General features: G+C 67.0%; 57 protein-coding genes and 1 pseudogene (2 of these 58 only partly in view). 37 read left to right on the forward strand and 21 right to left on the reverse strand.

Going from position 1 to position 55,437, the window contains the following annotated elements; all coding sequences use genetic code 11:
• The 3 genes from AB0B25_RS19890 to AB0B25_RS19900 all read right to left on the reverse strand — a co-directional run.
• On the reverse strand, positions 1-735 hold the 5' portion of the coding sequence (locus AB0B25_RS19890; protein WP_357181342.1) for an MFS transporter. Its footprint begins 504 nt before the window's first position; only the first 735 of its 1,239 coding nucleotides appear in the window; it begins with the start codon at positions 733-735; its stop codon lies beyond the left edge, outside the window.
• 9 nt (positions 736-744) lie between these two features.
• Positions 745-1,797 (reverse strand): amidohydrolase family protein, encoded by a 1,053-nt coding sequence (locus AB0B25_RS19895; RefSeq protein WP_357181344.1) that lies wholly within the window; start codon positions 1,795-1,797, stop codon positions 745-747.
• Positions 1,798-1,860: 63 nt separating this feature from the next.
• Positions 1,861-2,952: a hypothetical protein gene (locus tag AB0B25_RS19900; RefSeq protein WP_357181347.1), complete on the reverse strand. Its 1,092-nt coding sequence runs from the start codon at positions 2,950-2,952 to the stop codon at positions 1,861-1,863.
• 350 nt (positions 2,953-3,302) lie between these two features.
• On the opposite strand from AB0B25_RS19900, the gene AB0B25_RS19905 reads away from it, so the two are divergent.
• Positions 3,303-6,212, forward strand: a complete 2,910-nt coding sequence (locus AB0B25_RS19905; protein WP_357181349.1) for an AAA family ATPase — start codon at positions 3,303-3,305, stop codon at positions 6,210-6,212.
• Positions 6,213-6,491: 279 nt separating this feature from the next.
• Here AB0B25_RS19905 and AB0B25_RS19910 read toward each other — a convergent pair whose 3' ends face one another.
• The gene (locus AB0B25_RS19910; RefSeq protein WP_357181522.1) at positions 6,492-6,887 is read right to left on the reverse strand and encodes a VOC family protein; all 396 of its coding nucleotides are present in this window, start codon (positions 6,885-6,887) and stop codon (positions 6,492-6,494) included.
• Between the two features lie 273 nt (positions 6,888-7,160).
• Here AB0B25_RS19910 and AB0B25_RS19915 point away from each other — a divergent pair, with 273 nt between their 5' ends.
• From AB0B25_RS19915 to AB0B25_RS19965, 11 genes are all read left to right on the forward strand, one after another.
• Positions 7,161-8,273 (forward strand): alcohol dehydrogenase catalytic domain-containing protein, encoded by a 1,113-nt coding sequence (locus AB0B25_RS19915; protein ID WP_357181352.1) that lies wholly within the window; start codon positions 7,161-7,163, stop codon positions 8,271-8,273.
• Between the two features lie 404 nt (positions 8,274-8,677).
• Complete coding sequence (gene dapB / locus AB0B25_RS19920) at positions 8,678-9,424, forward strand: 4-hydroxy-tetrahydrodipicolinate reductase (RefSeq protein WP_357181355.1); 747 nt, start codon at positions 8,678-8,680, stop codon at positions 9,422-9,424.
• A complete protein-coding gene (locus AB0B25_RS19925; RefSeq protein ID WP_357181358.1) occupies positions 9,421-9,921 on the forward strand; it encodes a hypothetical protein in 501 nt (166 codons plus the stop codon). Before dapB ends, AB0B25_RS19925 begins: the two co-directional genes overlap by 4 nt.
• Before the next feature lie 35 nt (positions 9,922-9,956).
• Entirely contained in the window at positions 9,957-10,424 is a 468-nt protein-coding gene (locus AB0B25_RS19930) for an NAD(P)H-dependent oxidoreductase (protein WP_357181361.1), read from the forward strand.
• Between the two features lie 339 nt (positions 10,425-10,763).
• A complete protein-coding gene (locus AB0B25_RS19935) occupies positions 10,764-11,105 on the forward strand; it encodes a metalloregulator ArsR/SmtB family transcription factor (RefSeq protein WP_357181364.1) in 342 nt (113 codons plus the stop codon).
• 3 nt (positions 11,106-11,108) lie between these two features.
• Positions 11,109-11,618: an SRPBCC family protein gene (locus tag AB0B25_RS19940; protein WP_357181367.1), complete on the forward strand. Its 510-nt coding sequence runs from the start codon at positions 11,109-11,111 to the stop codon at positions 11,616-11,618.
• Positions 11,615-12,280: a dihydrofolate reductase family protein gene (locus tag AB0B25_RS19945; protein WP_357181370.1), complete on the forward strand. Its 666-nt coding sequence runs from the start codon at positions 11,615-11,617 to the stop codon at positions 12,278-12,280. The genes AB0B25_RS19940 and AB0B25_RS19945 overlap by 4 nt, the downstream gene beginning before the upstream one ends.
• Before the next feature lie 307 nt (positions 12,281-12,587).
• Complete coding sequence (locus AB0B25_RS19950) at positions 12,588-13,274, forward strand: response regulator transcription factor (RefSeq protein ID WP_357181373.1); 687 nt, start codon at positions 12,588-12,590, stop codon at positions 13,272-13,274.
• Positions 13,238-14,557 carry an ATP-binding protein gene (locus AB0B25_RS19955; protein ID WP_357181376.1) on the forward strand — a complete coding sequence of 440 codons (1,320 nt, stop codon included), beginning with the start codon at positions 13,238-13,240 and terminating at the stop codon, positions 14,555-14,557. Before AB0B25_RS19950 ends, AB0B25_RS19955 begins: the two co-directional genes overlap by 37 nt.
• Complete coding sequence (locus AB0B25_RS19960; protein WP_357181379.1) at positions 14,550-15,569, forward strand: hypothetical protein; 1,020 nt, start codon at positions 14,550-14,552, stop codon at positions 15,567-15,569. The genes AB0B25_RS19955 and AB0B25_RS19960 overlap by 8 nt, the downstream gene beginning before the upstream one ends.
• A gap of 134 nt (positions 15,570-15,703) precedes the next feature.
• Positions 15,704-16,903 (forward strand): crosslink repair DNA glycosylase YcaQ family protein, encoded by a 1,200-nt coding sequence (locus tag AB0B25_RS19965; RefSeq protein WP_357181382.1) that lies wholly within the window; start codon positions 15,704-15,706, stop codon positions 16,901-16,903.
• A gap of 59 nt (positions 16,904-16,962) precedes the next feature.
• Here the strand turns inward: AB0B25_RS19965 and AB0B25_RS19970 are convergent, their stop codons facing one another.
• Positions 16,963-17,406 (reverse strand): hypothetical protein, encoded by a 444-nt coding sequence (locus tag AB0B25_RS19970; protein ID WP_357181386.1) that lies wholly within the window; start codon positions 17,404-17,406, stop codon positions 16,963-16,965.
• A gap of 147 nt (positions 17,407-17,553) precedes the next feature.
• On the opposite strand from AB0B25_RS19970, the gene dapA reads away from it, so the two are divergent.
• Positions 17,554-18,462, forward strand: a complete 909-nt coding sequence (dapA, locus tag AB0B25_RS19975) for a 4-hydroxy-tetrahydrodipicolinate synthase (RefSeq protein WP_357181389.1) — start codon at positions 17,554-17,556, stop codon at positions 18,460-18,462.
• Positions 18,459-20,459: a ribonuclease J gene (locus AB0B25_RS19980; RefSeq protein WP_357181391.1), complete on the forward strand. Its 2,001-nt coding sequence runs from the start codon at positions 18,459-18,461 to the stop codon at positions 20,457-20,459. The genes dapA and AB0B25_RS19980 overlap by 4 nt, the downstream gene beginning before the upstream one ends.
• A 61-nt stretch (positions 20,460-20,520) precedes the next feature.
• Here AB0B25_RS19980 and AB0B25_RS19985 read toward each other — a convergent pair whose 3' ends face one another.
• On the reverse strand, positions 20,521-21,078 hold the full coding sequence (locus AB0B25_RS19985) for a hypothetical protein (protein ID WP_357181394.1): 558 nt from the start codon (positions 21,076-21,078) through the stop codon (positions 20,521-20,523).
• Between the two features lie 29 nt (positions 21,079-21,107).
• Entirely contained in the window at positions 21,108-21,488 is a 381-nt protein-coding gene (locus tag AB0B25_RS19990; RefSeq protein WP_357181396.1) for a DUF4189 domain-containing protein, read from the reverse strand.
• A 437-nt stretch (positions 21,489-21,925) separates the two neighbouring features.
• On the opposite strand from AB0B25_RS19990, the gene AB0B25_RS19995 reads away from it, so the two are divergent.
• Together AB0B25_RS19995 and AB0B25_RS20000 are read left to right on the forward strand one after the other, a co-directional pair.
• Complete coding sequence (locus AB0B25_RS19995; RefSeq protein ID WP_357181400.1) at positions 21,926-22,549, forward strand: TIGR03085 family metal-binding protein; 624 nt, start codon at positions 21,926-21,928, stop codon at positions 22,547-22,549.
• Between the two features lie 104 nt (positions 22,550-22,653).
• Positions 22,654-25,218 carry a DNA translocase FtsK gene (locus tag AB0B25_RS20000; RefSeq protein ID WP_357181403.1) on the forward strand — a complete coding sequence of 855 codons (2,565 nt, stop codon included), beginning with the start codon at positions 22,654-22,656 and terminating at the stop codon, positions 25,216-25,218.
• 35 nt (positions 25,219-25,253) lie between these two features.
• Here the strand turns inward: AB0B25_RS20000 and AB0B25_RS20005 are convergent, their stop codons facing one another.
• Entirely contained in the window at positions 25,254-26,054 is an 801-nt protein-coding gene (locus tag AB0B25_RS20005; RefSeq protein WP_357181406.1) for an SAM-dependent methyltransferase, read from the reverse strand.
• A gap of 315 nt (positions 26,055-26,369) precedes the next feature.
• The gene (locus AB0B25_RS20010) at positions 26,370-27,440 is read right to left on the reverse strand and encodes a hypothetical protein (RefSeq protein WP_357181409.1); all 1,071 of its coding nucleotides are present in this window, start codon (positions 27,438-27,440) and stop codon (positions 26,370-26,372) included.
• 671 nt (positions 27,441-28,111) lie between these two features.
• Between AB0B25_RS20010 and AB0B25_RS20015 the strand changes: the two genes are divergently transcribed.
• The 3 genes from AB0B25_RS20015 to AB0B25_RS20025 all read left to right on the forward strand — a co-directional run bounded on the left by AB0B25_RS20015 (position 28,112) and on the right by AB0B25_RS20025 (position 30,244).
• Positions 28,112-28,606 carry an alpha/beta fold hydrolase gene (locus AB0B25_RS20015; RefSeq protein ID WP_357181525.1) on the forward strand — a complete coding sequence of 165 codons (495 nt, stop codon included), beginning with the start codon at positions 28,112-28,114 and terminating at the stop codon, positions 28,604-28,606.
• Entirely contained in the window at positions 28,560-28,949 is a 390-nt protein-coding gene (locus AB0B25_RS20020; RefSeq protein ID WP_357181411.1) for a hypothetical protein, read from the forward strand. Before AB0B25_RS20015 ends, AB0B25_RS20020 begins: the two co-directional genes overlap by 47 nt.
• A 302-nt stretch (positions 28,950-29,251) precedes the next feature.
• A complete protein-coding gene (locus AB0B25_RS20025; protein ID WP_357181413.1) occupies positions 29,252-30,244 on the forward strand; it encodes a TerC family protein in 993 nt (330 codons plus the stop codon).
• Positions 30,245-30,422: 178 nt separating this feature from the next.
• On the opposite strand, the gene AB0B25_RS20030 is transcribed toward AB0B25_RS20025, so the two are convergent.
• Together AB0B25_RS20030 and AB0B25_RS20035 are read right to left on the reverse strand one after the other, a co-directional pair.
• Entirely contained in the window at positions 30,423-30,707 is a 285-nt protein-coding gene (locus AB0B25_RS20030; RefSeq protein ID WP_357181415.1) for a YciI family protein, read from the reverse strand.
• Positions 30,708-30,735: 28 nt separating this feature from the next.
• Entirely contained in the window at positions 30,736-31,302 is a 567-nt protein-coding gene (locus tag AB0B25_RS20035) for an amino-acid N-acetyltransferase (RefSeq protein WP_357181418.1), read from the reverse strand.
• Between the two features lie 193 nt (positions 31,303-31,495).
• On the opposite strand from AB0B25_RS20035, the gene pgsA reads away from it, so the two are divergent.
• From pgsA to AB0B25_RS20060, 5 genes are all read left to right on the forward strand, one after another.
• Positions 31,496-32,098, forward strand: coding sequence for a CDP-diacylglycerol--glycerol-3-phosphate 3-phosphatidyltransferase (gene pgsA / locus AB0B25_RS20040; protein ID WP_357181528.1), 603 nt, complete (start codon positions 31,496-31,498; stop codon positions 32,096-32,098).
• Entirely contained in the window at positions 32,095-32,610 is a 516-nt protein-coding gene (locus AB0B25_RS20045; RefSeq protein ID WP_357181421.1) for a CinA family protein, read from the forward strand. The genes pgsA and AB0B25_RS20045 overlap by 4 nt, the downstream gene beginning before the upstream one ends.
• Before the next feature lie 114 nt (positions 32,611-32,724).
• On the forward strand, positions 32,725-33,180 hold the full coding sequence (locus AB0B25_RS20050) for a helix-turn-helix transcriptional regulator (protein WP_357181424.1): 456 nt from the start codon (positions 32,725-32,727) through the stop codon (positions 33,178-33,180).
• Between the two features lie 199 nt (positions 33,181-33,379).
• On the forward strand, positions 33,380-34,210 hold the full coding sequence (gene pspA, locus AB0B25_RS20055) for a phage shock protein PspA (RefSeq protein ID WP_357181531.1): 831 nt from the start codon (positions 33,380-33,382) through the stop codon (positions 34,208-34,210).
• A gap of 139 nt (positions 34,211-34,349) precedes the next feature.
• Entirely contained in the window at positions 34,350-35,240 is an 891-nt protein-coding gene (locus tag AB0B25_RS20060) for a hypothetical protein (RefSeq protein ID WP_357181427.1), read from the forward strand.
• A 10-nt stretch (positions 35,241-35,250) separates the two neighbouring features.
• On the opposite strand, the gene AB0B25_RS20065 is transcribed toward AB0B25_RS20060, so the two are convergent.
• On the reverse strand, positions 35,251-35,454 hold the full coding sequence (locus tag AB0B25_RS20065) for a hypothetical protein (RefSeq protein WP_357181430.1): 204 nt from the start codon (positions 35,452-35,454) through the stop codon (positions 35,251-35,253).
• A gap of 249 nt (positions 35,455-35,703) precedes the next feature.
• On the opposite strand from AB0B25_RS20065, the gene AB0B25_RS20070 reads away from it, so the two are divergent.
• The 4 genes from AB0B25_RS20070 (at position 35,704) to AB0B25_RS20085 (ending at position 39,762) form a co-directional block, all read left to right on the forward strand.
• Positions 35,704-37,266, forward strand: a complete 1,563-nt coding sequence (locus tag AB0B25_RS20070; RefSeq protein WP_357181433.1) for a phosphatase PAP2 family protein — start codon at positions 35,704-35,706, stop codon at positions 37,264-37,266.
• A 214-nt stretch (positions 37,267-37,480) separates the two neighbouring features.
• The gene (locus tag AB0B25_RS20075; RefSeq protein WP_357181436.1) at positions 37,481-37,648 is read left to right on the forward strand and encodes a hypothetical protein; all 168 of its coding nucleotides are present in this window, start codon (positions 37,481-37,483) and stop codon (positions 37,646-37,648) included.
• A 75-nt stretch (positions 37,649-37,723) separates the two neighbouring features.
• Entirely contained in the window at positions 37,724-38,521 is a 798-nt protein-coding gene (locus AB0B25_RS20080; RefSeq protein WP_357181439.1) for a DUF2382 domain-containing protein, read from the forward strand.
• 200 nt (positions 38,522-38,721) lie between these two features.
• The gene (locus AB0B25_RS20085; RefSeq protein WP_357181442.1) at positions 38,722-39,762 is read left to right on the forward strand and encodes an NADP-dependent oxidoreductase; all 1,041 of its coding nucleotides are present in this window, start codon (positions 38,722-38,724) and stop codon (positions 39,760-39,762) included.
• Between the two features lie 141 nt (positions 39,763-39,903).
• Here AB0B25_RS20085 and AB0B25_RS20090 read toward each other — a convergent pair whose 3' ends face one another.
• Positions 39,904-40,572, reverse strand: a complete 669-nt coding sequence (locus AB0B25_RS20090) for a L,D-transpeptidase family protein (RefSeq protein WP_357181445.1) — start codon at positions 40,570-40,572, stop codon at positions 39,904-39,906.
• A 40-nt stretch (positions 40,573-40,612) separates the two neighbouring features.
• On the reverse strand, positions 40,613-41,500 hold the full coding sequence (locus tag AB0B25_RS20095; protein WP_357181448.1) for an SAM-dependent methyltransferase: 888 nt from the start codon (positions 41,498-41,500) through the stop codon (positions 40,613-40,615).
• A 793-nt stretch (positions 41,501-42,293) separates the two neighbouring features.
• On the opposite strand from AB0B25_RS20095, the gene AB0B25_RS20100 reads away from it, so the two are divergent.
• From AB0B25_RS20100 to AB0B25_RS20120, 5 genes are all read left to right on the forward strand, one after another.
• The gene (locus tag AB0B25_RS20100; protein ID WP_357181540.1) at positions 42,294-42,506 is read left to right on the forward strand and encodes a hypothetical protein; all 213 of its coding nucleotides are present in this window, start codon (positions 42,294-42,296) and stop codon (positions 42,504-42,506) included.
• Positions 42,507-42,583: 77 nt separating this feature from the next.
• The gene (locus AB0B25_RS20105; RefSeq protein WP_357181451.1) at positions 42,584-43,294 is read left to right on the forward strand and encodes a PIG-L family deacetylase; all 711 of its coding nucleotides are present in this window, start codon (positions 42,584-42,586) and stop codon (positions 43,292-43,294) included.
• Between the two features lie 176 nt (positions 43,295-43,470).
• Positions 43,471-44,628: a nucleotide disphospho-sugar-binding domain-containing protein gene (locus AB0B25_RS20110; RefSeq protein ID WP_357181454.1), complete on the forward strand. Its 1,158-nt coding sequence runs from the start codon at positions 43,471-43,473 to the stop codon at positions 44,626-44,628.
• A gap of 51 nt (positions 44,629-44,679) precedes the next feature.
• Complete coding sequence (locus AB0B25_RS20115) at positions 44,680-44,874, forward strand: DUF3046 domain-containing protein (RefSeq protein WP_357181534.1); 195 nt, start codon at positions 44,680-44,682, stop codon at positions 44,872-44,874.
• The gene (locus tag AB0B25_RS20120) at positions 44,871-46,109 is read left to right on the forward strand and encodes a phosphotransferase (RefSeq protein WP_357181457.1); all 1,239 of its coding nucleotides are present in this window, start codon (positions 44,871-44,873) and stop codon (positions 46,107-46,109) included. Before AB0B25_RS20115 ends, AB0B25_RS20120 begins: the two co-directional genes overlap by 4 nt.
• A 3-nt stretch (positions 46,110-46,112) precedes the next feature.
• Here AB0B25_RS20120 and AB0B25_RS20125 read toward each other — a convergent pair whose 3' ends face one another.
• Positions 46,113-46,628, reverse strand: a complete 516-nt coding sequence (locus AB0B25_RS20125; protein WP_357181460.1) for a CGNR zinc finger domain-containing protein — start codon at positions 46,626-46,628, stop codon at positions 46,113-46,115.
• A gap of 156 nt (positions 46,629-46,784) precedes the next feature.
• On the opposite strand from AB0B25_RS20125, the gene AB0B25_RS20130 reads away from it, so the two are divergent.
• The 4 genes from AB0B25_RS20130 to recX all read left to right on the forward strand — a co-directional run bounded on the left by AB0B25_RS20130 (position 46,785) and on the right by recX (position 50,423).
• Positions 46,785-47,246 (forward strand): VOC family protein, encoded by a 462-nt coding sequence (locus AB0B25_RS20130; protein ID WP_357181462.1) that lies wholly within the window; start codon positions 46,785-46,787, stop codon positions 47,244-47,246.
• 44 nt (positions 47,247-47,290) lie between these two features.
• Complete coding sequence (locus tag AB0B25_RS20135; RefSeq protein WP_357181464.1) at positions 47,291-48,166, forward strand: pyridoxamine 5'-phosphate oxidase family protein; 876 nt, start codon at positions 47,291-47,293, stop codon at positions 48,164-48,166.
• Positions 48,167-48,520: 354 nt separating this feature from the next.
• On the forward strand, positions 48,521-49,567 hold the full coding sequence (recA, locus tag AB0B25_RS20140) for a recombinase RecA (RefSeq protein ID WP_357181467.1): 1,047 nt from the start codon (positions 48,521-48,523) through the stop codon (positions 49,565-49,567).
• Positions 49,568-49,838: 271 nt separating this feature from the next.
• The gene (recX, locus tag AB0B25_RS20145; RefSeq protein ID WP_357181537.1) at positions 49,839-50,423 is read left to right on the forward strand and encodes a recombination regulator RecX; all 585 of its coding nucleotides are present in this window, start codon (positions 49,839-49,841) and stop codon (positions 50,421-50,423) included.
• A 429-nt stretch (positions 50,424-50,852) separates the two neighbouring features.
• Here the strand turns inward: recX and AB0B25_RS20150 are convergent.
• From AB0B25_RS20150 to AB0B25_RS20175, 6 genes and pseudogenes are all read right to left on the reverse strand, one after another.
• Positions 50,853-51,655 (reverse strand): IS5 family transposase gene (locus AB0B25_RS20150; protein ID WP_357181469.1). Its coding sequence is split into 2 segments (ribosomal slippage): positions 50,853-51,319 and positions 51,319-51,655, totalling 804 coding nucleotides; the frame shifts between segments, so codons are not numbered across the junction.
• A 113-nt stretch (positions 51,656-51,768) separates the two neighbouring features.
• Positions 51,769-52,314: a GNAT family N-acetyltransferase gene (locus AB0B25_RS20155; protein WP_357181472.1), complete on the reverse strand. Its 546-nt coding sequence runs from the start codon at positions 52,312-52,314 to the stop codon at positions 51,769-51,771.
• A gap of 581 nt (positions 52,315-52,895) precedes the next feature.
• Positions 52,896-53,834, reverse strand: coding sequence for an NUDIX domain-containing protein (locus tag AB0B25_RS20160; protein ID WP_357181475.1), 939 nt, complete (start codon positions 53,832-53,834; stop codon positions 52,896-52,898).
• A 122-nt stretch (positions 53,835-53,956) separates the two neighbouring features.
• Positions 53,957-54,244, reverse strand: a pseudogene (locus tag AB0B25_RS20165) (L-asparagine permease); the annotation flags it as partial.
• A gap of 319 nt (positions 54,245-54,563) precedes the next feature.
• Positions 54,564-54,995, reverse strand: coding sequence for a nitroreductase family deazaflavin-dependent oxidoreductase (locus AB0B25_RS20170; RefSeq protein ID WP_357181478.1), 432 nt, complete (start codon positions 54,993-54,995; stop codon positions 54,564-54,566).
• Positions 54,988-55,437, reverse strand: partial view of a dihydrofolate reductase family protein gene (locus AB0B25_RS20175; RefSeq protein WP_357181481.1) — the 3' portion only. It continues 111 nt past the right edge of the window; only the last 450 of its 561 coding nucleotides appear in the window; its start codon lies beyond the right edge, outside the window — the gene reads right to left on this strand; it ends in the stop codon at positions 54,988-54,990. The genes AB0B25_RS20170 and AB0B25_RS20175 overlap by 8 nt, the downstream gene beginning before the upstream one ends.

Below are 55,437 nucleotides of genomic sequence, written 5' to 3' on the forward strand. Positions count from 1 at the left end.
GCTCGTGACACCGAACGCGGTGACGGCCCACGCGGCGAACAGAACTGCCAGCAACCACGGCTGCCAACGGCTCAGCACCCGGCCCCACGGTACGGAAGTGCGCTGCACGGCAACGGTCTTCGGGTAGGGGATCGCGTCGATGGATTGTCGTCGCGCGGGAAGCCAGACAACGAGCGCCAGTGCGCACAGCGGCGCCCACACCCCGAGACCCCACCGCCACGAGGTGGCGGCGCTGACCGGCGCGGTCAAGAATGCCCCTGCGGCGCTACCGATTCCGATGGCAGGGGCGTAGATCGCGGTCAGCCGCGTCAACCCGGCGCCGGAGCGACCGGCGATGACCGGAAGCAGAGTCGCCACCACCGCGGTGGCCAAGGCCGTGACAGTGGTGCCGGCCAGCAGCAGTCCTGCGCCGCCCGCTACTCGCACGACCTGGCCGATCGCCATGATCGCCAGCGCGCCGGCCACGGTGTGGACCAAGCCCCACCGTGCGGCAAGCCGTGGCGTCAGGATCCCGCCCGCCGCATAGCACCACAGCGGGACCGTCACGATCCATCCGACGACAGTCGGGTCGACGCCGGTCGAGTCCGGTACGAACCCGAGCGCCGCCCCGATGCTGGTGATCGGCGGGCGCAGGCTGAATCCCGCGGCGGCGATCGCGATCGCGATCGGCGCCCAGGCCGCATGGCGCGAATTCGCCGGCGCCGTACCGGGTGCCGCCGCTGATGTATCTGTCACCCTGCTGCCTCAGATCGTGGCTGGCTGCGGGCGATCCAGTGGCAGGCCGAGTAGTCGGCTGACGTTGCGCCAGGCGACGTCCTCGATGAGTTCGTCGTCGGCGCCGACCCCCAGCGCATCGATCCGCCATCGGCCGCGCAGCGCGGCCAGTTGCGGACCCATGTCCTCCATCGGGTAGTCCAGGGCCACGCCCACTCTCGACGGTCCGATCCCGCAGACGGCGGCCCAGAATGCCACCGGGTCGGTGACTCCGGACGTAGTGACGAACAGGTTGGTGCGCAGGTAGTGCGAGGGCGGGTGGTCGAGGCGATATCCGTGCCGATCGGCATTGGCGACCCGCCAGCGGGAGTCCAACCGCGACGGCGCCGACAGCAGCCCTTCGCCCGCATGGCCGAGTATCACCGTGAGCCCGTCGGTCGGGGTGCGATCGAAGACGCCGGAGAACAGCAACCGCAGGAAATGCGCCGCGGTCTCCACGCCCCATCCGTACAGTGGTCCGCGCAGCTCCGGATGCCCCGCCGTCCAGGCGCAGGCGTCCGGGGAGTTCGCGGGATGCAGGTACAGCGGAACGCCCAGTTCCGCGACGGCGGCCAGGAAGTCCGCGTACTGCGGTTCGTCGAGGTAGGACCCGCAGGTGTGGCCGTTGACCAGCACTCCGACCAGGCCGAGCTCGAGTACCGCGCGACGCAGTTCACGGACCGCACTCGCCGGGTCCTGCAGCGCGACGGTGGCGAATCCCGCGAAACGATCCGGCGCCGAGGCCGCCACTGTCGCGATCAAGTCGTTCGTGCGGGCCGCCAATCCGGTGGCTTTCGCCGCATCGGGTTCGACCTGGATGCCGGGGGCTGTCGGTGACAGAACCTGCATCCGCACGCCATGGGCGTCCATGTCGGCCAGCCGCTCGTAACCGAGGTCCCGGAGTTTGTGTTCGGCCTGCGCCCAGTAGGCGGCGTCCAGGTTCGCGCGGGCTCCGGCTACGTACTCGAAGAGAAAACCGGGGAGAACGTGCTCCTCGATGGTGACGATTCGGTCGAGGGGGCCGGTGATCGGCGATGAGGTCATCGCAGTCCTTTCGATGGTGTCGATCAGCATCGGGTCAGGTTGGTGCGGTCGATCCCGCGTCGGTCAGGTGACGACCGCGTCGCGAGGGTTGGCCGCACGCTGGGCGTGCGGGCGCACGGGGTCGGGCAGCAACGCGCGCCCGACGAAGGCATCCATGCCGAACCCTGGACCGAATCCCGCGCCCAAGACCGGTGCACCCCAGGCCGGACGCAGTTCGGGGCGGGTGGCGATCAGCGATAACGCGTCCAATACCGCCGAAGACATGAGATTGCCGCGGGTCAGCGATAGCCAGGCGGGTGCGACCTGATGCGCTGTGAGACCGAGTGCCTGCGCGGCATCACGAATGATGGTGTTTCCGCCGGAGTGCAGCGCGCAGATCGCCAGATCGGCGCCGGTCCAGCCATGCCTGCCGAGTAGAGCCCGCATGGTCGGCCCCAGCGCCGGAATGGACCGCACCGCATCGGTGGTCAGCCGGAATCGCAGCCCTTCGTCGGTCGCGACCCACGCGATCGAATCCGGGGTGCCCGGCACCTCGTATCGCGTCACCTCGAGCAGTTCGATGCCCTCGTCGAGCGAACAGGAGACGACGGCCGCCGCGGCAGCGTCCGAGAACAGCGTGCTGGACACGATGCTGCCCACCAGCGTGACGTCGTCCACGTCCCGCTCGACGTGGAAATGCGGCGAGGCGACATCGGCAGTGACGATCAGGACGGTGTCGCGCGGATATGCGCGCAGCCACGTCTGGGCCATGGTGATCGCGTGCGCCCCGCCTCGGCAGCCCATTCCGAACACCGGCATCGCCGCGCAGCTCGCGCGAAGCCCCAGCGCTCGCGCCAGCGCGGTGACCGGTGAGGGCATCGCGATCAGCGTAGACGTCTCGAGGATGACCAGGTCCACATCGAGGGCGGACAGACCGGCGGACCGCAGTGCCGCCCGTGCGGCAGGCACGGCATACGCGTGGAATGCATCCCACGCGGCCGCGTTGCGGGCGGCGAGGCCGTGCACGGCCACGATCTCGTCGGTAGTCAGATGCAGGGGGTGCACGTCGATGGCGAGCCGCCCCGCCATGCCGATTGCTCGCTCCGCCGCGAGCGCGAGCGGACTGCCCGCGGGGAAGACTCCCTCATACTGTTGCTGCACAGTCGTGACCAACATGTCGTGGGACACCTCGCGTGGCGGCACCGCTACGACCGGGACCGACAGTCTGGGATGTATCGCGGGCGTATTCACGGATCTGTTTCGTCCAATCTCTGTTCGACCGAGTGCCGGATGTCCCGAGGGATGAGTCGGCAACACGGCATCGCCAGAATCGGACTCTTCGACCACCCGCCGTTAGTAGGGAGACCCCTACATCTAGTCCCACCGCTGCGAATATCGCGGTGCGCAACGGCATTCGGCCTGACTAGGATCCAGCGGCAGAGCCCGTAAAGATCGGTGAAACGGGCTGTTGATCGGCCGGAGGTGACGTGTCGGTGGTATCGCCGGGACGAGATGCAGGACCACTGGTGGGCCGCGCGGCGCAGCTGCGCATCCTGCTCGAGGCACTCGGCGACGCGCGGGAGGGAGCGACCACGGCGATCTCGGTGACGGGCGAACCGGGCATCGGCAAGACACGGCTGCTGCGTGAGGTGACGACGCAGGCCGAAGCCCTCGGTGTGCAGGTGCTCCAAGGGCGAGGTACCGAGCTGGAATGGGATATTCCCTACGCGGTGGTGATCGACGCCCTCGACCAGCCGCTCGGTGCGCTGCGCCGATCGGAGATGAAGGCAATCGGCGCGGACGGGCTCGCGGAACTGGGGCGGCTGCTTCCGTCGCTGAGCGCGTTGGCATCTCCGCTGGCGACTTCGCTGCAGATCGAGCGGTATCGCTGCCACCGTGCCATCCGGATGGCCTTGCACCAGCTGGCGGCGCGGCGCCCGGTGCTGCTGGTGCTCGACGATGTCCACTGGGTCGACCACGCCTCCGTGGAGGTGATCGCGCATCTCCTGCGCCACCGCGTGTCGGGGCTGGCGTTGGTGCTGGCCCACCGCTCCACCCAGTTGCCGGACACCCATGCCTCGGTGCTGGCCGACGCCGCTTACGACGGAAGCCTGATCACGCTGGAAGTCGGACCGCTCTCGTTGGAGGAGGCCGCCGAACTACTACCTGGGGACCATCTCGACCCCGCCGAGTTGAGCTATTTGCATCGCGAGTGCGGCGGCAATCCGTTCTACCTCCAAGAGCTCGCCCGTGCCCGGCGTCGGCCGGGTGGAATCCTGCTCGGCGGCGCTTACGCTCCCGACGATCCTTCGGGGGCGCCGCCCGTGATTCAGGCCGCGCTGGAGCAGGAGGTCCACGCACTGTCACCGAATTCACGGCTGCTGCTGCAGTCGGCGGCAGTGTCCGGCGGATTGTTCGATCTCGACCTGGCCGTCGAGGTCGCCGAACTGACCGAGGCCCAGTCCCATGACGCCACTGATGAATTGGTGCGCACCGGACTGGTGAACGAGACCGGAGTGCCTGGGCGGCTGGCGTTCCGGCATCCCATCGTGCGCCGAGCCATCTACCAGCGCACCGGATACGGCTGGCGGCGGCGCGCGCATCGCCGGGCCGCCGCGGCGTTGGCCCTGCGCGGCGCCGCGTTGTCCGTGCGCGCGCACCATCTCGAACACTGTGGTGAGGTCGGAGATGAGCAGAGCATCGCGTTGCTGAACGAGGCGGGGGTGGCCGCGGCGCCGCGCGCGCCGGTCGCTGCCGCGCGGTGGTTCCGTGCGGCGTTGCGGCTGCTGCCCGACGACGCACCGACGCAGCAGCGGCTGGCGTTGTCCATGGCGCTGGTCGATGTGCTGAGCGTGACCGGCCACCTGGGTGAATGCAGCCAAGTGCTCCGCAGGGCACTGGAACTCATCCCGCCGGACGAGGCAGACGACCGGGTGCGGGTCATGGCGAGGATCGCTCTGACCGAACAGGGGATCGGCAACGCTACAGAGGGGCGCCGGGTGTTGACCGCGGCGTTGGCGTTGACCGCGCCGGGCAGTCTCGAGGCCGCCGGCCTTCGGCTGGAATTGGCCAAGAATCACCTGATGATGCGCAATTGGCAGGAGGCCACCCTGGTCACCAGGGAGGTACAGCAGTCGGCGAGTGTCCGTGACGACCCGCGGCTGTATCTCGTCGCGACAGCGGCGAGCGCATACATGGGTACCCTGCATGGCGGACAATCGCTGGTCGACGGGCTCGGGTACCTGGACGAGGCGACCTCGGCGCTGGACACCCTCAATGACACCGAGGTCGCGCCCGCTTTGCTGGACGGGCTCACCAACGTCGTGTACGCCGAAGTGTCCTTCGAGCGGTGGGCGAACGCGGTGGCGCATGCCGAGCGCGGCATCCGATTGTGCCGCGATACCGGACACGGCCGGTACCTGGTCGAGCTTCAGCACCTGCGCGCGTTGGCCTTCATGATGCAGGGGCGCCTCGACACCGGTTTGTCCGCCGCGGCGGCTGCCGCGGAAACCGCACTCCTGTTGGACAATTCGCCGATCGTCGCGTTGACCGAGGCGACGCGCTGCTGGGTGCTCTCGCAGTTGGGCCGCACCACGGAATCCCTGGCGTCCGGGGCCCTCAGTATGCGTGTCACCGCCCAGATGCCGAATGCCCTGTTCGCCTGGCACGCCCCACTGGTCTACGGTAGCGCGCTGATCGACGCGGGCCGCTACCGCCGCGGGCGTCAGGAAATCATCAAGGTCGCCGCCGGTGACGCTCTCACGACGATCTACCCGACCCTCATGCCCTACTTCTACCGGTTTCTGGTCGATGCCGAGCTTGCTCTCGGACGGGTCGACGCGGCAGAGGAGACGACGCGACAGGTCGAGTCGATCGTCCACGGCATGCCCTCGATGCACATGCGAATCGGTGACGCGCGGTACTGCCGCGCCAATGTGCAGCTGGCCCGCGAGGAAGTACGGGCGGCGGTCGCTACCGCGGAGCAGGCCGTCGCGGAGTACGAAGTCAGTGGTACACCGGTGGAAAGCGCTCGGGCGCGGCTGCTGTTCGGTCACGCCCTCGCCGATTTCCAGGACGTGGCCGCGGCGAAGACCGAATTCGACACGGCGCTGGCGGCATTCGAGCTGTGCGGCGCCGAACGTCTCGCCGAACGCGCGCGCCTGGCGCTGCGCAGGGTCGGCGAGCGACAGACCGCCGGACCGCGCAGCCGGTCCGCCGCGACGACGGTTCGGCTCGGTGATCTGACCGAGCGGCAATTCGAGATCGTCAACCGGGTCGTCCTCGGCCGCACCAACCGCCAGATCTCCCAGGAGCTCTACCTGAGCGAGAAGACCGTGGAGGCCCATCTCACGCGCCTGTATACCAAACTCGGCGTCTCGTCGCGGGCGGAACTCGCCGCCCTCGCGGCCAGCGACCGGATCCGGCGTGGCACGTGACGTGTGGTCCACCTGGATTCGAACCGCGTGGCCGCACCATCAGGACGTGCTGCCGAAGGGTTCGGTGATCCGACGCTCATCGGTCGCGCACTGCCCGTTGCGCGGGCGGCGCGCCGCGGCGGCGTGGCCGACTCGGGGCCGTCGGGAATCCTCGCCGGTCGCGACTGCCCGGGTCTCACCGAGCGATCCCGTCCCGCGAGAATCCGTTCCGCCGATATGGAATCCGAGGTCGACCGTCCTGCTTCGATGCCGCGACCGAACCGGTACGGCCCGGTGTCGTTACGTCTGCCAGCCGCCGTACGGAACGGTGATCAACTCCAGGAAATGGCCGCTGGGGTCGAGGAAGTAGACGCCGCGCCCACCGTCGTTGTGATTGATCTGGCCGACACCCTGTTGGCGCGGGTCGGCCCAATGCTCCAACCCGTAGCGCTGGATCTTGACGTAGGCCTCGTCGAACTCGGCCTCGGAGACGAGGAAGGCGTAATGCTGCGGATGGATTTCGGTGCTGCCGGCCGGCACGGTCGCGAAGTCGAAGGTGACGCCGTTATCCGAGGCAACCGGAATGAACGGCCCCCACGGAGTTCCGATTGTCACTCCCAGGATGTCCGCCCAGAATTCGGCGGACTCCCGGTTGTCGCGGCAACCGACAATGGTGTGATCGAAGTGGATGGACAGTGGAATTTCTCCTCTGGTCGTGACGATCCCGACCCCGGGCTCGGTACAAGGCGGCCAACGGGAGCACCGTCACGGTCGAAGAAGTTAGCATTCGGCCGCGGAGTCCGCGAGCGTTTGTGACACAGTCCCGGTACGCGTCCGATCCGGGGCATTCCGGCGGTTGCCGCGCAGGCTCCGCGTGATCGGTGCGGCTCGGGCTTTCCCGGACGTCTTCGGCGAGCGGCCGTCCGCCGGGCCTGTGCCTGGGACAGTGCGAACGGTAGCGTCGGCGAAATGAAGATCCGTGGGGCGGTCCTGGAGCAGATCGCGGCGCCGAGGCCGTACGCCGAGTCGGCGCCGATCAAGGTGTCCGAGTTGGAACTGGGTGACCCGGGACCGGGAGAGTTGCTGGTTCGGATCGAAGCGGCGGGGCTGTGCCACTCGGACCTGTCCGTGGTGGACGGTAACCGGGTGCGACCGGTGCCGATGCTGCTCGGGCACGAGGCCGCCGGACGGATCGAGGCGATCGGACCCGGCGCGAGCGATCTCGCGATCGGGCAGCGCGTCGTCATGACCTTCCTGCCGCGCTGTGGGGAATGCGCGGGATGCGCGACCGACGGACGCACACCCTGCGTCCCCGGCAGCGTCGCCAACAACGCGGGCGAACTGCTCGGGGGCGGGCGGCGGTTGGTCCGCGACGGCACCGAGGTGCACCACCACCTGGGCGTGTCCGCCTTCGCGACGCGCGCCGTCGTCGATCGCCGGTCGGTGGTTCCGGTCGATGACGACGTGCCGCCGGCGGTCGCGGCCGTGCTCGGCTGTGCTGTCCTGACCGGTGGTGGCGCCCTGCTGAATTCGGCGAAGCCGAGGCGGGGGGATCGGATCATGGTCGTGGGTCTGGGTGGCGTCGGCATGGCGGCGGTTCTGGTTGCGGTGTCGTTCGCGGCCGAGGGTCACGAGGTCATCGCGGTCGACACCGTGCCCGAAAAGCTCAACCTCGCAAGAGAGCTGGGCGCCCATGCGGCATACACGCCGGCCGAGGTCGCCGAACTCGGTGTCCAGGCGGACGTGGTGGTGGAGGCGGCGGGAAACATCCGCGCCTTCGACACCGCCGTGGCGGCGACCGCGCCCGGCGGTATCACGGTCACCGTGGGCCTCCCGGCGCCGGACGCTCGCGCGAGCATCTCTCCGCTGGCCCTGGTCGCCCAGGGGCGGTCGATCGTCGGCAGCTACCTCGGCTCCGCCGTCCCCGCGCGCGATATCCCCGAATACGTCCGAATGTGGCGCGCGGGCCGCCTTCCGGTCGAGCGGCTCGTTTCGGCCCACATCGGTCTCGACGAGGTCAACCGCGCGATGGACGAACTCGCCGCGGGCCACGCCCTGCGACAGGTGATCGTCTTCGAGTGAGCGTCGCGCGGCATGTCGTGTTCCAGGGCCGCGTTCTGGGTCGACGACTCCACAGGGGGCGTCGAAAACTGTCCCAGATGGTGTATCGCGGATCGGCGGCCGATCACGCGGGCATGCTGTCGCTGACCGGGCAGGACATGGCACACGATCAGGCTTCGTCCGGATCGAGCGACGGCGGCAACGGATGGTCGAGGGGATCACCGCCGAGCGGTACGCCGACGTCATGCGTGTACTGCAGCGGAGGGCGGCGAACATGGCAGGCCCGCCGAGTTGTTCGCGGGGCTCGCCGAGCCGCGGGCGCGGGCCACGAATTGTCGGGATACGTCCCACTGCGCAGGTCAGCCAACCGCCGAGGCGGCGCGCTCGATAGGCTGACACCGGTCGAAGTGGAACGAGGAGGTGCGGTGGCCATTCAGGTCGGAGTGCTCGGAGCGCGTGGCAAAGTCGGACAGGCGATCTGCGCGGCGGTGGACGCCGCTGCCGATCTGACGCTGGTCGCCGCCGTCGACAAGGATGATCCACTCACCCTGTTCACCGAGGCGAACGCCCAGGTGGTCGTCGACTTCACCCACCCCGATGTGGTGATGGGCAATCTGAAGTTTCTGGTGGACAACGGCATTCACGCGGTGGTCGGCACCACCGGGTTCGACGCGGCCCGGCTGGCGCAGGTGCGCGGCTGGCTGGCCGACCGCCTGGACACCGGCGTGCTGATCGCACCAAACTTCGCCATCGGCGCCGTGCTGTCCATGCGGTTCGCGGAGCAGGCCGCTCGGTTCTTCGATTCGGTCGAGGTCATCGAGTTGCACCACCCGAACAAGGCGGACGCGCCGTCCGGCACCGCCTACCGCACCGCGGGCCTGATCGCCGCCGCCCGGGACAAGGCGGGTGTCGGCCGCAGCCCGGACGCGACGACGACCGAACTGGACGGCGCCCGCGGCGCCGACGTGGACGGGGTCCGGGTGCACTCGGTGCGGCTGGCCGGTCTGGTCGCGCACCAGGAGGTGCTGTTCGGCACGCAGGGGGAAACTCTCACCATCCGGCACGATTCGATCGACCGTTCGTCTTTCGCTCCCGGTGTGTTGCTCGGCGTGCGCGAGATCGCGAACCGTCCGGGACTCACCGTCGGACTCGACCCGTTCCTCGATCTGTGAACAGTCCGGAATCGGCCTCGAGCGGACAGAGCAAGGATGTCGTCAAAGTCGTCGCGCTCATCGCGGCCCTCGTGCTGGTGCTCGGCTTCTATTTCCTGCTGCTCGGTCGGATCGCGTTCAGTCTGATCGGTTCCGGTGGCGTGGCGGCGATCATCATCGGCGTCGGCGTGCTGATCCTGCCGTTGCTCGGTATCTGGATCGTCGCGGCGACCGTCCGCGCGGCCCTCGCACATCAGCATCTGGCCCGGCTCATTCACGAGGAGGGTCTCGAGCTGGACACCTCGGAGCTGCCCCGCAAGCCGTCCGGCCGAATCGAGCGCGAGGCCGCCGATACGTTGTTCGCGACGATCAAGGCCGAATGGGAAGCCGACCCGGACAACTGGCGGGTGTCCTACCGGCTCGCGCGCGCCTACGACTACGCGGGCGACCGCACCAGGGCCCGCGAGACCATGCGCCGCGCGGTCGCGTTGGAACGGAACGAGCGCGACGTCACCTGACCGCCGCGGGGCGGGCCGGCCGATACCATCGCACGGTGGCCCGCCTGCTGATCATCCATCACACGCCGTCGCCGTTCCTGCAGGCGATGTTCGAGGCCGTGGTGTCCGGGGCGACCGACCCCGAGATCAAGGGCGTGGAGGTCGTGCGCCGGGCTGCGCTGGCCGTGTCGCCGACGGACGTGCTGGAGGCCGACGGATACCTTCTCGGCACCCCGGCCAACCTCGGGTACATGAGTGGCGCCCTCAAGCACGCATTCGATGTCATTTACTACCCCTGCCTCGATTCGACGCGCGGGCGGCCGTTCGGTCTCTACGTCCACGGCAACGAAGGCACCGAAGGTGCGGAGAAGGGCGTCAGCTCCATCACGACCGGGCTGGGGTGGGTGAAGGCCGCTGAGTACGTGGTGGTGTCTGCCAAGCCGACCAAGGGCGACCTCGAGGCGTGCTGGGAACTCGGCGCGACAGTCGCCGCGCAGCTGATGGAGGGGTGGACCGAGAGGTAGCAGGGCGAAGTCGACTCCTCGGGGAGACCACCGCCGGGGGCGTCGAGGAATGCGCCCGCACCTCGGCCTGGCGAGACCGGGCTGCGGGAACACCTGGCCGATGTGGTGCTGGACTCGGGCCGCGCGGTGGAGGAAGTCGCGGCCGGCTAGGGGGTGGTGCGGTGGACCGTGCAGGACCCGGTTGATACCGCGGTGGTCGATTTGCCCGAGGTCGACACCCTGTGGGTGCGGTAACCGGAGGGTGAGCACCGGTTCGCTCGTGCCCGGTTCTCATCTGGGAAGTCCGGCCCGATTCCCGACCGCCTTGACGCATTCCGATATAGGAATATGATGGCTGCCATGGCACGAGCAGCGACGACGTCGGACGCGTTCAACGCGATCGCCGAGCCGCAGCGCCGGGACATCCTGGCGCTGCTGCGGGCGGGTGAGCGGCCGGTGACCGACCTGGCCCAAACGCTGGGAATGAGCCAGCCGCAGGCGTCCAAGCACCTGCGGGTGCTCCGGGAGGTGGGGCTGGTGCGAGTCCGCGGGGCGGGCAAGCAACGCCTCTATGGCCTGGACGCCCGCGGGCTACGGCCGATCCACGAGTGGGTCGGCGGATTCGAGCGGTTCTGGAACGCGAGTTTCGACCGGCTGGACACCTACGTGCAAAACCTCGAGCGGACCCGACAGGAGAAATGACCAATGGCAAGGGCAAGGCAAGCAACTCGGACGGAGTCGGCGACCGCCGACCGGGAGATCGTGATCTCCCGCGTCGTCAACGCCTCACGGGAGCTGGTGTTCGAGGCGTTCACCGAGGTCCGGCACCTGTCGCGGTGGTGGGGTCCGGAGGGGTTCACCACCACCACGCGGTCCTTCGAGTTCCGTGTCGGCGGGGCGTGGGACTTCGTGCTGCATGGGCCGGACGGGACGGACTACCAGGAGTGGATCCGCTGGACCGAGATCGTCCCGCCGGAGCGAATCATGCTGCTGCACGGTGAGTTCCGCGACGACCCGAACGCTTTCGAGTCGATCCTGACCTTCGCGCCGGAGGGCGCGGCGACCCGGATCGTGATGCGCACGGTGTTCCCCACCAAACGACTGCGCGACGAGGCGGTCGAGACGTACCACGCGATCGAGGGTGGTCAGCAGACCTTGAGCAACCTGGCGGCTTATGTCACCGAGATCGCCCAGCAGAAGGAGGACCGCCAATGACCGGGAAGGTGTTCTTCAGCGTGTCGATGTCGCTGGACGGCTTCAGCGCGCCTGAGTCGATGGAAGGCATTCTCGCCACGCCCGAGCAGCGGGAGCAGGATCCGAGGCTGCAGCACTGGATGGCGCAGTGGATGAAACTGCAGGCGTGGGCCTTCCCGCTGCGCTTCTTCCGGGAGAACCTGAAGCTGGGCGAGGGCGGCGAGGAGGGTCGCGAGAACGACGTCGCGCGCGAGACGTTCGAGCGCACCGGCGCGAGCGTCATGGGCAAGCGCATGTTCGATCTCGGCGAGCGGTCATGGCCGGAGGAGGCGCCCTTCCACACCCCGGTCTTCGTCGTGACGCACACCGAGCGTGACCCGTGGGAGCGGCCCGGCGGCACCACGTTCCACTTCGTCAACGACGGCATCGAGCACGCCCTCGACCAGGCCCGCGAGGCCGCCGGCGAACGGGACGTCCGCATCGCAGGCGGCAGCGCGACGATCCTGCAGTACCTCAACGCCGGCCTGGTCGACGAGTTCTCGATCGCGCTCTCGCCCGTGCTGTTCGGCGCCGGCACCCGCCTGTTCGACGGCGTGGACGCGTCCAGGATCGCGCTGGAGCCGGTCCGTTCGGAGCCGTCGTCGCGGGTGACGCACCTGACCTACGCCGTGCGCTCTTGCTAGCCGCGCCACCACCCCACCCAGCGACCCGAGCGCCTACGGCGCACACGCTTGAATCAGCAAGCCACCACGGTAAGTGCGATTAGCCATTGGGTCGCGCTGCTGTTCGGGCCCGGCGTTATCCGCGGGTCCTCATTCGAGCACAGTAGCCGCGGAAACTGGGAGCACGTACGTCACGCAGCGCCGGTACGCCGCTCCAGCGCGCCCCCCGATTTCTGGTGTCTGACGATTCCGGGTGGCAGCCCGGCATACTGGCATGGCCGTTGTTCCGGTCGGGACGCGGACGAGTTGCTCGGGATTGGAGATTCAGGTGACGTGGGCCGAAGGGAGCGAGACCGCGCCGCGCCGGGTCGGATTGGTCGAAGACCACGAATCCGTCGCCATCGGTCTGGCCGCGATGCTGGCGCCGGAAGCCGATCTCGATCTGGTGCTGGCCGCGGGCACCGTCGCGGAATTGCTGGCCGCCGTCGATGGTGCGACGAACCTGGATCTGGTCGTGCTCGATCTACGGTTGGCCGACGGGTCGACCCCCGAGGACAACGTGCGCGCCCTCCGCGAACACGGTATCGAGGTGCTGGTCTTCACCGGGGCGGACAACGCATTTCTGGTGCGCTCCGCGGCGCGAGCCGGTGTGCTCGGCGTGGTGCGCAAGTCCGAGGACGTGCCTACCGTGGTCGGCGCGGTACGCCGGGCGGCCTCTGGTGAACAGGTGGTCACCACCGACTGGGCCGCCGCCATCGACGGCGACCCGCAGTTGCGTGACGTGGGGCTGAGCCCACGCCAGGAAGAGGTGCTCACGCTGTACGCGTCCGGTGAGAAGGCCTCCAGGGTCGCGCGGTTGACGGGTCTGTCCGAGCAGACGGTCAACGATTATCTCGGCCGGATCCGACAGAAGTACGCCGACGCCGGACGTCCGGCGCCGACCAAGACCGACTTGTACAAGCGGGCGGTGGAAGACGGATGGCTTCCGGTTCCCGAGCGGCATCGACCCGGATGATCGTGTCCAGCATGCTGGACTCCGCGCCGCCCGCCCGCTTCCTTCTCGATCGATCCCGGCTGCGACGGTGGCGCCGGCGGGTTGTCGCGATGTCCGCCGAAAAGGCGTCCGAGGGAGCCGCTGACCGTATTCTGCGCAGGCTCGGCTTGGCCATCGGGATCGCCGGGGTGATCGCCGCGATCGTCGAGCTGCCCGAGATCGTCGCCCAGAGCCGCTTCGTACCGCTGGGCTGGACGGTGCTCGAGGTGGTGCTGGCCTTCGGGTTGTTCCCGGTGCTCGCGGTCGTTTCCGTGGTGACGAGCCGCCGCGCGATCCAGTGCGTCGCTGGTGCGGCCGCCGTGAGCTTCGTCGCGGCGATGGCGGTGGTCCCCCTCGCGTACCCGGATCCGGACGCCGAGGGAGCCTCGGTGTGGCTCTACCGAGTACTGGCGCTGGGTGTTCTCGCGGCCGTCCTCGCGTGGCGTCCGCCGGTGGCGGTTACCTACCTGGTGATCGGCGCCGCGCTCGGTGCGTTCGCGAACCTGGTCGTAGTGCGGGAGACCACCGTGCTGTCGCTGCTCGGCGACTTCGCCAGGGCGGCGGGCCTCTGCGCGCTGTTTCTGTGGTGCGTCGTCTATGCCAGGGCGGCGGCCGACCGAGTCGACCGGGAGTCGGCGATCGAGAGCAGCCGGGCCGCGGCGGTCGCTGGCGCGGCGGCCAGGGATCGGGAACGCGCGCGCTTCGCGGCGCTGATTCACGACGCGGTGCTGTCGACCCTGCTGGACGCCTCGCGCGCCGGCACCGAATCGCCGGTACTGCGCAGACAGGCCGAGCGGACGGTGGAACAACTCGACGAATGCCGAGGCGGGGAGATCGAACCCGACCGGTTGGACGCGCAATCCGCGATCGGGTTCCTGCGCTCGGCCGTGCACGAGGTGAATCTCGGCATCCGATTCACCGCGCGCCGTTGGGCCGGATTCGATGATCTGCACCTGCCGGTGGACGCCGCGAGCACCATCGCAGCGGCCATGGCCGAAGCCGCGCGCAACAGCCTGCGTCACGCCACCGTCGCGGGCCGGGAGGTGCGGCGTACCGTCACCGTGACGATCAGCGCGGGTGGCATCCGCATCGTGTTCCGTGACGACGGTGCGGGTTTCGACCTGAGCGCGGTGCCCGCCGATCGGCTCGGCATCTCGGTGAGCATTCTCGGACGGATGCGCCGGCTCGCAGGTGGCGCCGGATTCGTCGAATCACAGCCGGACGAGGGCACGATCGTGACGCTGGTGTGGGGCGGCAATGGCTGACCAGGACGCCGAATTCGGACTGCGCGATCTGCTCGGTCTGCGAAACCGGGCGGCGTGGCTCTTCCTCGTCATCCTCGAGGTGACCATCGTGCTGTACATGGTCCGGAACTTCCCGGAATCGCCGCTGGTCGCGGCCATCGCCGCGCTGATGCTGGTCGCGGTGGCCGGGGTCGTGGTGCTGGTGGTGCCGGGGGATCCGCTGCCGGGGACCGCGACCGTATTCGTGGCCGCCGCCGGACCGCTGGCGACGATCCTGACCTCCTTCGACGTGGAGCACGGCTGGTCGAAGCAGGTGTGGACGGCGTTTGCCTCCTCGTATGTGCTCGCCGTGCTCGTACTGCGCGGACGGTTGGGTGCGGCTTGGCTCGGCGTCGCCGGCATCGGCGTGGTCATCGCGGTGGTCGAAGCGGTGGCGGGGTTGCGGTTCGGTGTGGTGGTCGGCTCGATCGTTCCGGTCGCCACGGTCGCGGGGGTATCGCTGTTCGCGGCGATCATGCGCCCGACCCAGCGCTCGCTGCGCCTGCTGCGCGAGGAGGCGACGATGCGCGCTGCCGCGGAGGCCGGTATCGCGGCGGAGAACGCTGAGCGCAACCGGCAACTGGCCCGGCTGGACGCGGTGGCGCGTCCGATCCTGGAGCGCATCGCCGACGGCGACGAACTCACCGCGGCCGATCGCGAGCAGTGCAGACTGCTGGAAGCCGAGCTGCGCGACGGGCTCCGGGCACCGCAGCTGGTCACCGATCAGCTCAACAGCGCGGCCCGCGGGGCACGGGCACGCGGTGTGGAGGTGGTCCTGCTCGACGACGGTGGGTTCGCGGGTGTCCCGCACGGGGTGCGTCAGCAGGTGATCGAAGCGGCCACCCGCGAATTGGACGCCGCGAACGAGGGGTCGGTCACGGTCCGCGTCCTTCCGGCGGGTCGGCGCATTCTCGCCACGGTCTTGGCGACGGCATCGGATCGGGACCGCCGCACCGAGATCGACGTGACGGGCGCGGTGACCGTCTCCGACTAGTTTGTCGCTACCTGGGCGTGCCGGCCTCGGCGAGTGTGCGCGCGACGCATCGCGGCGAGCCGCGTACGCGGTCCGGCAGACAGTGCGCCCACTATCGGGAAAACCTGTCGGTCCGGCATGGCAGGGTTCCTGCCATGCGGAAGATGAGTTCGGCGGTGGCGCGACGAACGGCGTTGGCGGCACAGGGTTTCGGCGCACCCAGACCCGTGCGAACTACCCGTCGATCGGTGCTCGGCGTGCTGGACAGAACCCAACTGCTGCAACTGGATTCGGTGTCGGCGGTGGTGCGCGCGCATTACGCGCCGGTGTTCAGCCGGATCGGGGCCTATGACCGAGCCCTGCTCGACCAGGCCGCGTGGAGCAACGGCGTGCGGCGACCGCGCGCGCTTGTCGAGTATTGGGCGCATGAGGCTGCGCTCATACCGGTCGAGGACTGGCCGCTGATGCGCTGGCGGATGGCGCGGTACGAGCACGGGCGCTGGTCCGGGATGCGCACCGTGGTGGAGCGCAATCCCACGCTGGGAAAGGACATTCTCGAGGTGATCACCGAGGTCGGGGCGGCCACCGCCGGTGAGGTCGAGCGGCACCTCGAACTGGACAAGCCGCGCCCCAAGGGGTCCTGGTGGAATCTCAGCGACACCAAGATGATCTGCGAGCAGCTGTTCGCCGCCGGAGCGCTGTCGGTGGCCACTCGCGTCGGGTTCACCAGGCACTACGATCTCGCGGAGCGGGTGATCCCGCCCGATGTGCTGGCGCGCACGATGTCCGAGCAGGACGCGGTCCGTGAGTTGGTACGCCGCGCGGCCGCCGCACACGGTATCGGCACCGAGGCCGACCTGCGCGATTACTACCGCCTGCACCGGACTCAGACCGAGCCGGCTATCGCAGACTTGGTGGACGCGGGCGAACTGATCCCGGTGGCGGTCGAGGGCTGGGACAAACCCGCCTATCTGCGGGCCGGCGCGCCCGCGCCGCGTCGCGTCGAGGGCGCCGCACTACTGTGCCCGTTCGACCCGCTGATCTTCTTCCGTGCCCGCACCGAACGGATCTTCGACTTCCACTACCGCATCGAGATCTACACCCCGCAGCACAAACGAGTGCACGGTTACTACGTCTTTCCTTTCCTGCTCGACGGCGAACTCGTCGGCCGCGTCGACCTGCGCGCGGACCGCGCGACCGGTCGCCTTTCGGTGCCCGCCGCCTTTGCCGAGCCCGGATACGACACGCCTGCCACGGCGGCCGCGCTCGCACGCGCACTGCGCGAGATGGCCGACTGGCTCGCGCTCGACGACGTGGTGATCGGTGCGGGGGGCAACCTCGCGCCTCTGCTGTAGCGCCGCGCTCTTCTCGGACTCTCGGATATCGGATCGGGTTCGGGCGCGGGTAGCCGGTTTCAGGCGTCGCGCTTCGGCCCGTATCCGCGCATCTGGTCGCGCAGTGCGCCGTGCACGGCGCTGGACAGCCACGAGTTCAGCGACTGACCGCTCTGGGCGGCTGCCTCTTCCGCGCGCGCCTTCATCTGCTCGACCAGTCGCAGTGTCACACGACTGATGTCGCCGGTCATCTCCTCGAACGTCGGCGGCTCGTCGGTAGCCGTGCTTTTGCGCACATCGACCGAGGCATCCGTGCCATCGACCGATACGTGCACGGTGCGGTCGCCGAGTACCGTGCTGACCTCGGTGGCCAGGTCGGACAGTGCGGCGAGCAACACCAGTCGGGCCGAGTTTTCCGTCGCCGCGGCCAGGGCTGCCGCCGTGGCCTGGGTCTTTTCATCCCCGAGGGCCGCGGCCGCGATCAGGTTCTCGCGCAGTTGAGCGGTATATTGGTTCAAATTCATGACATCAGTTTGATGTCATATCTGATGTCACGCAAGGAATCGAGTGACATCATGCCGCGGCAGGCGGTGTCGAATCACTCGACCGGGCAGCCCGATTGCCGACGAGGGTGTCGAAGGCGTGTACCGGACCGGGTAGCCTTTCTGACCATGAACAACGGTGAATCGACGCCAACGGAGCTGCGTGCGTCCGGCACAGTAGGTGTCGCGATGGTGACTCCCTTCAGCGCCGATGGCAAGCTCGACGTCGATGCCGGGGTCGCGCTCGCGGCCCGCCTGGTCGACCGTGGGGTAGACCTGCTCGCGATCTCCGGAACCACCGGCGAGTCACCGACCACCACCGAGTCCGAGAAGGCCGACCTGCTGCGCGCCGTCGTCGACGCGGTCGGTGACCGCGCCACCGTGATCGCGGGTGCGGGTACCTACGACACCGCGCACTCGATCGAGCTCGCGCGCAATGCGCAGCGGGCGGGCGCGCACGGTTTGCTGGTGGTGACGCCGTACTACTCCCGGCCGACCCAGGAAGGCTTGATCGCGCACTTCACCGCCGTCGCCGACGCCACCGACCTGCCGGTGACGCTGTACGACATTCCGGGACGTTCGGTGGTCCCGATCGCCGGTGACACCATCCGCACTCTCGCCGAGCACCCCCGCATCGTCGCGGTGAAGGACGCCAAGGGCGATCTGAACATGGGCGCCGAACTCATCGCGAGCACCGGCCTGTCCTTCTATTCCGGTGACGACCCCCTCAACTTGCCCTGGTTGTCGGTGGGCGCCGTCGGGTTCATCAGCGTGATCGGTCATCTCGTACCCGAGCGGCTGCGCGCGCTGCTGGAGGCCTACACCGCCGGTGAGGTGGTGCGCGCCCGGGAGATCAACACCTCGCTGCTGCCGCTGCACGCCGCGATGGCCCGGCTGGGCGGTGTCGCGCTGAGCAAGGGAGGGCTGCGGCTGCTCGGCGTCGAAGTCGGGGAGCCGCGACTGCCGCAACTGATGCCCAACGCCGAGCAATTGGCGGTACTAGGTACCGAACTGCGCGGCATCGGGGTGCTCCCGTGAGTGATCCGGTAGCCCGCCGCCCCCGCCGTAGCGCTACCCGAGCAGCGGGAGCGCCCGCACCGTCGGCTCCAGCTGGCTCGCCGCCGCCCGCCGAGCCGCCCCAGGCACCCGAAGCCGAACTCGGCGTACCAACCGAAGCCACCGTCCGACCCCCGGAGAAGCGGGCTACGGAGAAGAAGGCGAAGAAAGCCACGCAGTCGAAGCGGTCGGCATCGCAGGAGTCCGCGCCGCAGAGCGGTCCGACTCGGCGACCGGGCCGCGGGCGTCCGCAATCCGGCCGCGGCCGCGCCGAAGCGCTTGCGCCGCCGTCGCTCCCCGCGCACGATCGCCTGGGCGCGCCGCCCGCGTTGGCCAAGAACGGACTGCGCGTGTTCGCGCTCGGCGGCATCGGTGAAATCGGTCGCAACATGACCGTTTTCGAGTATGGCGGCAAACTGCTCATCGTCGACTGCGGTGTGCTGTTCCCGGAAGACCAACAGCCTGGCGTCGACCTGATCCTGCCCGACTTCCGGCCCATCGAGGACCGGATGAACGACGTGGTCGCCGTCGTGCTCACCCATGGCCACGAGGACCACATCGGCGCGGTGCCGTTCCTGCTGCGGTTGCGCCCCGACATCCCGGTGATCGGTTCGAAGTTCACCCTGGCACTGGTCGCCGCGAAATGTCGGGAGCACCGCCTGCAGCCGAAGTTGGTCGAGGTGACCGAGGGGCAGCACACGACGAACGGCCCGTTCGGGTGCGAGTACTTCGCGGTCAACCACTCCATTCCCGATGCGCTCGCCGTCGCGATCCGGACACCCGCCGGTGTCGTCCTGCACACCGGCGACATCAAGCTGGACCAGCTTCCGTTGGACGGACGCCTCACCGACCTGGCCGGATTCTCCCGAATCGGCGACGAGGGCGTCGACCTGTTCCTGGTGGACTCCACCAATGCGGAGGTGCCCGGCTTCGTCACGCCGGAACGTGAGATCGGCGGTGTCCTCGACACGGTCATCGGCAAGGCGCCGCACCGGGTGATCGTCGCCTCGTTCGCCAGCCATGTGCACCGCATCCAGCAGGTGGTCGACGTGGCCCAGAAACACGGGCGGCGGGTGTGTTTCGTCGGCCGTTCGATGGTCCGCAATATGCTGATCGCGCAGGAGTTGGGGTATCTGACCGTACCGGACGGCGTGGTGGTCGATCTCGATGTCGCCGCGACGCTCCCCGGCGACCGTCTGGTGCTGATCTCGACCGGCTCGCAGGGCGAGCCGCTGTCGGCGCTGTCGCGGATGGCGCGCGGTGACCATCGCCAGATCAACATCCGCGCCGACGATCTGGTGGTGCTGGCCTCCTCGCTCATCCCAGGTAACGAGAATTCGGTCTTCGCGGTGGTCAATGGCTTGGCCAGGTTGGGAGCCACGGTGGTCACCCAGCAGAACGCCAAGGTGCATGTCTCCGGGCACGCGTCCGCGGGTGAATTGCTGTACCTGTACAACGCGGTTCGACCGACCAATGCGATGCCGGTGCACGGTGAATGGCGGCATCTGCGCGCGAACGCGGCCCTGGCGGTGGCCACCGGCGTACCCGAGGATCGGGTGATGCTGGCCGAGGACGGGGTGGTGGTCGACCTGGTCGACGGCATCGCCTCGATCGTCGGCCGGGTGCCGGTCGGGCACGTCTACGTCGATGGGCTGTCCGTGGGCGACGTCGGCGAATCGACGCTGTCGGACCGGCTCGTGCTCGGCGAGGGCGGCTTCATCGCGATCACCGTCGCGATCGACGAGACCACCGGGAAAGCGGTCAGTACCCCGGAGATCAGCGGGCGCGGCTTCTCCGACGATCCCACCGCGCTCACCGAGGTCGCCGAGATCGTGGAACTAGAGCTGCTGCGCCTGGCGGGTGAAGGCATCACCGACACCCATCGGATCGCACAGGGTGTGCGCCGGGTGGTCGGTCGTTGGGTGGCCGAGACCTATCGCCGCCGCCCGATGATCGTGCCGACCGTGATCGGCGTCTGAGTCCTGAAAAGACGAAAGCGCCGGACGGCCTGGCCGTCCGGCGCTTGTCGGTCCGGTGCGGTCACTCCTGGCAGGCGGCGGACTCGATCTTCGCGCTCTTGACGATGTTGCAGGCGAAGGTGTGGTCGACTTTCCATTCGCCGCCCTCGGAGACGAACTGGATGAACGCGCTGTCGACCGGGGTGCCGTCGATGGTGACTTTGGCGTCGGCCTTCAGCCTTCCGTCCTTCGGATCACCCACACTGATGACCTCGACCTTGACGTTCTGCTTCTTCGCCGCCTCGACCAGGTTGGCGACCAGGTAGGGATCCTGCTCGGCGGCCTGGATCCAGCTGATCTTCTCCTTGTTCGGGACGTTCGGATCGAATGCCTTCTGCAACCGCTCGTTCAGCTGCTGCACCGAGGGTTTGGCCAATGCGGGCGAGGGCGGGGTGGTCGGCGCGGAGCCGGCCTCCTTGTCGCCGTTGTCCGAGCCGCCCTGTAGCTCGCCCGGTGCGTTGCTCGCGTTCGCGCCGGCGCTCGGTGACGACGTCTCCTCGCCGGCGGCGCAGGCGGTCAGCGAGCAGGCCGCAGCGGTGAGAACGACGGCCACGGCGGTCCGGAAAGTGTGGTGTTTCACGATGTTTCCTCTGGCTCGAATCCCGGACATCAGCCGTGGTTGGATGTGCAATTCCAGTGCACGATGTAGGCGTCGGAATCGTTGTGGGACAGGGCGCGGCTCTGCGCCGCGCGACGCGATGCGGCGTACCCCCAGCTCCACGTGCCGGTGTCGGCGGAGTACGCCACGGCGCCGCAGCCATTGGCGAACCAGACCACCGAGCTGCAGTCGCTTGCGCCACAGGAACTGACGGCGCGTCGCTGGGCGGCGGCGGAATCCGGGTAGTCGTAGGAATAGCCGATCGACCCGGTGGAGGTAGACAACGCGATAGCGCCGTAGTTGCTGGTACGGGCGTATGCCGCAGGTGAGTGGACGCTCGAGATGATGCCTGCCGCCGCCAGCACGACCAGACAGGTAGCAAATTTCTGCACGGAGGATGTGCCCTTCTGTCATGTGGTCCACGACCCGATGGACCGACTGACAAAGGTACCTAGCCGACACTCATTGCGCTAGCGGGAGATTCTGGGGCTGGACAGCCGATTTTTCACTGGGAGAGGGCATGTCGCTACCACTGCTCGCATCCCGCGGGCCGGTCGACTACCCGCCTCGCGCGTTTAGGATTCCTGACCTTCGTCGTGTGCATCCTTCATGAATCATCGTGCGGGTCAACGCACTACTCGCCGATTGTCGTTCGGGCCGGCCGCAGATCGACGACGCTGATCCCCGCGCGCGTCTTGCGCCGCGGTAGATCTATCCGCGTTGTGGGTCTCGTGGTAGCGGCACTGGATGTGGTGACGTCGCTGCGGCGAGGTACCACTCGACAGGACGCTGCACTCGACAGAAGGCTCGCGGTGGGTATGTTCAGGGCATGAGCATGGCGCAGCGGGAACGGCGAGAGCTCGTCGAAGCGATGCGTGCCGCAGGGCCGGAAGCGCCGACCCTCTGCGACACGTGGACGGTGCGGGATCTTGCCGCACACTTGGTGGTTCGGGAGCGGCGGCCGGATGCCGCGCCGGGAATCATGCTCGCGCCGTTCGCGGGCTATCTCGACCGGGTGCAGAAGAAAGCGGCGACCAAGTCTTTTCCGGCGCTGCTCGAGCAGGTGCGCACTGGTCCGCCGTGGTGGTCGCCGCTGCGTCCGGTGGACGCGCTGGCCAATCTGGCGGAGATGTTCGTCCACCACGAGGATGTGCGCCGTGCCGTGCCGGGCTGGCAGCCGCGCGAGTTGACCGCCGCGGACCAGGACAAGTTGTGGTCGTTGGTCCGCAGGATGGCCTCGATGTCCTATCGCAAGGCGCCGGTCTCGGTTGTCCTCGCGACCCCGGACGGCAGGCAGGTGACGGTGCGATCCGCCTCGGGTGCGGTGGTGACGCTCACTGGTACGCCGTCGGAGTTGCTGCTTCACGCGTTCGGGCGGGACGAGGTCCGGCTGACGACCACGGGCGATGCCGAGGCGGTAGCCCAGGTGCTCGGTCTGGACCGGTCGGTTTGATCGCTGGCTCCGATGCGTGGTCGGCTCGCGCTCGCGCATCGCGGAACCGGCGATACCAGTGTTGCGGATGGTCCGGATGAGGCGTTTGCGGCTAGCCTGGGTCCATGGCAGGTAAGTCCCGCAGCACCACGACGACTCGGGCGCGGGCGGGATCGGCGCGGGGGAGGACCACCACGACACGATCTCGCGCGGCCACTCCCAGGGCGACCGCCACTCCGCGTGCGCGCGCCAGGCCGGCGCGGCGCCCGGTGCGTCGGACATCGAACACCGCTCCGCTGGCGGTGCTCGGGCGCGGCATCGGCAGCGGCTGGACGATGCTTGCCCGGGGCGTCGGCGCCACCACTCGGACATTGAGCCGGGCCGGAGAGATCGAACACGGACATCGCCGCGACGGCATCGCGCTCGCCCTGATCGCGCTCAGCAGCGTGATCGCGGCGGCGGTGTGGCTGTCGGCGGGCGGCCCGATCGGGCACTGGGTCGAAGACGTCATCCGGGCGGTGTCCGGGTCGGCCTCGGCCGTGCTGCCGTTCGTGGCGTCCGGGATCGCGGTCGTATTGATGCGCACCGAACCTCGCCCGGAGATCCGGCCGCGGCTGGTCCTCGGTGGGCTGCTGCTCGGCCTGCCGATGCTCGGTCTGTGGCACATCGTGGCCGGTGCGCCCGCCGATGCGCGCGGGCGTTCCCACGCAGCCGGTTTCGTTGGTCTGGTCATGGGCGGGCCGCTCACCAACGGTCTCACCGCCTGGTTGTCGATCCCGATTCTTTTGCTGGCCATCGCCTTCGGTGTGCTGTTGGTGACCGGAACGACGGTGCGTGAGGTCCCCGACAAACTGCGCCGGTATCTCGGCGCCATGAGCGGTGGCGAATACGGCGAGTACGACGGCGACTACGGGGAATACGATCCGGCCAACTACGACGCCGACGGCTTCCCCTTGCACCGCGCGGCCGCGAAGCGCCGTGGCCGCACGCCCGCCGAGAACTACCCTGCCGACGAGTTCGGCGATCCGGACGCGGTCACCGAGACGCTCGGGGAACCGCCACTGCGAGATGCCAAGCCCATCGCGGTGGAGGAGCCCGCGGACAAGCCCAAGAAGCAGCGTCCGGCCAAGGCGGTCCAGGATCAGACTCCGCCGCCGAAACAGCTCGAGTTCGTCACCGACCGTGTGGTGGAGGGCGATTACACGCTGCCGCCGCTGTCGCTGTTGACCGACGGCGATCCGCCCAAGAAGCGCAGCGCGGCCAATGAATCGATGATCGAGGCGATCACCGAGGTGCTGGTGCAGTTCAAGATCGACGCCGCGGTGACCGGCTTCGTTCGAGGCCCGACCGTCACGCGCTACGAGGTGGAACTCGGGCCGGGCGTGAAGGTCGAGAAGATCACCGCGTTGGCCCGCAACATCGCCTATGCGGTCGCGACGGAGAATGTCCGGCTGCTCGCGCCGATCCCGGGCAAATCGGCGGTCGGCATCGAGGTGCCGAACGCCGACCGTGAGCTGGTCCGCCTCGCCGACGTGCTGAAGGCGCCGTCCACCCGCAACGACCATCATCCGCTGGTGATCGGTCTCGGCAAGAACATCGAGGGCGAGTTCGTCGCGGCGAACCTGGCCAAGATGCCGCATCTTCTGGTTGCCGGCTCCACCGGGTCGGGTAAGTCGAGTTTCGTGAACTCGATGCTGGTCTCGCTGCTCGGCCGCGCGACACCGGACGAGGTCAGGATGATCCTGATCGACCCGAAGATGGTGGAACTCACCCCGTACGAGGGTATCCCGCACCTGATCACGCCCATCATCACCCAGCCGAAGAAAGCCGCGGCCGCGTTGGCCTGGCTGGTGGAAGAGATGGAGCAGCGCTATCAGGACATGCAGGCGAACAAGGTGCGCCATATCGACGACTTCAACAAGAAGGTGAAGTCGGGTGCGATCACCGCGCCGCTGGGCAGCGAGCGGGTGTATCGGCCTTACCCGTACATCCTGGCCATAGTCGACGAGCTGGCCGATCTGATGATGACCGCCCCGCGCGACGTGGAAGACGCCATCGTTCGGATCACCCAGAAGGCCCGTGCCGCGGGCATTCACCTCGTGCTGGCCACTCAGCGTCCGTCGGTGGACGTGGTCACCGGTTTGATCAAGACCAATGTGCCGTCCCGATTGGCCTTCGCCACCTCGTCGCTGACCGATTCGCGGGTCATCCTCGACCAGCCCGGCGCCGAGAAGCTGATCGGCATGGGGGACGGGTTGTTCCTGCCGATGGGCGCGGGCAAGCCGACCCGTCTGCAGGGTGCGTTCATCAGCGATGAGGAAATCCACGGTGTCGTCGACTTCGCCAAGAATCAAGCCGAACCCGACTACCAAGAGGGTGTGACGGCCGCCAAGGCGGGCGAGAAGAAGGACGTCGACCCTGATATCGGCGACGACCTCGACGTTTTCGTTCAGGCGGTGGAACTTGTCGTCACCTCGCAGTTCGGGTCGACGTCGATGCTGCAGCGCAAGTTGCGGGTCGGCTTCGCCAAGGCCGGGCGGTTGATGGATCTGATGGAGACTCGCGGCGTCGTGGGCCCGAGCGAAGGGTCCAAGGCGCGGGACGTGCTGGTGAAACCTGACGAGCTGGAAGGGCTGCTGTGGTCGATCCGCGGTGGCGGGGGCGAGGAAGCGGCCGAGCCGCGGGACTGATCCGCCGCGGCTGGTCGAAACCGAAGCGGGAAGTCTCAGTCGTCGTGCCGGCCGGAGTTCTTGCGGCCGACGCCACCACAGATCACCATCCGGGTCGCCGGCAGGTCGTCACCGAGCCATTGCTGTACCGGTACCACGCCGGGGTCGATTATTTCGAAGCCGTCCAAGAACGAAGTCATCTGTGCCGGTGAACGATAGACGACCTGGGCCGAGGTGCTGGCGGTGTCCGCCGACGACCGCTCGATGAGCTGCGGATCGCTGGTGTCGGAGCCGTGCGTAAAAGCGAGGTAACTCTCCGGCGCCATCGCGTCGCGGAATCGGGCGAGCAGCTCGGCCGGGTGTTCGTCGTCCATCACGAAGTGCAGCACGCCGACGAGCAGTACCGCGACCGGTTCGTCGAAGTCGATCAGCGCCTCGGTCCGGAGTCGGTCGAGCACGTCATCCGGACGGCGAACGTCGGCCGACATGGCGGTCACGCCCTGCCAACGGGCCAGCAGCGCGTCGCAGTGCGCGTACACGACCGGGTCATAGTCGACGTACACCACGCGGGCCGAAGTATCGAACTCGCGGGCCACCTCGTGCACGTTGGGCGAGGTCGGGATTCCGGCACCGAGATCGATGAACTGCCGGACGCCTGCTTTCGCGGCCAACCGAACCGCGTTCACCAGGAACTGGCGACTGAACCAGGCCAAGGTCCTGGTGTCCGGCGCAATGGAAAGCATCCGTTGGGCTACTGCGCGGTCTACTTCGTAGTTGTCTTTGCCGCCCAGAAGATAGTCGTACACACGAGCGGAATTCGGCCGGCCCGGGTCGACGCCTATGGGTGCTCGCTCCATACCCGACACGGTACTCCCTGATACATCCCCATCCGGATCGGAATGACCGCTGCTACCGGCTGATCGGAGACCTCGCGGTGAAACGGACATCAGCATCGGCTCCACCCGGTGTGGTCCAACGTCATGGCTCGGCACGATTATTCGAAAGATGCTGGTCTGCAGTGGATTAGCCGAACGCTGAGGTTCGGGCACGGCTCCGGGTCATCTATCCAGCACTTGCTGGGCGGCGTGCTTCGCGGGAGCGGTTGTCTTCGTTCCGGGCGCAGTCTGGAACGGAGACAGAGGTGTTCGTCCCGGCTGCGCAGAAGCGCGGTTTCACTCGTCCGATGACACTGCCGCAGCGAGCGCATCGGCTCGCGCCATGAGTACGTCGGCCACCGGACGGGGACGGCGGCCGAGACCGCATGCGCTGGCGACCCCATCGACCGACCGGCCGAGCGCCTCCTCGAGCAGACGCAGCGTCTGCAATTGCTGTGCCTCGGTCGGACTGTCGTGCACCAACCCCGCGTAGAAGTCGGTGCCCTCGCCCAAAGCCAGTTCTTCGAGGGGTGCGTAGAAGTCGGCGTTCGTCGACGGCGGCATATCTCCCGCCGCGAACGGGCCGTGTAGGTATTCCAGGGTGCGGCCCGGCGGCCACTGTCGGACGATGGAATTGGCCAGATCCACCAGTGGCCGAGCATCACGCAATGTGGCCCGGGCTTTGTTGCGCAGGCTGCCGAGGCAAAGATGCACGCCGACACGCGTTCCCGCCGGGGCTGACGAAGCCAACGTGGCGATTCCCTTGCCCAAGCCGAACGCTGCATCCACGAGCCGATGAAACGGCTGGGTCTTGGCCATGAGTATCAGTTCCGCGGTGGCTTCGAGCTGCAGCACGACATCGTCTCCGGCCACGTCGCGGATGGCCGTCATCTCGTGCGCAGTCGCCTCGGCGAAGGCCTTGCGGTAGGTTCGTGCACCGGAAACACCCATGGCGATGAACGACAGTGTGAAATCGGTCGGCATGCCGATCTGGAGTGCGAGATCAGGCAACTCACGTTCGCGTCGCAGGCGTTCGAATATCGGCAGCGCCTCCTCGGTCTCGCGCAGGTACCCGAGATCCATCATGGCGCCGGTCAGCTCGGCGCCCCGGGGGACGCGATGGATGGTCCGGTCTCTACTCGATCGCCAGCCACCAAGTCTCTTCACTTCCAAGACGCCCTGCGACACCAAGTCCGCGAGGATGGGCTGGATATAGAACTCGTAGCGACGAGTCTCGCCGGTGGGCAACGTACGCAGGCGCGGTCCCGCACGATCCAGCATCGCGCGCATGGCGATGCTCGTGCTCTCGGCCGGAAAACTTCCCACGAAGTGCACGGCTCGCGCGTCCATGCCATGGCTGGAACCCATGTCCCCACGCTCCTCATCTCACCGACTTCGGCCGGGGCGTGCGCCGTCCCGATGCGACAGCGGTGTCAGCAGCCGGGCGCTCCCCCTGCAGCTTTACTATGCGACAGCCGCTGATCGTTGTGTGAGGTATCGGAGATCGTAGGACGAAGGTTTCACGGTTTCGCCACCCTCCGCTCGCGGTTCGAGGCTTTGTGAGACAGGCGAATTCCACCGACGAACGGCGGTGCGTCGAAGTGGTGGTGACGCGACGTCCGGGCGGACCGCGCTCCGAAATACCGAATCCCACTGCCCGAGATCGCTCCAGCGGCTCGGGTCGCCGTGACGGTCCCGAGCGGTTTTGTGTGTCGGCAGGCCGAAATGCACTGACGTTGATTAGTTTACGAGATCCGTTGCGCGGGAGATGGTTACGGCGGTCGGTATTGCACGTCGAGCGGCGCGCGCTATAGCCTGCATGACTGATGGCTGAACAAGAGCGGGCTCGTCACCCATGGACTTCGGTACGGGCGATTGTCGCGTGTGTCACCGCGACACTGCTGTGCCTCACACCTGGCGTGTCCCATGCCGACGACGCGTCGCTGCCGGATCACTGTGCGGCGGTTTCCTTTCCGGTACCCAACGGGGTGATGGGCGCGACTTTGTGCCTTCCGGTCGCAGGTCCGACCGACCGGGTCATGGTGCTACTTCCTGGCTCCAACTACAACCACACGTACTGGGATTTTCCCTACGTGCCGCAGACATACAACTTTCGCCGCGCCATGAACGCCGCAGGCTATGCGACATTGGTGGTCGATCGGCTCGGAATCGGTGCCAGCAGCCGCCCGCCGAGCATGCTGGTGACGGCGACCGGCTCCGCTCAGGCTCTGCACGAGATCGTCCAGGCCCTACGCCGGGGACTGGCAGGCGCCCAGCCATTCGCCAAGGTCATCATCGGTGGCCATTCGCTCAGTTCTGGCATCGACGTGTTGGAGGCGAGCACCTATCACGATGTCGATGGCGTTTTTGCTGACCGGGTTCTCCCACGCCCTGAACGTTCCCGAGGTCCTCGGCGTGATGGCCACCTACCAGCAAGCCATCCAGGACCCTCGATTCGCCGGGAAGGGATACGATCCGGGCTATCTAGTGACGCGGCCCGGAACTCGCGCCCACGATTTCCATGCGCCCGATGACGCCGACCTCGACGTCATCGCGGTGGACGAGTCGACCAAGGACGTCTTCGCTCCGACGGAGTATCCCGATGGTCTGACCTCCACCATCCCGCCCATGACGAACCTCGTCACGGCCCCGGTCCTCGTTGTCAACGGCAGTCTGGACCGTTTGTCCTGCGGCCCCGGCTACACGGTATGCGCGAACGCCGAGACCCTTTATGTCACGGAGGCACCGTTTTTCGGTCCGGCCGCGCGGTTGCGCACCTTCGTGTTGGCCGGTAGCGGGCACGAGGTCAATCTCGCGCGAAATACCGCCGAGTATCAGGCGGCCGTCGTGGAGTGGGCCGAGTCGATCCGCGAATGACCGGCGAACGCCTGTGCATCAGTCGGTGTTATCGACCGGTCGTCCTCCGCTATGGGGTGGGGTACGGTCTCGGCCACGGTAGCGACGAGCTGGCGTCGCGCGTCGCCGGGTGCCCTGTCGGCCTTCGCGGCGGGCCGCTGCTGCCGGATGCGTGGTGATCCGGGTGGATCGGTGTCGGTATCGACGCGCCGATCGTCGGGTGACCGCACGCGGAATTATGCTAGCTATCACTCCGCTATCGATCCGATGGACAAATCGGGCATTATGGACGCCATGGGATTCGCTGCCGATCGGCGCACAGCATGCAGGTAACCGCACTCGAATGGGTGATCACCATCGCGGTGATCCTCGGCTTGTTCGTCTTCGACTTCTTTGCCCACGTGCGTACGCCGCACGAGCCGACGTTCCGCGAATCCGGATTCTGGTCCGCGGTCTACATCACGTTGGCACTGGCCTTCGGCGGTGTCGTGGCCTGGCGGTGGGGATCGACGTTCGCGGGGGAGTACTACGCGGGTTTCGTCACCGAGAAGGCGCTGTCGGTGGACAACCTGTTCGTTTTCCTGATCATCATGTCCACCTTCGCGGTGCCACGGATCTATCAGCAGAAGGCATTGCTGATCGGTATCGTGATCGCCCTGCTGATGCGCGGCGTGTTCATCGCCGTCGGAGCGGCGGCTATCAGTGCGTTCAGCTGGGTGTTCTACCTGTTCGGGCTGTTTCTCGTCTATACCGCCGTCACACTGATCCGGGAGAGCGGCCACGAGGTCGAGCAGGAGCAGAAACGCGACAGTCGCGTCGTCGCGTTGACCAAGCGGATGCTGCCGACCACCGACGAGTACGACGGCGACAAGCTGGTCACCAGGATCGACGGACGCCGCGCGGTGACGCCGCTGCTGCTGGCATTGCTGGCCATCGGATTCGCCGACCTGCTCTTCGCGCTGGACTCCATCCCGGCCATCTACGGCCTCACCGAGCAGCCGTATCTCGTGTTCACCGCGAACGCCTTCGCGCTGATGGGTTTGCGACAGCTGTACTTCCTGATCGGTGGGTTGCTCGATCGGCTGGTCTACCTGTCCTACGGGTTGGCGGCCATTCTCGCGTTCATCGGCGTGAAGCTGGTGCTGCACGCGCTGCACGAGAACACACTGCCGTTCATCAACGGCGGGCAGCAAGTCGCTGTCCCGGAGATCTCTACGCCGATGTCGCTGGGCGTCATCCTCGGTGTCCTGGTCGTCGCGACGGTCGCGAGCCTGATCCGAACCGGCGCAACGGTACGCAGCAAGGTCGACGAATAGCCGCACGGCGAGCATCGGGCCGGTGCCACCCCGCCCGATGCTCGCCGCGGTGGGCCACCTTGGTTGGACAGACGCCTTCGCGCGCTCGTTTCTGCGCTGCCCGGACCTCCGGGCCAATCCGCAGGTTCGGATACGGGCGGGCGTGTGACACCGCGATCCCGAAGTAGACGACTACCGATCAGGATGTGAACGTGCCCACTACGGGAAGCCATTCGATCGCGCGAACATCGTCGACCAACTTCTCCCGCACGAATGGATCCTGCGTGAGCAGGTCTCGCACGGTCGACGCGTCGTCCGACTGGAAGATCAGCAGCGCGCCCGAACCATCCGGGTACGGCCCGCTGCTCAAGACGACGCCGGACTCGACCAAGTCGGACAGCCAGGCGCGATGCGCGGGGCGATGGGTGTCGCGATCTGCGACGAAGCGGTCGGAATAGACGTAGTGGACGGCGAAGATCGGCACCGGTGGATCGCTTTCTGTGGGTGGGGGCTCAGAGCGTGAGCAGCATTCTCGTATTACCGAGGGTGTTGGGTTTCACAAAGCTCAGATCGAGGAATTCGGCGACACCGGTGTCATAGGACCGGCACATTTCCGCGTAGACCTCGGCGGTGACAGGGGTGCCGTCGATCTCGACGAACCCGTGCCTGCCGAAGAACTCCACTTCGAAGGTCAGCACGAACAGCCGCTGCAGCGCCAGGTCACGCGCGACTGTGACCAGCTGCCGCACGATGAGGTTGCCCACACCGGTGCCCTTCACGTCGGGGTGGACCGCGACCGTGCGCACCTCGCCGAGATCGGCCCACAGCACGTGCAGCGCGCCGCAGCCGACGAGTCGGCCGTCCAGTTCGGCCACCCAGAACTCCTGCACCGCCTCATAGAGGGTGACCAGGTTCTTCTCCAGCAGGATTCGCCCCGCGTACACGTCGATCAGGAGCTTGATCTCGGGCACGTCGGAGGTGCGCGCGCGTCGGACAACCGGGAGCGAGGTCTGCGCGGCAGGGGCCGCGACCGGGTGCGCTTCGCTGGTCGAACCACCTAGTGGTCCCCGAGAGGTCATGGGGTGCACAGTAGTCGGCCCGGCTACCGATAGTCTGAACGTGTGCCGCACATCCACTCGTTCCGCTCACCGCATCGCGCCGGGCAGCGCTACGGGATGACGGGGCGGCCATGAACCCGCTGATCGTGGGCAAGGCGGGAGCATGAGCGTGCAACCAGACGAAATGGACCGTCCGTGGAGCGTGCCGAGTCCGATGCGACCCGGGTTCGCCCAGGCCGAGACCACGGTGCCGTTGATGAACATCGCGAATATCCTCACCATGCTGCGGATCGCGATCGTGCCGCTGTTCGTCGTCGCCCTGTTCGTCGGCGACGGCCACGAGACCGGCTGGCGGATCTGCGCCGCCGCGCTGTTCGGCCTCGCGGCGATCACCGATCGATTCGACGGGCAACTGGCGCGCAAATACGGTTTGGTCACCGATTTCGGGAAGCTCGCCGACCCCATCGCGGACAAGGCGCTGATCGGTTCGGCGGTGATCGGGCTGTCCGTGCTCGGCGATCTGGCCTGGTGGATCACGCTCGTCATCTGCGGCCGGGAAATCGGCGTGACTCTTCTGCGGCTCGCGGTGGTGCGGCGCGGCGTGATTCCCGCCGGACGCGGTGGCAAGCTCAAGACGCTCGTGCAGTCGCTGGCCATCGCGGTGCTGCTGTTGCCGTTGTCGGGCGGATTCGCCGCTGCCGGCATGGCGTCGATGTACCTCGCGGTCGCGCTGACCGTGCTGACCGGGTTGGATTACGTCGGCCAGGCTGCCAGGGTCTGGTTCGCGGGTGGGCCAGGCCGGGCCCGCGGCGCATGACCGATCCGCTCACCGCGGACGTGCCCGTCGCCGATCTGGTGCGGGCGCTGGTGGCTACGCGGCAGACCGTGGCCACCGCGGAATCGCTCACCGCCGGCCTGCTCGCGGCGACCATCGCCGGAGTGCCCGGCGCCAGCGCCGTGCTGCGGGGCGGGTTGGTGGTCTACGCCACCGACCTCAAACACAGTCTCGCGGGCGTCGGTGCCGAGGTGCTCGCGGCGGAAGGCCCGGTCGCGGCCAGCACCGCGGAGCAGCTGGCGGTAGGCGCGCGCATGAGGTGTCGCGCGGACTGGGGCGTGTCGCTGACCGGCGTCGCCGGGCCGGATTCGCAGAACGGATATGCGGTGGGCACTGTCTTTCTGGGCATCGCGGGTCCAGGCCACACCGAAGTGATGCGGTTGAAACTCTTCGGCGACCGGTGGACGATCAGAGTGGGCGCGACACACACCGCCGTGCGCGAATTGCTGCGATGTGTGCGAGACCCGGAGGAAGGTGTGCGGAGGAGCGACTGATTTGCCCTGGTGGGAACCAATCGCCCCGCACCCGACGTTGTGCGAGAAAGAACGGCATGCGTGGGGACACGGCGTACTGCGTCGGCCCGGCGACCGGGAGCGAAGGAGAACGAGATGACGCTGCTGCGAGAGGCAATCGGGGACAGTCTGCGGCGTGCGCGTCTCGCCCAGAGCCGCACCCTGCGCGAGGTGTCCACCTCGGCGCGCGTGAGCCTGGGGTACCTGTCCGAAGTCGAGCGCGGTCGTAAGGAAGCCTCGAGTGAGCTGCTCGCCGCGATCTGCGCGGCGCTGGACGTGCCGCTGTCGCGGGTGTTGTCGGACGTGAGCACGGTCATGGCGGACGTCGATGGTCTGCCCGCCCGCTCGTCCACCACCGCGGCGGCCGGATCCGCTCCCGCCGAGCGGGAGCAGGCCGCGGAAACAGCTACGCCCGCCGAACCCGCACTCGCCCCCGCGAGCGCCACCATGTCGGTGGCCGGTGCCGCCCGACCGCTGCCGCTGGCCCAGGACACCAGGATCGTCATTCCCGCTCCGAAATCGGACATCCTGGTACTGGTGAAGGGCGTGTGACGCAGAACCGCGCACGGCCGCCGCGGCAAGGCTGCGGATCGACGTCGAATGCGGATAGATTCTCCCTAGGCGTCGGTTGGGCCGGGTTCTCCCGGCCCTGGTGCCAGATGGTGGAGGATAGGCAGATATCGAGTGCGTGACGGTCGCGCACTGGAGTCGCGCCCGAGCGCGGCATGTCAGATGGAGGCGGGATCAATCGATGGCTAATCCGTTCGTCAAGGCCTGGAAGTACATGATGGCCCTCTTCGACGCCAAGATCGAAGAGCATGCGGATCCGAAGGTGCAGATTCAGCAGGCTATCGAGGAAGCCCAGCGTCAGCATCAGGCCCTTTCACAGCAGGCCGCGTCGGTGATCGGCAACCAGCGGCAGCTCGAGATGAAGCTGAACCGGCAGCTCGACGAGGTCGAGAAGCTCAACGCCAACGCACGGCAGGCTGTGCTGTTGGCCGACCAGGCCGCGGCGGCGGCCGACACCGAAAAGGCGATCCAGTACACGAATGCCGCCGAGGCATTCGCCGCACAGCTGGTCACCGCCGAGCAGTCGGTCGAGGATTTGAAGGTCCTGCACGACCAGTCGCTGCAAGCGGCTGCCCAGGCCAAGAAAGCCGTCGAGCAGAACGCGATGTTGCTGCAGCAGAAGGTGGCCGAACGCACCAAGCTGCTCAGCCAGTTGGAACAAGCGAAGATGCAGGAGCAGGTCTCCGCGTCACTGCAGCAGATGGATTCGACGCTGTCTGCGCCGGGCAGCACCCCCAGTCTGGACGCGGTGCGCGAGAAGATCGAGCGCCGCTACGCCACGGCACTCGGCGCCGCCGAACTCGCCCAGAACACGGTGCAGGGCCGGATGCTCGAGGTCCAGCAAGCCAGCATCCAGATGGCCGGACACAGCAAGCTGGAGCAGATCCGCGCCTCGATGCGTGGTGAGCAATTGCCCTCCGGTGGCGCCGCCCAACCCGCGATCAAGCCGGCACAGAACCAGGCCGATCCGGCGCAGCCGCAGATGAACAAGGGCCACGCCGCGCAGCAGTAGGCAGCGGTCGACCATTCGGCGAGGATCTGTCGGTGGCGGTTGGTTCACTGAACGGCAATACGCGGGTACCCGATCGGCCGGCCGTCGGCCGGTCGGGCACCCGCCGGTCCGGTTCGCGCTACCGGTGGGAGAATAAGGTATGAGCGGCAGTGTATTTCGCGACCAGCGGGCCGAAGCGCGCCGCCTCCGGCGGTCGGTGATCGTCCGGGCGCAGGCGGTTCTCGCACCGCAGCCGGGCAGCCTGCCCGACAACATTCGAGAGGTCGGCGAGAGCGCGCTGGTCGCGGTCCGTCGGTGGGCCGATCCGCGGGAGCGGGAGTTGCGTCGTCGTCGCCGGGCCCGCCGCCGTAGTGTGCAGCTCGGCACCGTGTCCGGTCTCACGACCGCGGGAACCGTTGGGCTCGTAGTCATCTCGGCACCCGTGTGGGCGGTCGCCATGGTCGGCGGTGGCGCGGTCGCTTTGGTCACCGGCGCGGCGTTGAGTATCCGTCGCTATCTGCGTCTGCGTGACACCCCGCTGCCGCAGCAGGCATTCGTCCCACGTAAACAGCCACCATTGTGGTCGCGCGCCCGACCATCGATCGCGCGGTTGGTGCGCGCGGAGAAGGCGTTGCACGGGCTCGGTACGCAGATCGGCCGCTCGAACCGATTGCCTGCGGACGAGCTGGCCGACCTGCTCGACACCGCGGCTTCGGGATCGGCTGCCCTGCACGCTCTGGCCGCCGACATCAGTGCGATGGAACAAGCGCTCGATGCGATGGGACCGTCGAACTCGCCGGCGGCGGTGGCGCTGACAGAGAATCTGCGATCGATCCTCGGCAGACTCGATGGCGGGGTCGCCGAGTACGAACAGGTGGTCGCCGCGGCGGGGCGGATTCTCGCGGTCCCCGAAAACACGCTGTTGCGGCATAATTTCGACACCATCGTCGCGGATCTCCGGAATGCTTCCGATCGGCTGGACGGGTGGGCGCAGGCGCTCATCGAGGTCGCGGATCGATCGGCGCCCGCGGCGCCGAGGCCGCCGATCTGATCGGTTCGGTTCAGTGCGATCGGTCGCGGTGGCGCAGCTCCTCGGCCCTGGCACGCAATGCCGCGCCTACCAGTTCGCGTCCCTCGGCCATGAGGTCGAGCATTTCCCAGGATGTCTTGCGTGCGGCCGAACCGACGATTCCCGCGATCGCGGAGCCGTGCCGCCGTGCCGCTGCCGCGAGTTCCTGCGCCAGCTCGTTCGTATGTTCCATCACGTTCCAACCGTAAGCGGAGATTCAGTGCATGACTGTGTGCTGAATGGGGGTCTCGCCTCGATCGATCATCTCTTCCTAGTTGCCGCTCACCGTTGCTCTGCGCTCGAGATCAGAGTACAGCCGTGCACTGAATGGCGTGCGGTGCACCGACTCTGCTGCCGGACCTTCATCGGCGCAAGCCATCGCGCACTGAGTGGAGGCCGTGTCGTGCGACTGACAGGGGGTCCGGTCGATCGGTAGGCTGCGGCCATGCGGCGTCGGCTGATTCGCGGATCGGAGAGCGGCCCACTGTCTGGTGTCGCCGGCGGGGTCGATCGCTGGTTGGTCGGCCGCAGCGCGCGCGTTCGCCCGACTCCGGCCGACCGGCTGCTCAAGGGGCTGAGCACAGCGGCAGACAAGAATCGCCTGTGGCTCGCGCTCGGCGCGGTGTTGTTCGCCGCGGGAGATCGCTCGACCAGGCGTGGCGCGGTCCGTGGCCTGCTCGCGCTGAGTGTCGCCAGCGGCGTGGCCAATGGAATCGCCAAGCCGCTGTTTCCGCGCCGCCGCCCACCCGACGAATCCGTGCCCTTCGTTCGCCGGCTGGTCGCGCCGCCGGTATCGTCGTCGTTCCCGTCGGGGCATTCGGCTTCGGCCGCCGCATTCGCCGTAGGACTGGCGCTGGAGTCGCCCGCGGCGGGAGCGTTGGTAGCGCCGGTCGCCGTCTCGGTCGGCTATTCGCGGGTGCACATCGGCGTGCACTGGCCCTCGGACGTGATCGCGGGCGCGGTGCTCGGTGGCGCGGTCGCACTCGTCACACGCCGGTGGTGGGCGGTGCGGGCCGACCGACCCGCCATGCTCGGACCGACGGAATGGATCGACCCGATTCCGGGCGGCGCGGGAGTGCTGCTGATCGGTAACCCGCAGTCGGGAGCCGGCGAGGGCGCCGACACGCTCTCGCCGCTGCGTAGTCGGCTTCCCGCGGTGGAGGTACTCGACATCGACGGTGTCGACGATATCGACGCGCGGGTCGACGAAAGACTACGTCGCGGAGACATTGTCGCGCTCGCCGTGGTCGGTGGCGACGGAACGGTATCCACCGTCGCGGAATACGCGGTGCGCCATCGGTTGCCGCTCGCGGTCTTCGCGGGTGGCACGTTGAATCATTTCGCCAGGGACGTCGGGGTGGACGAGGTCGGTCACACCCTCGCCGCGCTGGCGGCGGGCGAAGCCGCACGCGTCGATGTGGCCGAGGTGAGAATCGACGACGCGGACCGGCGTGTCTTCGTCAACACCGCCAGCCTCGGTGGTTACCCCGATTTCGTGCGGATCCGGGAACGGTGGGAGCGGCGCATCGGAAAATGGCCCGCGGCAGGGATTGCGATGGTGCGCGTGTTGTTCCGTGCCCAACCGATGCGCGTCACCATCGATGACACCCGCACCGCACTCTGGATGCTGTTCGTCGGGAACGGCACCTACCACCCCACCGACCAGATCCCGATGTCGCGCACCGAACTGCACGGCGGCACCCTCGACGTCCGCTATCTGCGCGCCGATGTCCCGTTGTCACGGTTGCGGCTGATCTGCGCGACCTTCGCCGGCATGTTGGGGCACTCGCCCACCTACGTGCACCGGCGTCTCGACCGGCTCGACGTGCGGATAGCCCACGCGCCGGTCTCGCTGGCGACCGACGGCGAAGTGGACCATCGTGGCTCGGTATTCCGTTTCGACAGCCGACCCGCGAGGCTGACCCTGATCAAGAGCTCGGACAACGAGCAGGCCTCGGCGGATCGCGCGACATCCCGGAATCGCGGAGCAGGGGAGGCGGGCGGATAGCCCACCTGTTGCGGTGCTGTAAGTGTGCTGGTCGCCGCGATCGAGATTCCGTCAGCCTCGCCCTGCTGTAGGAAGTGCGGTCTTGTCCCTGATCAGCCGCTCTAGGTGGAGGCGATTCATGTTTGACCGCCTCCTTGCCGGGTAGTTGCCACCGTGTAGCTGATCGGCCTGGCCTGCTCGGCCGGGGATATTCACTACTGGGCAGGAGCACCTCATGTTCGATGTTTCCTACCGAAAATGTCAGATCGACCAGGACACGCAGTGGCTGGATATCAGCCGCTACCTCACGTGTGACCTCGCCGAGGACCCGGTGCGGCAGGCCCGAAAGGCACGACGCCTCGCCGCCGGGCTCGACGTGACCGATCAATCGACAAGCGACTGAAGCACTCTCGGCGCACGCGGTGAATGCCGTGTGCTGTCGGCCTGCGCACCGCATCGAACGAACCGCGGAGGAACCATGACTGAAATGCTGGATACGCTCATCGGTAGCGCCGTCTACGACCCCGACGGCGACAAGATCGGCAAGGTCAAGCGGGTCTACATCGATAATGATTCGGGATCACCCACCTGGGTCGCGGTGTCCACCGGCCTGTTGCGCGAGGATTCGCTGGTCCCGTTGGCAGGCGCACGGCACCGTCGGGACGTGGGAGCGCTCCAGGTGCAGGTGGAGAAGGCGGCGGTGAAATCCGCGCCGCACCTGGAGCGCGACGGGCTGATCAGTCCGGAGGCCGAGCAACAGCTGTTCGACCACTACAAGATCGACCCGGATCGGCCCGGGTGGTATGCCGACGAGCAGCAGCCGCACCAGGCCGCCGACCAGCACCCGGATACCGACATGATGCGCTCGCAGGCGCGCCTCGAGTTCGGCGCCGAACAGGAGACCATCGGCTCCGCGCGGATGCGCGACCACATGGTGTCCGAGGACGAGACCGTCCCGGTCCTTATCGCACCCGAGCACGTGCGCAATGAGCGCGCGCCTATCGCCGACCGGGCCGGTATCGCACCGTCCGGGGAGCACGGGGCCGACCGGACGCCGCACGAGGACCGGATGCGAGTGGACAGGGAATCGGTGCCGGTCGAGCGGGTCCGTTTCGCTGTCGACGAGGCAGCAGACAACCGCACCATTCCGGACACGGTGCGCACCCAGCACATCGGTATCGACGAGCCCGAGCACAGCCGCACCATTCCCGACGCGGTGCGCACCCAGCGCATCGGTATCGACGGGGTCGAGGATCCCGACCGTCCACCGCGCTGATCGGGCCCCGGATCGCGGACTCGGTGCCGATGGGTGCGCGTCGCCGACGCGCACCCATCGGTGTTCGCGGCTCGGATCCCGCTTACACGAGGCGCCAGTCCGATCCGGTCGCTGTCGTTTCCACTGGACGGATCGGCCGCGGCGCGGGTGCCGAGCAGACGGGGTAGCGTCTTTTTCCGCAAAGCGGATTCGAGGGTGTCATGGGTGAGCAGAATCGACAGTGGGTGCTGACGCACCGACCGGTGGGAAACAAGTACGCGGACGCGGTCGAACTGGTGTCCATGCAGACACCGGATCTTGCCGAGGGCGATGTCCTCATCCGCAATATCTACTTCTCCCTCGACGCCGGTACCCGCATGTGGATGGGTCCCCGGGAGGACTCCTACTCACCGCCGACACCGCTCGGCTCCCCGATCATCAGCACCGTGCTCGGCTCGGTAGTCGCTTCGCGACACCCTGATTTTCAGAGCGGTGACCTGGTTCGCGCCTATGGTCAGTGGGCCGACTTCTCGATCTCCCGTCCCGACGAGGTCTACGTCGAGCGAGTCAGTCGTCGGCTGGATGATCTGCGCCAGCATCTCGGCGTTTTCGGCGCCAACGGATGGACCGCCTACCTGGGCGTCCTGGAGTACGGCGCCGCCAGGCCCGGTGAGACCTTCGTCGTCTCGGCGGCCTCCGGAGTAACCGGAGCCCTCGCCGGGCAGATCGCGAAACAGCACGGCTGCCGCGTGGTCGGTATCACCGGATCGCCGCGGAAAAGCGCGTGGCTGACCGAGGAACTCGGGTTCGACGCGGCCATCGACCGGAACGCGGTCGACCTCGAGCAGGCTCTGCGCGAGACCTGCCCGGAGGGTGTCGACGTGTACTTCGACAACGTCGGCGGCGCGGTGCTCGACAGCGTGCTGGCGAACATGTCTCTGTTCGGCAGGGTCGCCGTCTGTGGGCTGCTGGTCCACTACGACCAGAACGAGCCGTTGCCAGGCCCCGCCCGCTTCGATCAAATCCTGATGAAGCGCCTAACCATGACCGGGTTCTTCTCACCCGACTTCTATCACCGCGGCCCGGATCTCAACCGCCGGATGCGACCCTGGTACGAGCAGGGCAAGCTACAGATGGCGTTCGACGTGACGCCGGGATTGGAGAACACGCTCGACGCGTATTCGACGCTGTTCACCGGAGGAAAGATCGGGAAGGCACTGGTCCAGGTGGGCGACCTGGACGCGACCAGCGGGTTGTCCTGATCGAATTCGGCGCCGGTCGCGTACGCGAATTCGGTGTCGGCCGAGAATCGGCAACGGTGGCCGGAGGGCTGTGATCGACGAATGGTGCTGATCGGGCCGACTCGGCAATGGTCAGCACGGTCGATCGCGGGGCGGCCCGATTCAGGTGGCGTACAGACCGATCACCGGCTTCCTCGAGGGGTGGAGCGTAGCGAGCAGAGTGCGCATTACGTCATCGGTGACTGCGACGCACCCCGCGGTTGCTCGACCGACTGCGACGTGGACGAAGAAGGCCGAGCCTCGCTTCGGCACGGCAGGGAAGCGGTTGTAGTCGATGACCAGGGCGTAGTTGTATTGCGGATCGGTTCTTCCGAGGTTCTCGGCGAGACCGGTGTCGAACGGGCAGTCCGGCTCGGTGCACCGGAATTTCTGGTTGTACAGCGGACTTTCCGGATCCGACACCCACCACCACGTGTTCGACGGGTCGACCGACAGGTAGGGAAGCGTCGCACCGACGTCGGGCAACCGGCCGAAGCCTTCGGTCACCGTGAATGTGCCCTCCGGTGTGAAGGCGGCGCCTTCCTCGGCTTGTGTCGAAATCCCTTCCGCACCGACCCATGCCGGTGCCGTGAACGTGCGCACCCAGTGCCGGATCCGGTTTCGCTGCCATAGCTCCAGCGTCCCGTGGTCGGCGCCGGTCGGCGCGGTCACCCAGATGACCTGAGTGCCCGCTATGGCGTCCGGATCGAACGGCGGTGGGGCGCCGGCGATCTCGGGTAGCAGCGCGAAACAGAGTAGGGCGCCGACTGCCGCGACAGTCGCCAGGACCATGGTGATGGTCCGAGGACGGCGCCGTCGCCGCGCGCGGCAGTTATCGACGGTGGCCACGCAGGGCCCTGCGGCGGTGACGTGGTTCGGGTTTGTAGCCGAGACCGCCGAGCATGAGCCGCTCCTCGGTGAGCCTGGGCCGGAGCCTGGGGCCGGTCGGCCACCAGTCGTCCAGTTCGACCAGGCCGGGTTCGACCAGGTCCAGGTCGCCGAAGGCGGCGGCGATCTGTTCGCGGGTGCGATACCAGCCGGAGCCGAGACCCATGTCGAGGAAGCGGCGCTGCAACTCGATGGCCAGGTCGTGGGCGTCGGAGTCATCGGCGGGGTCCCAGAAGTGGGTGATCGCGACATAGGAGCCGGGCGGCAGCGCGTCGATGTATTGGCCCGTGATGCCGGCCGGGTCGAGGGCATCATCGACGTGGTGCAGGATTCCGCACAGAATCAGCGCGAGTGGGCGGGTGAGGTCGAGGTTCCGGGTGACCTCCAAGTGGTTCAGCAATGTATTCGGCTCGGTCAGGTCGGCCATCACGAACCGGGTGTACTCGTCGCGTTCGAGCAGCGCCCGGCCGTGGATGTCGCAGACCGGATCGTTGTCGACGTACGTCACCCGCGCCTCGGGATTCTGCTGTTGTGCGACCTCGTGGGTATTGGTGGTGGTCGGCAGCCCCGCGCCGATGTCGAGGAACTGGTCGATTCCGACCTCGCCTGCCAGATACCGAACGACGCGGTGCAGCCAGTCACGGTTCATCCGGGACACCGCGCCCTGTCCTGGAGCGACCTCGAGGAGCTTCGTGAGGACGCAACGGTCGATCTCGAAGTTGTCTTTGCCACCGAGGCTGGCGTCGTATACACGTGCGATGCTCGCCCGCGTAGTGTCCACGCCGACCGGTGCGCGGACACCGGTGCGGGGAGGGAAAGCGGGATCCGGCATGGCATGACCTCTCTGTGGGATGGATATCACGCGGTCCGCGTGGCGAGGGGGCTACGCGAATTCGCCGCTGTGGGTGCGCAGTTCGGCGGGGGTGTCGAGATCGGTGGTCGTCGAGCGACAGGAGTCGCGCGGCGCGGTATTCGCGCTGAAGCCAGAGCTTCGAATTTCGGGGGGCGAAGAGGCTGACCGCTGTTGTCCCTGGCGCCTTTGTCGGCGTCGAGTCCTCTGACAGTAATTTGTTCCACGGTGGCCTTTCTCGCTGTCGAATGTGTGCGGCCGAGCGATGGGCGGGAAAGGGATTCGGAGCCGTGCGGGGTAGGGCTGTCTTCCACTGACCGGATCTGTCGCCGTGGATGAATTCGCGTGCTGCGGATGCTGTTCGCCTCGGGCGGAACTGCACGCGCCATGCTCGACGGCGTCGACCGGTTCGGCTCGTCCTCGCGGATGTCGCCGATCGGGTGGCGACGTGTGGCATGTCGGTGTTCCGTTGTGCCGAGTGAACCGAACACCTTCGCAGATATGCTGCAATCCTTCAGTGGGACAATCCTTCAGTGGGACAATAGATGCGAGGTGGAACTCCTATCACTTCACAATGACTGGCCCTTCGGCGCGGTGCAACAGCCGTGCGGCCCTCGTTCTCCGATTCCCGGTGGCAGCGTCGCAGGCACACCCGAATATCTGATCGCAGAAGCAACGAGTGCACGCTCGGTGGTGGGTGCCGACCATGCGGGTAAACCCTGATTTTCACCCGGACATCCCGCCTTACCTGGTGATTTGTGCAGGATCAGCTGTCATGATCGACGAGGAGACGCAGACGCCTGGGAGGCACGAAATGGTGTGGAAGATTATTGGTATCGTCGCGGTCGTCTGGGTCGCGCTCGCCATCATCGGCGCCCTGATGAAGGCGCTGTTCCCGATCCTGGTGATCAGCGCGATCGTGTCCGGGTTGTACCTGCTGTACAAGGCAGTGTCGGGCTCGGACAAGTCCACGGTGAGCAAGTTCTAGCGCGGCGCGCGGGGCGGGCAGCGTCCTATCGGGGGCGGCGCGGGGCCGTGTTCGGTCGGCAGTGCTTGAATGATTCCGTGCAGCAGCTTCCCGAGGACTGGCAGCGTGGCCTGGTCATCGTCGCGCATCCCGACGACATCGAATACGGCGCCGCCGCGGCGGTGGCGCGCTGGACCGGCCAGGGCAAGGACATTCGCTATGTACTGGTGACCAGCGGCGAAGCGGGGATCGCCGGGATGCAACCCGCGGTCGCCGGACCGCTGCGCGAGGCAGAGGAAATCGCCGCGGCGCGGGTGGTGGGGGTAGCGCAGGTGGAGTTCCTCGGTTACCCGGATGGTCGCGTGCAGGAGAGCCCGCAACTGCGCCGGGATCTGGCCGCAGCGATCCGCAGGCATCAGCCGGAGATGGTGGTGCTGTTCCACTTCGGTGACACCTGGGCGCCCGGGCGCGTCAACAGCGCAGATCACCGTGCGGTCGGGCGCGCTGCACTGGACGCGGTATCCGACGCGGGCAACGAATGGATTTTTCCCGAGCTTGCCGACCAGAAGCCGTGGTCGGCGCGGTGGGCCGCCGTGGTCGGGCCGTATGCCACGCACGCCGTCGACGTCACGAACTTCCGCGCGCAGGCCATTGCCTCGCTCGCCGAGCATCGCCGGTACCTCGAGGCGCTCAGCCCCGAGCCGGTCGCCGAGCAAGTTCGCGCGGTGGTCGACATGGCTATCGGCGCCAAGGAAGGCTTTCCGGCGGATCACGCGGTCGGCTTCGAACTTTTCCAGTTCGGCGGCTGATCCGGCGGCGGCGCGACGGTCTGGATCGACCGATTCGTTTTCGGGTCGGTGGCATGGTCGACGACCGGAGGCCACGAGGACATCCGCATGACCGTTCGGGTGATCGGCTGCCGGTGCGGCACGCGCCGGCACGACGCATGACCGGAGCGTGTGCGGAGGTGTGGCAGGCTAGGCGGATGCGAGTAGCCGTCGTCGCGGGGCCTGATCCCGGGCATGCGTTTCCCGCTATCGCGTTGTGCTTGCGGTTTCTGGCGGCCGGTGACGAGCCGGTCCTGTTCACCGGTCCCCGCTGGTTCGATGCGGCGCTCGGCGCTGGGATCGGCGTGCGCAGGCTCAAAGGTCTGGCGCCGCGACCCACCGACGACGACGCCGACGCGGGACAGCGCATCCACGAACGCGCCGCGCATATTTCCACCGAGATCCTGCCCGACCTGAGCGCCATGCTGCCGGAGTTGGTGGTTTCCGATGTGCTGACCGCGGGCGGCGGCATGGCCGCCGAACGGCTCGGCGTGCCGTGGGTGGAGCTGTCTCCGCATCCGCTGTATCTGCCGTCGAAGGCGTTGCCGCCCATCGGCAGCGGACTGGCTCCTGGCGCCGGCCTGCGCGGCCGAGCGCGGGACGGCGTACTACGCACCATGACCGCGCGCGCGCTCCGCCACGGTCGGCGCCAGCGGGGAGTGGCGCGCGAGAGCGTCGGTCTCCCCGCCGTCGACCCGGGTCCCGCGGCTCGCTTGATCGCCACGCTGCCCGCCCTCGAAGTGCCGCGTCCCGACTGGCCGGAGTCCGCGTACGTCGTCGGCCCGCTGTTGTGGGAACCGACGGAGGCGATCCTGGACCTTCCGCCCGGCGACGGGCCGCTGGTGATGGTCGCTCCCTCGACCGCCCATACCGGCGTCGCGGGCATGGTCGACGATGTCCTGGCCGCCCTGGACGGAACCGGTGTCCGGGTGGCGATCTCGATGCTGGACACCCCGCCGGCCGACCTTCCTCGGTGGGCAACGGCCGGCCTGGGCCGCCAAGACGTCCTGCTCACCCAGGCATCCGCGGTCATCGGCGGTGGCGGCCACGGCCTGCTCGCGAAGTCCCTCTCCGCGGGTGTCCCGATCGTCACCGTCCCCGGCGGCGGCGATCAGTGGGAACTCGCCAACCGCGCTGCTCGCCAAGGAAGTTCGATCATCGTGCGTCCACCGTCCACCCGTGCGCTCCGCGCGGCGGTGCACGAGATCCTCACCGACCCCCGTTACGCCACCGCCGCCGCCGATGCGGCAGCCCCTGCCTCCCTGCGCGACCCGGTGGCCGTCTGCCACCACACTCTCCGCACCGTGCATCCCTGAGGACGAGTGGCGATCCCTGGTGCGGTACTGGCCGGGAGTATCTTGTGGATGGTGCGGTTGACTGAGTTTCAGGAACTGTTGCATACCGAGTTCGGTGTGGCGCGGGGTGATGCCTTGCTGTCCGATCATGTGATCCCCGCTTTGGGCGGTCGGACCGGGGCCGATGCCATCGAGGGCGGCGTCGATCCGCGGGATGTGTGGCGCGCGCTGTGCGCGGATTTCGACGTACCGCGGTCACGCTGGTGAGCGCCACCGAGCAGGTCGATCAGGGAGGGCCGCCGCACCGGTTCGACGAGCGACGGCGGATGATTCCGCTCGATCCGCAACGCCTCGCCGCTCGGGTGGCGGACGCGCACCCCGTCGATTTCACCGGTTTCCGGCAGACCGGCATCGAGTTGATGCTCCTCGGCCGCTACGACCTGGCGCTGGACCACCTCGATCGTGCGCTCGAGTTGGTGGACACCGAGCAGCGCAGGATCACCGTGTGGATCAACCTGGGCGACGTCTATCGGTACCGAGGCGACGCGCGCGCGGCCGAGCGGCTCTACCGTCGCGCTGTCGAGCACGCGCGGACGGCCGCGCCGGAGGTGCTCTCCTTTGCCGTCCAGCACCTGGGCAAGGCGCTGGCCGAACGCAACCAGTTGCGCGAAGCGCGTGCGTTGCTGGTTCAGGCGATGGAACTGCGCACCGCCGAAGGCGACCCCGACGAGATCGAATCCACCCGCGCAGCCTTGGACACGCTGGCCGAGCTGCCGATTCCCTTGCCGCCCACGGTTGCCGCACTGCTCGGCGACACACCGATCTGGTCGGACGAGCTGGAAAGTATGAGCGACGGTGTCGTCTCAGTCGTCGGTACCTACCGGATCGTGCGTGGCCCGCGGGCTCTCGCCGAGTGCGAGCGCCTGAATTGGTTGCGAGGTCGCGGGATTCGCCTGCTGGACGTGGCGGCGTTCGAGGGCGACGTGTTACTGCTCGCCGACGCGCGCGTGCCGAGCCAGGTCACGCGAGGTGCCGACCCGGCGCCGACCTCGATCGGCGCCGTCATGGGCTCGATCCTGCGGCGGTTGCACAGCATTCCGATCGCAGAGTGTCCGTTCGACGGCCGCCTCGACGCCGCCTTGGCCCAGGCGCGCCGCCAGGTGGTCGAGGGTCTGGTCGACACCGAAGGTTTCGACGACGACCACCGGGGCTGGGCGCCGACGGATATGTTGGCACGACTGCTGGCCGAACGCCCGGTCCACGAGGAGTTGGTGGTGGCGCATGGTGATTTCACCCCGGCCGCCGTGGTGGCGGGCGAAATCCTGCTCGATGTCGCCGCGCTCGGCGTCGCCGATCGGTACCGGGATCTTGCGCCGGCTGTGCGTGATCTGCGGGCCGACTTCGGCGAGGCCGCGGTGACGGACTTCTGCGGCGCCTATGGCGTGGCCGAGCTGGACCATCGCCGACTCGAGTACTATCGGCTGCTCGACGAATTGTTCTGAGCCTCATTCCTTCTTCGCGTAGTGCCGTGCCGCCTTGGTGCGGTTGCCGCAGGTCGCCATCGAATGCCAACGCCGCGTGCCATTTTTCGAGGTGTCGTAGAAGAACAGCACACACTGCGGATGCGCGCACTGGCGGATCCGATCGGGCGCTGTGCGCAGCAAGCCCAGTAGATTGTCCGCGGCCAGCCAGCCGGGTAGCCAGATCTGCTCGGGCACATCGACCACATCGGCGGGTCCGGACTCGGTCAGTGTGCGTCGGATCCGACCGTGTGCGAGTACGTCGTTGAGCCCATCGTGGGAGGCGCCCGTGACCACGTCGGCAATAGCCGCGCGTGCCGTGCGCACGGCTGCCAATGTCGCTGCGTCGGCCTGTGCGCGGGTGGCGAGACCGACCGAGTCCAGCCAGATGCGCAGCCCGGCCACATCGGTGAGCAGATCCTGTGGTCCGTGCTCGATCCATCGCGTGTTCAGCAGATCGAGTGCCAGCGGTTCACCGAGATGAGGGCGTGGATCGGGCATGTCTGAGGGTACCGAGTCCGCGCTGATGTTCAGGGCGACGACCTCCTGTCTAACTGCTGATTCTGATGTCAGTGGTTGACTTTGTTCGGGACTTGCGGCTAGATTCTAACTAGTCAAACGAATCTAGACAGTTGAATCATTCCGAGGAGGAACATCATGACCGCGGTCGTCACACCCCGGCTCGCGACCGGGCACATCGGCCTGAATGTCTCCGACCTGGACCGTTCGGTGGATTTCTACCGCAGGGCACTCGGTTTCGAGCAGCTGGCCGCCAGCGCCGACGGCGACCGGCGCTGGGCCTTCCTCGGCGTGGACGGCAAACTCGTCGTCACGCTGTGGGAGCAGAGCAACGGCGCGTTTTCCACCGAAACGCCAGGACTGCACCATCTTTCGTTTCAGGTCGACAGCATCGACCAGGTGCGCACGCTCGAGCGTGCGCTGCGCGAGCTGTCGGTCACCTTTGTCCACGATGGCGTGGTAGCGCATCGCGAGGGCGTGACCTCCGGTGGCATCTTCTTCACCGACCCCGACGGTATTCGACTCGAGATCTATGCGCCCAGCGGCGCCGAAACCGCGCCCTCCCCCAGTGGCGCTGCGCCGACCTGTGGGTTCTTCTGAGGTCGTGATCTCGCCAGGCGCCCGCGCAGCGAAGGAGAATCGTGATGGATCCGTTCCACCCCGGTGAGGTCGCCGTCCAGCGCAGAATGGGCCAGTCGCACATCGCCGACCGGGTCGGTCGCACGATCCGTTCCGATATCCCGGCGGTCGCCGCCGACTTCCTGTCCGAACAGCCGATGGTGGTGATCGCCGCCGCCGACTCGGCGAGCAGGCTGTGGGCGAGCGAACTGGTCGGGCCGCCGGGATTCGTGCACGCGCTCGACGATGCGACCATTGCCGTCGGCGCACGGCCTGCCCTGGGGGATCCGCTCTCGGATGCCCTCGCCCTCCCTGCGCACATCGGGATGATCGCGCTGCAACCGCAGCAGCGCAGGCGGATGCGGGTCAACGGCAGATCGACACCAGCCGGCGACGGTTTGCGCATCGTCGCCGATCAGGTGTACTCGAACTGTCCCAAGTACATCGCGCGCAGGCAGCTCGAGAGTTATGCGCCGGATGCCGTACCGCCGGTCCAGCGCCATCGCGCCGAGTTGGACGCGCGTCTGGAATCCGCGGTCGCGGCGGCGGACACGTTCTTCGTTGCGTCCGCCGATGTGGATGGGAATGCCGACGCCTCGCACCGCGGCGGAAATCCCGGATTTCTCCAGGTGCTTTCGTCCACCCGGTTACGGTGGCCCGAATATCGGGGCAACTCGATGTTCATGACTCTGGGCAATATCGAAGTGAACCCCCGCTGCGGAATTCTGGTCCCGGACTGGACGACCGGCGCGACCCTCCAACTCACTGGCACCGCCGAATTGGTCTGGACGCCCGGCGCCGTCCCGCGGTGTTCCGTCGACTTCACCGTCGACGAGGTGGTCGAGCGCCGCGGGGGAGCGTTGCGCTGGGGGCCGGCCGAACTCTCACCCGCCAATCCCTGAACCACCCGAGAATGGAGTCGTGCGATCCGACCGCGGGCGTCCCCCGGGAGTGTGAACGGTCGTCGTTGCCTTGGGGGCCGGTACGTGCGGGACCCGACGCGCCGACGAGCTTGTCGGACAAGGCGTGGATCGGACAAGGCGTGGATGCTGCTGGATTCCGATCGGATCGCGCTGGTGCGCTGATCGCGCGGTGTTTGCCGAAGAACCGTGAAGCCCGCTCGTGCGGCGCCGGGCGCGTCGCTTGACTCGAACATCTGTTCGTCTACCCTTGACGCCAGAACTTGTCGGTGCCGCCCTCTACTGTAGGCGCCAACCACAGAACGAGACCTACCCGTCGAAAAGGGGATCAGGACCATGGCACCACAGGCGTACGACCGCGACAAGGCGCTCGAACTCGCGCTGGCCCAGGTGGAGAAGAGCTTCGGCAAGGGCGCGGTCATGCGCCTCGGCGAGGAAGCCCGCCAGCCCATCTCGGTGATCCCCACCGGCTCCATCGCGCTGGACGTGGCGCTGGGCATCGGTGGCTTGCCCCGCGGTCGCGTCGTGGAGATCTATGGTCCGGAATCCTCGGGTAAGACCACTGTGGCGCTGCATGCGGTAGCCAACGCGCAGGCTGCGGGTGGCGTGGCGGCGTTCATCGACGCCGAGCATGCGCTCGACCCGGATTATGCCCGCAAGCTGGGTGTCGATACCGACGCGCTGCTCGTCTCCCAGCCCGACACCGGTGAGCAGGCACTGGAGATCGCCGACATGCTGGTGCGCTCCGGCGCCATCGACATCATCGTCATCGACTCGGTGGCCGCGCTGGTGCCGCGCGCTGAAATCGAGGGCGAAATGGGCGACAGCCACGTCGGCCTGCAGGCCCGTCTGATGAGTCAGGCGCTGCGCAAGATGACCAGTGCGCTGAACAACTCGGGCACCACCGCGATCTTCATCAACCAGCTGCGCGAGAAGATCGGCGTGATGTTCGGTTCGCCGGAAACTACCACGGGTGGTAAGGCTTTGAAGTTCTACGCGTCGGTGCGCCTGGACGTGCGCCGCATCGAAACGCTCAAGGACGGCAGCGACGCGGTCGGTAACCGTACCCGGGTGAAGGTCGTGAAGAACAAGGTTTCGCCGCCGTTCAAGCAGGCCGAGTTCGACATCCTCTACGGGCAGGGTATCTCCAAGGAAGGCTCGCTCATCGACATGGGCGTCGAGCACGGCTTCATCCGCAAGTCCGGCTCCTGGTACACCTATGAGGGTGACCAGCTCGGCCAGGGCAAGGAGAACGCCCGCAAGTTCCTGCTGGAGAACATCGACGTGCGCGACGAGATCGAGAAGAAGATCAAGGAGAAGCTCGGCATCGGCGCCGACCTGACCGCGGATCAGGCCGCCACCGAGGTGCCCGCCGATTTCTGAGCCGATGACCGGCCGGCGCATGCCCGGGCCACGCCGGACCGGGCCGCAGGAGTTACGGTCCGACCCGGTCGACGAGATGCGGCGCCGATTGGAAGATCTCCTGTCCGCCTCCCGCCGGTCGGCCGCCGCCCGGCCCGGCGAACAGGAGCAGGAACGAGTTCGGCCGGCCGCAGATAGTTCGGCCGGGCCGGACACCATGGGAACCCGGTCGAACGCGCCCGATCCGCAGCGGGCGCGTTCGACCGGGTCCCGACATGGCCGTCGAAACGCGATGCGGCGTTCGGAATCTCCGTTTGCTGACTCCGAAGAGTCCGACGGAAGACGGGTCGATCAGGTGGCGGCCGGATCTGAAGGCGGGACAGTCGAGCAGGCGAAGGAGGCCTGTCTTCGACTGCTTGCCGTTCGCGCGCGCAGCCGCGCCGAGCTTGCTCAGCGCTTGGCGGCGAAAGGGTACTCGCCCGAGGTGAGCGAACAAGCACTGGATCGCCTCGCCGACGTACGTCTCATCGACGACGCTGCGTTCGCCGAACAATGGGTGAATTCCCGCCATACCGTCTCCGGCAGAGGAAAACAGGCACTCGCGCAGGAACTTCGCCGCAAAGGCGTTGCGCAGTCCGATGCCGCGTCCGCCTTGGCCGCCATCACCGACGATGACGAGGAAGTCCGCGCCGCCGAGCTGGTCCGCCGAAAACTGCGTTCCGGGACCCGAGACCTGGACCGTGACAAGACGATCCGCCGACTCGTCGGTATGCTCGCCCGCCGCGGCTTCACGCAGTCCACGGCGTATCGGGTGGTCCGGGCTGAACTGGCCGATTACGGCGCCATCGAAGCGGACTTCGGGGAGCCGCTCGACTAGCGAATCACCAGCGGCCCAGGGCGTTGTCGCGGTTCTTGCGTGCGGCAGACGCAATGACCGGCCGGTCGTCGGATTCCTTCCTGCACTTGGGGGTTCCGGTAGTAATCGCCGAAAACAACGGATAGTGCGTCACGAACGTGGAGAGGAGCTGGAGGTGTAGGAGGAGCTTCTTGAAGCGGTGCTGCGTGAGAGATGGAGGATTCTCGACCCTCCGGTGTCGCCCTGCACGGGGGAGGCGCAAAACCACCCTCTGCTGCGTTAGCTGAAGACTGTCGTGGTGAGCGATGAGGGAAAAAGCGTCCGCTGGAGGCGTCAGGTGGGGATCAGGAAGGCGTTGCGCTGAAAGCCCTTCCGGGGGTTCGCTGTTGAAGCGACGAAATGTTGAAGACGACATCGAAACCTGGGTTTATCCGACCTTGGGATAAGAACTCAGTTCAGAATGAGTTTGCGGAGGCATATGACCGAACAGACGAGGCTGAGTAGGGCCTGATGGATGTCGGCTCGGCGTTCGTAGCGTGTTCGTAGGCGTTTGAAAGCGTGCAGCCATGCGAAGGTCCGTTCTACCGGCCAACGGACGGTACCCAGACCGGAGCCATGGGCGGTGCTGCGGCGGGCGATGACTGGTGTGATGCCGCGAGCGCGGACCAGTTTGCGGTACTTGTCGTGGTCGTAGCCGCGGGCGGCGTAGAGCCGTCGGGGACGCCGCCAGGGGCGGCCGACCCGGCCACCGATGACGGGCAAGGCACCTAGCAGCGGGATCAGCTGGGTGACGTCGTTGCGGTTGCCACCAGTGAGTATGACCGCCAGGGGTGTTCCGGCAGCATCGGTGATCAGATGGTGCTTGGAGCCGAGCTTGCCGCGGTCGACCGGGCTCGGGCCGATATGGTCCCCCCTTTGAGAGCCCGCAGATGCGAGGAGTCGACCAGGGCGTTCGGCAGTTCCAGGCACCCGACAGCGCGCAGCTCGCTCAGCACTTGTTCGTGCAGCCGCTGCGACACCCCGGCTTCGTGCCATTCGGCCAGCCGCCGCCAGCAGGTCGCGCCGGAGGCTCCGAACAGTCCGGTCGGCAGCTGGTTCCAACCGATGCCGGTGCGGGCCACGAACAGGATGCCTTCCAACGTCGCCCGGCCGCCGGTCCGTCGACGGCCCGGATGCCGAAAGCGTCTCTGTCGCATCGGAATCAAAGGCTCCAGCCTCGCCCGCAACGAATCGGTCACTACCGCATCAACCACAGCAAGAGTCTCAAAGACATTGCGCAGCAGATTAAACCGACACGCCGACTCATGCTGAACTGAGCTCTTACAGTAACTTGTAGATGGAGGAGAGTTGGCAGCGGCCGCGTGCGTTACTGTCTGGCCGGTCCTGAGGAGCGTTTCAACCCGACCTGGGGCGCGTGCAGCCCGGCGTCCCGTAGCGGGGGCGGCGTATCTCCCAACTCCCCGAACTTTTCGAATCCGTACCGCTGATAGCGTTCGATCGCTGCGGTCCCCACGGTGGTTTGGCTGTAGACGTCGACGTTTCCCAGCCGGATGAGTGCCGCTCGCATCAGGTCTCGGCCGACTCCGGTGCCATGCCAATTCGGATGCACATACCAAGCATTCACCACTCCGGCGCCGTCGTCGCGTATCGAGACCCAGCTGAATCCCGCGACCGTATTGTCGGCGGTGCGCGCTACCAACAGTCCCGGCTCGCCCGACGCGGCCAGTTGGGACCACTCCGCGATCCTCCGCGGGCCCAGGTCGCCCAGCAGGAAGTCGTCGAGGTGCTGTGCAGCTCCAGGGAGATCGTGGTAGGCGACGCGTGTTGCCAGCACATGTGCACGCGCGATCCCGGGGCCGTCGGTCGTGTGCGCGGGTCCGACGATTGCGGGTCCGGCGCCGTCCAGGCTCATATCGAGATATTCCGCTGGCAGTCGATCGGGGACATCACCGATCGCGGACCGAGAAGATGCACCGGTTGGGAGCGTCGGCCGCGCTGATCCGCGCCCTGTGATCTCGGCGATCAGGTCCACGGCCCGAATATCGGCTTCGACGTAGATCTTTGCCACCTGTCTGACTGCCGCGCTGAGACCCTTGACGGATTCGGCGTCAGCCTTCGCTTCCCGAGTCAACATATCGGTTAGAGCCGTTTGAATTTGTCTGAGTAGCTGGATAGCTCTGTTTTCCAATGACAACTCGGTTTTGTTGACACGGACCGATTTCGCTGTGGAGAATGCTGGTTGGGCGACCCCGGTTTCGTTTGCCTCGGTCGACTGGGATGGGGGTGATGTCGGCGGGACTTTCGACAGTTTGCCTTTGTGAATGATGGCGCCCGGTGTGGACGAGGGCAACCAGCTGCAGGCTGTTGACCGCGCCAAGGAGCTTGGGCGGCCTCGATCCTTATCGCGCCGGTTCAGCGAAGAGATAAAAGCGATGATCTGGCCGCTGCCACCCGCCGGATTCAAGAAACAACCTGGTCTCCTCTCGGCGAGCGCTATCGCAGCCCCGCAACTGCCGAACGTACATATTCCCCATGGCTGGCGAACAGGTTCGAGTAGAGTTGATCGTCTACTTTCACCCACCGTGCTTGTGCCGCGTCACTTCCGGCCTGGATCCGGATTTCGGTGGCTTCGCTGGGGTTCAGATGATAGTGAAAGGCTGTGGTTTCCATCCACGCGTTATCCGTGTTTCGGGTGTCATCCACATAGCCTTGGTAAACATTCCGGACTCGTGAAGCATCGATCTGGACACCCTCTACACCGGCTTCTTCACCGAGTTCTCGAACCGCCGATTGCCATGGCAGTTCACCTGCATCCACCTTGCCGCCAGGTATGGCCCACTCCCCGGTGTCTTTGCGTTGGATCAGGAGAACTTCCAGACCACCGCGCTCGTCGAACCTGGTGATGATCGGATCGGCGGCCTGCGTCGCGCCCCATTTATCCAGCATTCCGCGCCCACGCAAACCGGTTCTACCACGTGGGTTCAACGGGTAACCTTCCGCGTCCCGCTGTACTTGCGCCACTTCATGGCTGGAGAAAGTTTCGATCTCCCGAGGATCATCGGGGTCCGGACGATCCCCTTCTTTACGGTATCGAGTGTTACCCCGCGGCACATCAACAAAAAGAGGATTGTATCCGGGAGAATCAACGACCCAAGAGGACTTGTCCGGAGGAACCGGAACTCGTCGAAGATCGACGATTCCCCTTTCTACCCTTGCCATCTCCAGGAGCTTTTTGTTGATTGTCATGTCCGGAACCGGATCGTTTTTGCCCCCCAGGGCTGGTGTTCGGGAAAGGCCGGGCTCCTGTGTCGCAGAAAGCTCGCGGTCCCCGGTCGCGCGGAATGGTCCACCAATGTCATGATCGGCAGCATCGAACGTATCGGCAGCACCCCGAGCTGGATCGCTGCCGGCATCTCGGTACTTGCCCGTCACGGCCTCACAAACTTCCGTGATCCTTCCTGACAGATGATCACGGAATCTCCTCCACGCATTGCCCACTGCCCTACTGAAGACCATGTCGAAGCCTGCCTGGAAGACGCATGGGAGAGCCGTCGAAGGAAATAGATCCATTCCACCACGTAGGCGAACTTCTCGTCGTGGAATTTACGATCGTAAGATACGAATGACCCTGACGAGGGCCCCCGTAGAATAAAGAAGACAATTCTTCACAAACCCCGTTCACGAGAAACAGTCCCGGGCCCGCGGCTGCTAGCCCGCTCTCCCGGTACCATGGAACAAGCCGGTACCAATGGCACACCGATCGCGATCATCTGCAGTTGCCGCGGCGTAATGGCTTTGCGATACCCCGTCCTCCGCTCGCACAGTGGCTTCCATATGCGCATATCGGATGCGACGAGATATGGTTACGAGTTAGGCTTTCGCGCGATTATCAGAACAGCAAATGACAAACTTCTATCCAACGTGCTCGTGATTCAATGGGTTTCGCGGGAAGGATTTTTGATCGAACGCCTGATCGTAAGAGAGGATAGGATGGCATTACGGCTCGCTGAAATCAGGTGGAAACGAGCGCTACCGGGATGACGGTGTTATGGACCGCTGCTTGTACCTCAGCGGCAGCCATGTCGTCTGCATCCTTATCGACCCGGCGAAGAAGCCGAGGTCGAGCTGGTCGTGCGGCGGCCTGCTGACCATGGACGGGACTCACTGCCGCTCTGCGCAACTCGGGCCGAGCCGCCGCAGGAGCAACAGCGGGATCACTCGCTCGGTCCTGCCCTGATATTTGGTGAGATCGGCAGATTCGGCGAGAAGCTTCGCCCAGAGTTCTGCGCGTGCGGTGCCTCTCAACTCCTCGGCCCGCGCGGGGAACCTCTCGATACCCACCTCGACTGTGATCGTCGGATTGGCCTCGAGGTTGTGGTACCACATCGGGTGTGTCGGCGATCCGCCATTGGACGCGACGATCGCGAAGGCGCCGTCGTTTTGGGCGTAGTAAGCGAGCGGTGTGACGCGCTCGATCCCGGATTTGGCACCGATATGGTGGATCAGGATCAGCGGGGTGCCTGCCAATACCCCGCCGACCCGTCCGCGGTTCGCGCGAAACGCCTCGACGGTCCGGCGATCGAAGTCAGTCACGGCTGATCTCATAAACAAGGCCGAGGCGGCCGTCCGGTAGTTGCTCGACATTGCGCAGTTCGGCCGCGCGACGTTTTTCCGACGTCGTGAAGAGCCCCGTGCCTTGACCGGCGATCAGCGGGTAAACGATCAGCCGCAGTTCGTCCACGAGCCCGGCGTCGATGGCACTGGCCGTGAGGGCGGCCCCACCCATCAGGTAGATGTCTTTGCCGCGGTCCAACTTGAGCGCCGCGAGCTCGTCCAGGCCGCGCAGGAATTTCGTGTTCGGCCATGTGGCCGAGGTCAGGGTGCTCGACACCACATAATGCGTGGTCCGGCCAGCGACCTGCGCCCATTCGATCTCTCCGGGCGTGGGCACGCTGCCGCTCTGCGGATGGACTGCATCGGGCTGGTTCTGGATCGTGGTCCAGTACTGCTCGTATCCGGGGTACATCCGGCCGCC

The organism is Nocardia sp. NPDC049190, assembly GCF_040648115.1.
Classification (GTDB): domain Bacteria; phylum Actinomycetota; class Actinomycetes; order Mycobacteriales; family Mycobacteriaceae; genus Nocardia.

Coding starts and splice junctions, on each gene's coding strand:
- AB0B25_RS19895 (WP_357181344.1), bottom strand. CDS start 1,797: ATGACCTCATCGCCGATCACCGGCCCCCTCGACCGAATCGTCACCATC.
- AB0B25_RS19900 (WP_357181347.1), bottom strand. CDS start 2,952: ATGTTGGTCACGACTGTGCAGCAACAGTATGAGGGAGTCTTCCCCGCG.
- AB0B25_RS19915 (WP_357181352.1), top strand. CDS start 7,161: ATGAAGATCCGTGGGGCGGTCCTGGAGCAGATCGCGGCGCCGAGGCCG.
- AB0B25_RS19935 (WP_357181364.1), top strand. CDS start 10,764: ATGGCACGAGCAGCGACGACGTCGGACGCGTTCAACGCGATCGCCGAG.
- AB0B25_RS19940 (WP_357181367.1), top strand. CDS start 11,109: ATGGCAAGGGCAAGGCAAGCAACTCGGACGGAGTCGGCGACCGCCGAC.
- AB0B25_RS19945 (WP_357181370.1), top strand. CDS start 11,615: ATGACCGGGAAGGTGTTCTTCAGCGTGTCGATGTCGCTGGACGGCTTC.
- AB0B25_RS19955 (WP_357181376.1), top strand. CDS start 13,238: ATGGCTTCCGGTTCCCGAGCGGCATCGACCCGGATGATCGTGTCCAGC.
- AB0B25_RS19960 (WP_357181379.1), top strand. CDS start 14,550: ATGGCTGACCAGGACGCCGAATTCGGACTGCGCGATCTGCTCGGTCTG.
- AB0B25_RS19965 (WP_357181382.1), top strand. CDS start 15,704: ATGCGGAAGATGAGTTCGGCGGTGGCGCGACGAACGGCGTTGGCGGCA.
- AB0B25_RS19970 (WP_357181386.1), bottom strand. CDS start 17,406: ATGAATTTGAACCAATATACCGCTCAACTGCGCGAGAACCTGATCGCG.
- dapA (WP_357181389.1), top strand. CDS start 17,554: ATGAACAACGGTGAATCGACGCCAACGGAGCTGCGTGCGTCCGGCACA.
- AB0B25_RS19995 (WP_357181400.1), top strand. CDS start 21,926: ATGAGCATGGCGCAGCGGGAACGGCGAGAGCTCGTCGAAGCGATGCGT.
- AB0B25_RS20000 (WP_357181403.1), top strand. CDS start 22,654: ATGGCAGGTAAGTCCCGCAGCACCACGACGACTCGGGCGCGGGCGGGA.
- AB0B25_RS20005 (WP_357181406.1), bottom strand. CDS start 26,054: ATGGAGCGAGCACCCATAGGCGTCGACCCGGGCCGGCCGAATTCCGCT.
- AB0B25_RS20010 (WP_357181409.1), bottom strand. CDS start 27,440: ATGGGTTCCAGCCATGGCATGGACGCGCGAGCCGTGCACTTCGTGGGA.
- AB0B25_RS20015 (WP_357181525.1), top strand. CDS start 28,112: ATGGTGCTACTTCCTGGCTCCAACTACAACCACACGTACTGGGATTTT.
- AB0B25_RS20025 (WP_357181413.1), top strand. CDS start 29,252: ATGCAGGTAACCGCACTCGAATGGGTGATCACCATCGCGGTGATCCTC.
- AB0B25_RS20035 (WP_357181418.1), bottom strand. CDS start 31,302: ATGACCTCTCGGGGACCACTAGGTGGTTCGACCAGCGAAGCGCACCCG.
- pgsA (WP_357181528.1), top strand. CDS start 31,496: ATGCGACCCGGGTTCGCCCAGGCCGAGACCACGGTGCCGTTGATGAAC.
- AB0B25_RS20045 (WP_357181421.1), top strand. CDS start 32,095: ATGACCGATCCGCTCACCGCGGACGTGCCCGTCGCCGATCTGGTGCGG.
- AB0B25_RS20050 (WP_357181424.1), top strand. CDS start 32,725: ATGACGCTGCTGCGAGAGGCAATCGGGGACAGTCTGCGGCGTGCGCGT.
- pspA (WP_357181531.1), top strand. CDS start 33,380: ATGGCTAATCCGTTCGTCAAGGCCTGGAAGTACATGATGGCCCTCTTC.
- AB0B25_RS20060 (WP_357181427.1), top strand. CDS start 34,350: ATGAGCGGCAGTGTATTTCGCGACCAGCGGGCCGAAGCGCGCCGCCTC.
- AB0B25_RS20070 (WP_357181433.1), top strand. CDS start 35,704: ATGCGGCGTCGGCTGATTCGCGGATCGGAGAGCGGCCCACTGTCTGGT.
- AB0B25_RS20075 (WP_357181436.1), top strand. CDS start 37,481: ATGTTCGATGTTTCCTACCGAAAATGTCAGATCGACCAGGACACGCAG.
- AB0B25_RS20080 (WP_357181439.1), top strand. CDS start 37,724: ATGACTGAAATGCTGGATACGCTCATCGGTAGCGCCGTCTACGACCCC.
- AB0B25_RS20085 (WP_357181442.1), top strand. CDS start 38,722: ATGGGTGAGCAGAATCGACAGTGGGTGCTGACGCACCGACCGGTGGGA.
- AB0B25_RS20090 (WP_357181445.1), bottom strand. CDS start 40,572: ATGGTCCTGGCGACTGTCGCGGCAGTCGGCGCCCTACTCTGTTTCGCG.
- AB0B25_RS20095 (WP_357181448.1), bottom strand. CDS start 41,500: ATGCCGGATCCCGCTTTCCCTCCCCGCACCGGTGTCCGCGCACCGGTC.
- AB0B25_RS20100 (WP_357181540.1), top strand. CDS start 42,294: ATGATCGACGAGGAGACGCAGACGCCTGGGAGGCACGAAATGGTGTGG.
- AB0B25_RS20110 (WP_357181454.1), top strand. CDS start 43,471: ATGCGAGTAGCCGTCGTCGCGGGGCCTGATCCCGGGCATGCGTTTCCC.
- AB0B25_RS20125 (WP_357181460.1), bottom strand. CDS start 46,628: ATGCCCGATCCACGCCCTCATCTCGGTGAACCGCTGGCACTCGATCTG.
- AB0B25_RS20130 (WP_357181462.1), top strand. CDS start 46,785: ATGACCGCGGTCGTCACACCCCGGCTCGCGACCGGGCACATCGGCCTG.
- AB0B25_RS20135 (WP_357181464.1), top strand. CDS start 47,291: ATGGATCCGTTCCACCCCGGTGAGGTCGCCGTCCAGCGCAGAATGGGC.
- recA (WP_357181467.1), top strand. CDS start 48,521: ATGGCACCACAGGCGTACGACCGCGACAAGGCGCTCGAACTCGCGCTG.
- recX (WP_357181537.1), top strand. CDS start 49,839: ATGCGGCGTTCGGAATCTCCGTTTGCTGACTCCGAAGAGTCCGACGGA.
- AB0B25_RS20155 (WP_357181472.1), bottom strand. CDS start 52,314: ATGAGCCTGGACGGCGCCGGACCCGCAATCGTCGGACCCGCGCACACG.